Source organism: Rouxiella sp. T17, assembly GCF_036663475.1.
Taxonomy (GTDB): Bacteria; Pseudomonadota; Gammaproteobacteria; order Enterobacterales; family Enterobacteriaceae; genus Rouxiella.
The window spans coordinates 1-57671 of the sequence record NZ_JAWUEA010000007.1 but is presented as its reverse complement, the minus strand read 5'-3'; the positions used below and the strand labels follow the sequence as shown (position 1 = coordinate 57671).

Here is a 57671-nt window from a genome sequence, read left to right as displayed (position 1 = left end):
GATTTCTTCTTGAGCGATTTCTCGCGCAGATAATCGGCGTTAAACGCTTCGCTAAGCGGCTCGGGACCAAGATGCGACAGCACGCTGCTGCCCTGCGGATCTTCACTCCACAGCCAGGCACCAAAGCGACGCGGATCGGTATAACGCAGCACGTAGCCGGTATCCATCACCAGATCCACGTGGTCGTGTTTAGCAGGCTCCGTCTCTTCCGCCAGCACCCGCAGACTGCCCGACATGCCGAGATGAATAATAATCCAGCCCGTTTTCAGCTCGACCAGCAAATACTTGGCGCGACGCTGCACGCTAATAACCACCTGATCGCTGAGCGCCATAATCTCCTGCGAAACCGGCCAGCGCAGCCGCGCATTGCGCACCACGGCGTGCATAATCGTGTGACCGACCAGATAGGGTTCAATCCCCCGACGGCTCGTCTCAACCTCTGGTAATTCTGGCATCAATTGTTCCTAAACCTGTAATCGTGCGAATAGTGTAGCCAATGCAGCTACAGCATCAAGCTTCAAAGCTTCAAAGCTTCAAAGGTTCAAAGGTTCAAAGAGTCAAAGGTTCCCCAAAGTAATTGGAGTTGTGGCAAGGCGGCAAGTGAACGAGTCCCTAGGAGCTTACACAGGTAAGTGACTAGGGCGAGTGAACGCAGCCAACGTAGTCACAGCTTCAAGTACGAAGAGGAAGGTTCCCCAAAGTAATTGGAGTTGTGGCAAGGCGGCAAGTGAGCGTAGCTAACGCAGCCACAGCTTCAAGTATGAAGAGGAAGGTTCCCCAAAGTAATTGGAGTTGTGACAAGGCGGCAAGTGAGCGAGTCCCTAGGAGCTTACACAGGTAAGTGACTAGGGTGAGTGAGCGTAGGCAACGCAGCCACGGCTTCAAGTACGACGGGGAAATTTAGATATAAAAAAACCCAGCCGAAGCCGGGTTTTTATTAATCCGCTAAAATTACTTAATTTTAGCTTCTTTGTAGATCACGTGCTGGCGGACAACTGGATCGAATTTCTTCAGTTCCAATTTTTCCGGCTTAGTACGCTTGTTCTTCGTGGTGGTATAGAAGTGACCAGTACCAGCAGAAGAAACCAGCTTGATCTTCTCGCGAACACCTTTAGCCATGTTTCAGTTCCTTTCCTTAATACTTCTCACCACGGGCACGAATTTCGGCTAGAACCGTTTCGATACCCTTCTTATCAATCACGCGCATACCTTTAGCAGATACACGCAGAGTTACAAAGCGCTTCTCACCTTCAACCCAAAAACGATGGGAATGCAGGTTTGGCAGAAAACGGCGTTTGGTCGCGTTCATTGCGTGGGAACGGTTGTTACCGCTCACCGGGCGCTTGCCAGTAACTTGGCAGACTCGGGACATGTGTCTATTCTCCAAAAATCAAATCAGCTCGAGCTTCGTATAGGGTATGGCCGCCTCGTCAGGCTTTGAGAGCCCATCTCAGCAAACTCCACTGAGAACCGACTCACTGTCGTCGGGTAAAAACCGTATATCATCAGGTCGAAACCTGCTGAGATAGGCTCTTAACGCCAAACCCAAGATTCTCAAAGGTGGCGTAGTATACGCTCTAGAGCGTAAGTGCTCAAGTCCCGAACAGCTAAAGATCCCAAAGGATCTCCAAAAATAGGCTAAATCCAACCGCGCTCGGCAAAAGAAACCGTTTCTCCGCCCCCTACCACCAAGTGATCGAGTACGCGAATATCCAGCAGTTGGCACGCTTTTATTATCTGTTCGGTTACCCTTCTGTCCGCAAAACTGGGTTCAGCTTTGCCGGACGGGTGATTATGCGCCAGAATCAGCGCCGTCGCATTAACCTTCATCGCTTCGCGCACAATTTCACGCGGATGAATTTCGACGCTGCTAATGGTACCAGCAAACATCTCCTCATGGCGAATAACACGGTGTTGATTGTCGAGAAAAAGTACCAAAAAGACCTCCCTTTCTCGATTTGCGAGCAAATTTTGTAAAAATTGACGGGTTATCGCCGGATTGAGCAGTACATTTTCGCTCGAAAGTCGTCTTGCATAGCATCGTCGAGTCAGTTCGGTGACCGCCGCGAGCTTGGCGAATTTGGCAGCGCCCATGCCGTGAAAGCCAACAATCGAGGGATAATCCGCCTCCAGAAGCGCGTAAATTGACCCAAAATGGGCCATTAATCCTTCGGCCAGCGCCATGACATTCAAGCCGCGCACGCCGGTATGTAAAAATATCGCCAGCAGCTCGCAGTCCGACAAACTGCCCGCGCCCAGCTCAATCAGTTTTTCTCTTGGCCCGGCACCACCCTGCCAGACCGAATTATGAATTTTCATCCTCCTTCCTTATAAGCCCCGCCTTTATCGATAAACAGTGTCGCACAGCCTTTTGTCACAAGGGTTTAGCATGGTTGAGTTTTCCAGGACGTCTCGCAAGATGAAGAAGCTGCATCGCTAATAACGAAACCGTATAGCTGTCATGAATAATCCTTATGCTAAAATATCGCCTCTCAAGAATTTCAATCGGACAATCATGATGACGGGAATTTCCGGCAAACATATTGTGCTCGGCGTCAGCGGCGGCATTGCTGCCTATAAGGCTCCCGAGCTGGTGCGGCGTTTACGCGACCGTGGGGCTGACGTGCGTGTCGTCATGACGGACGCGGCAAAGGCGTTTATCACGCCGCTCAGCCTGCAAGCCGTTTCCGGTTATCCGGTCTCCGACTCGCTGCTGGATCCCGCAGCCGAAGCCGCGATGGGCCACATCGAGCTAGGAAAATGGGCCGATTTGGTCATTATCGCTCCCGCGACCGCCGATGTGCTGGCACGCATCAACGCCGGCATGGCAAACGACCTGCTGACTACAATTTGCCTTGCTACCGCCGCGCCTGTCGCCGTGGTTCCGGCGATGAACCAGCAGATGTATCGCGCCGCCGTGACGCAAGAAAATCTGCATCAGCTAGCCGCACGCGGCACGTTGGTGTGGGGTCCCGATGAAGGCAGTCAGGCCTGCGGCGACGTAGGTCCCGGGCGTATGCTCGACCCGCTGGTGATTGTCGACATGGCCGTGGAGCATTTTTCACCCCGCCAAGACTTACAGCATCTGAAGATTATGGTCACTGCCGGCCCCACGCGTGAAGCGCTGGATCCCGTGCGTTATATCTCGAACCACAGCTCCGGAAAGATGGGTTTTGCCATCGCCGAAGCGGCAGCCAAACGCGGCGCGCAGGTTACGCTGGTTAGCGGCCCCGTCTCTTTATCGACACCTGCCAAGGTCGCAAGAACGGACGTCACCACCGCGCTTGAAATGGAGACGGCGGTTAACGCCAGCGTCGCCGAACAGCATATTTTTATCTCCTGCGCGGCCGTTGCCGACTATCGCGCCGTTGCCATCGCCGATGAAAAAATAAAAAAACAGGGCGATGAAATCACGATAAAAATGGTCAAGAATCCTGACATTGTTGCAGGCGTCGGTGCCATGAAAGCGCATCGCCCGTATGTCGTAGGGTTTGCTGCTGAAACCCAGAATGTGGAAGAATACGCCCAACAAAAACGAATCACGAAGAATCTCGACCTGATTTGCGCGAACGATGTATCCCTTGCAGGGCATGGTTTTAATAGTGATACCAATGCCTTGCATCTTTTTTGGCAAGATGGAAACCTGCGTTTACCTCTCACCGATAAACAGCAGCTTGCCCAAGCTTTACTCAATGAGATAGTCAGCCGTTATGATGAAAAAAATAGACATTAAGATTCTTGATCCACGCATTGGCAAAGATTTTCCTTTGCCGGCTTACGCCACGCCGGGTTCTGCAGGATTAGATTTACGCGCCGTGCTGGACGCCGCCGTCGAGCTGCATCCGGGCGAAACCACGCTGCTGCCGACCGGATTGGCTATCCACATTAATGATGCAAATCTGGCGGCAGTCATTCTTCCGCGCTCAGGTTTGGGTCACAAACATGGCGTAGTATTGGGGAATCTGGTGGGGCTTATCGACTCTGACTATCAGGGCCAGCTGATGGTTTCCGTGTGGAACCGTGGACAAACGACCTTCACTATCGAACCAGGCGAACGTATTGCCCAGATGGTTTTCGTTCCCGTCGTTCAGGCCGAATTTAATCTGGTTGAAGACTTTACCAGCAGCGAACGCGGCGAGGGTGGTTTCGGTCACTCTGGACGCCAGTAAGAATCTGTTCAACATCGCGGTGCAGGTCCGCAGGATATTGAACAGATCCTTATTTATATCAAACCGATACAATAAAAATTAATAAGCCTTCACTGTAGGTGACATCTGGGTGTTGTCCTTAGCTGCGTTCCATTTGTGGCGATTTACGTTGGCAACGGCTAAACGGTGAGGGTTAACAAGCCGCGCAATCTTTGGGTTGATGCGGCAATTGTTCGGTTTTTTTTATATTTGAGCCGTTTTAAGCAAGGGTCTATTCAGACATGGCAGAAAAAGAAAATACCAAAAGGAACCGACGCGAAGAGATTTTGCAGGCATTAGCGCAAATGCTGCAATCCAGCGATGGCAGCCAGCGTATTACGACGGCTAAGCTTGCCGCCAGCGTCGGGGTATCTGAGGCAGCACTTTACCGCCATTTTCCCAGCAAAACGCGGATGTTCGACAGCTTAATCGAGTTTATCGAGGACAGTTTGATCTCCCGTATTAACCTGATTTTGCAGGATGAAAAGGAAACGTTAAATAGGCTTCGTCTCATTCTGCTGCTGGTGCTCGGATTTGCCGAACGTAATCCGGGCCTGACCCGCATTATGACCGGCCATGCCCTGATGTTTGAACAAGACCGTTTGCAGGGCCGTATTAATCAGCTGTTTGAACGTATTGAAGTTCAGCTTCGTCAGGTACTGCGCGAGAAAAAAATGCGTGAAGGTACAGGTTTCGAGACCGATGAAACGCTGTTGGCCAGCCAGCTTTTAGCCCTCTGCGAAGGCCTGCTGTCGCGGTTTGTACGTTCGGAGTTTAAATACAGTCCAACGCAGGATTTCGATACCCGCTGGCCGTTAATTTCCGCACAACTATTGTAAACACTGCTTATTGTAAACACTGCTGTAAACGCTGCTCGCGGTTTCTAATGAATGAGAAACGGTGAATAAGACGGTTAATGGCGGATTGAATGACAGAACGCAAAAAAGGGCCAAAGGCCCTTTTCTTTTTTTTGATTCACAGCGTCGATGATTCAACGAGTTAATGATTCAAATCGTAAATGATTCAAACATCAACGCTGTCAATCTACACTATTTAGATACCGTACTGCTGACGATAAGCGCGAACCGCCGCCAGATGATCGGCCATCTCGGTTTTCTCTTCGAGATAATCAATCAGGTCCGCCAGCGTGATAATTGAAATCACCTTGCAACCGTAATCACGTTCAACCTCTTGAATTGCAGAGATATCCGCGCGGCCACGCTCTTGACGATCGAGAGAAATCAGTACGCCCGCCAACGTTGCCTGATGAGCATTAATAATTTCCATTGATTCGCGGATTGCAGTTCCGGCCGTGATCACATCATCGACCAGCATGACTTTGCCCTGCAACGGACTGCCCACCAGCGTGCCGCCTTCGCCGTGATCTTTAGCTTCTTTACGGTTGAAGCAGTAAGGCACGTCGCGTTCGTGCTGCTCGGCCAACGCTACAACGGTGGTGGTCGCAATCGGAATACCTTTATAAGCCGGACCAAATACCAGGTCGAAATCGATACCCGAGTCGATCAGCGCTTCAGCATAAAAACGGCCCAACAGAGCCAAATCGCGACCGGTATTAAACAGGCCTGCGTTAAAAAAGTAAGGGCTGATACGGCCAGATTTCAGGGTAAATTCGCCGAATTTCAAAACCTGCTTGTTTAATGCAAACTCAATAAACTGGCGCTGATAGGCTTTCATGGACTTCTCCTGCTTTGAATTTATTAAATACATCCCGCCCAAGTCATTGGCGTTGCAGCAAGGCGGCAAGCTTGTTAATCCCGATGAGCCTACACACGTAAGTGATTCGGGTTAACGAGCGTAGCTAACGCAGTTACAGCGTCAATGAAGACGGGTGATTTCACTTATGAAAAAGGCGACTAAATTAGCCGCCTTAAATAATTATTCTGCCAGAACCGCTTTCTGCGCCTGGAAGATAGTTTCGATTCCCCCTCGGGCGAGGGCCAGCAAACTCAGCAGCTCTTCATGGCTGAACGGTTCGCCTTCTGCGGTGCCCTGCACTTCAATCATGCGGCCGTCTTCCATCATGACAACGTTCATGTCGGTTTCAGCAGCGGAATCTTCTACATATTCCAAATCGCACAGCGCTTCGCCTTTAACGATGCCCACGGAAACCGCGGCAACCAGACCTTTCATCGGGTTGGCTTTCAGTTTGCCCGCCGCAACCAGCGCGTTCAGGGCATCAGCCAGCGCAACGCAAGCGCCTGAAATTGAAGCAGTACGCGTGCCGCCATCGGCCTGAATCACGTCACAGTCCAAAGTAATGGTGAATTCGCCAAGCTTTTTCAGATCAACGGCGGCGCGCAGTGAGCGAGCAATCAGACGCTGAATCTCTAAAGTACGACCGCCCTGCTTGCCTTTCGCCGCTTCACGCGGGTTACGGCTGTGGGTTGAACGTGGCAGCATGCCGTATTCGGCAGTGATCCAACCTTGACCCTGGCCTTTCAGAAAGCGTGGAACCCCTTCTTCAACCGTCGCGGTGCAAAGGACTTTGGTATCACCAAATTCAACCAAAACAGACCCTTCAGCGTGTTTTGTGTAGTTTCTGGTCAGAGTTAGGGGGCGCACTTGTTGTGCATTTCGGCCTGCTGGACGCATGGGGGTTGTTCTCCGGCTCGCAAATCATAGTTGGCTGCGCATTATACGGGCTTCGTGAGGTAATGCCTATCATGACGGGTTCAGCGAAGCTATAATCCTTTCATCTTTACATTAACAGGTACACAGACATGATTCGTAGTATGACCGCTTATGCCCGACGTGAAATAAAGGGTAACTGGGGCAGCGCAGCGTGGGAACTTCGCTCCGTTAACCAACGTTATCTTGAAACCTATATCCGTCTGCCCGAGCAGTTTCGCAGTCTGGAGCCCGTTATTCGTGAACGCGTCCGCGCGCGACTGACTCGCGGCAAGGTTGAATGCAACCTGCGTTTCGATCTCGACCCAAGTGCCCAAGGCACGCTGCAACTCAATGAAAAACTGGCTAAACAGCTGGTTGAAGCCGCGCAGTGGGTCAAGATGCAAAGTGATGAAGGCGAAATCGACCCGCTCGACGTGCTGCGCTGGCCGGGCGTGATGGTTGCCGAAGAACAAGATCTCGACGCTATCAGCAATGAACTGCTGGTGGCGCTCGATGGCGCGCTGGATGACTTTATCCTCGCCCGCGAAAGCGAAGGCGATTCGCTGAGAATGCTTATCGAACAACGCCTTGATGGCGTGAGCGCTGAAGTACTTAAAGTCCGCGCCCAGATGCCAAATATTTTAATCTGGCAGCGCGAGCGTTTGGTCAGCAAGCTTGAAGACGCGCAGGTTCAGTTGGAAAACAACCGACTGGAGCAGGAATTAGTGCTGATGGCGCAGCGCGTCGACGTCTCCGAAGAGCTGGATCGTCTGGAAGCTCACGTTAAAGAGACGCATAAAATCCTCAAGAAACCAGAAGCCGTCGGCCGCCGTCTGGACTTTATGATGCAGGAGTTCAACCGCGAGTCGAACACGCTGGCGTCTAAATCCATCAACTCAGACGTGACCACCTCAGCCATTGAGCTGAAGGTCCTGATCGAACAAATGCGCGAACAGATTCAGAATATCGAGTGATTTTGTTTGAGTGTTGAGATGTTTGAAAGGAGCCCGCTTAGGCGGGCTTTTTGATGTCCGTAATATTGAGAACCATTTCGAGGATGTCCTCGGTATGGTCAAAATTGGTTCAGGTGCTAAAAGGGCACTGAAAGATGTAATACTTTCACGTTATGCATTTAGAAGTACTTACAACCCCTGTCCTGTGAGCACAAACAAGACCATTTCAAGATTAGATCCTACAGTTAAGTCATGGATTTCTTTTGGGGAAAGGTTTTACGGGGAGGAACGGATGGATACAGTCGACGCCAAAACGCGTTCCAGAATGATGTCTGGCATAAGAAACAAAAATACCAAGCCAGAACTTACATTACGCCGTTATCTTCATGCTAAAGGCTTCCGCTATCGGCTTCACGTCAAAACACTTCCGGGTCAGCCTGACTTGGTTTTACCCAAATATAATCTCTGTATCTTTGTTCACGGCTGCTTTTGGCACCAACATTCGCGTTGCCCCTATGCCACCATCCCCAAAAGTAATACTGAATTTTGGCTGAAAAAGTTTGCTATCAATATCAATCGGGACGAAAAAACGATTGCTCTGTTACTTGATAGAGGCTGGAGAGTTTTTACGATTTGGGAATGCGGATTAAGAAAAGCAGATGAGGTGATTTTAGGCTGGCTGCCGAAGACCATAAAAGGCCAGGAAAGGATACTGACTTGGCCGGAGTACTGATAAGTTTTTTACTGTTTAAATAACCAGATAAAACTTTATTCTGGGTCAAATGAGTGATACATTTTCACTTATAAAACCTAGGAGAAATTATGTCAGAATTTGAAGCAGTAGCCAAAGAGCTGGTTGAAAAGGCGGAGGCTGAACAATTTCTTCGCCAACAACAAGATAGAGAACTAGTTGGCAAAGTATTGGAAATTTATGATCAAAAGTACGTTGCCGAACTCCTTAGGAAATTGGGTAAAAATGATTGGAGCCGCGAAACGCTTAATCGTTGGGTTAATGGTAAATGCATCCCTAAGTCGCTAACTTCTACTGAAGAAGCACTACTTAAAAGAATGTTACCGGAGCCACCAAAAAATCATCCAAATTATGCGTTTCGCTTCGTTGATCTCTTTGCTGGTATAGGCGGAATTAGGAAGGGATTTGAGGCTATTGGTGGTCAGTGCGTATTTACCAGTGAATGGAATAAAGATGCTGTAAAAACGTACAAGGCTAATTGGTATAACGACGAGCATCAGCATAAATTCAATTTTGATATTCGCGAGGTTACCCTTAGTGAAAATCTCGAGATTTCAGAAGAAGATGCTTATAAAAATATTGATAAAGAAATTCCTGATCATGATGTGCTTCTTGCTGGATTCCCATGCCAACCTTTTAGCCTTGCAGGCGTCAGTAAGAAAAATTCTTTAGGTCGTGCGCATGGCTTTGAATGTGAAGCTCAAGGAACCCTTTTCTTTGACGTAGCCAGAATAATTCGTGCTAAAAAGCCTGCTATTTTCATGCTTGAGAATGTAAAAAACTTAAAGAGTCATGATAAAGGTAAAACCTTCAAAGTTATTATGGAGACTCTTGATGAGCTGGGATACGAAGTAGCCGATTCTACTATCACGGGTAAAGATGATCCTAAAGTTGTGGATGGCAAAAAGTTTCTTCCTCAGCATCGAGAGCGAATTGTATTAGTGGGTTTTAGAAAAGATCTGGGAATTCATGACGGATTCACCTTACGTGATATTAGTAAGTTCTATCCTGAAACGCGTCCTACTCTTAATGAATTACTTGAACCCACTGTTGATAATAAATACATCCTGACCCCAAAGCTCTGGGAGTATTTATACAACTACGCTAAGAAACACGCAGCAAAAGGTAATGGATTTGGATTTGGTCTTGTCAATCCATTAGATCCCGCATGTGTTACACGCACTTTATCAGCTCGTTATCACAAAGATGGTTCCGAGATTTTGATTGATAGAGGTTGGGACATGACTCGTGGAGAAATGGACTTTAGTGACGAAGATAATCAATTGAAACGTCCTAGAAGGCTCACACCACGAGAATGTGCTCGATTGATGGGGTTTGAAAAGCCTGAAGGTAAACCGTTCCGCATCCCGGTATCGGATACTCAATCGTACCGTCAGTTTGGAAATTCAGTGGTTGTTCCTGTGTTTGAAGCTGTAGCAATGCTTCTAGAACCCTATATCCATCGTGCCGTGTCTATTGATAGAAAAAACAAACCTTAACTTAATTTCTCCCCGATTTGATATCGGGGAGAATAGTTTATTCTTTATACAGATCTAAAAGTTGCTTGATAAACGTACCTAAAGTAATCAAGTTTTCCCTGATCGTTTCTGGGTATTTTTTGTGCAAAGAAGATGGCACAACTAGCTTAACGCCTTCCCTCTGCATTTCCTGAAATTGAGTGACAGACACCCCTTCTTGGAGAGTAAAAAGATGAATCTCAGAAATTCTGTCTGCTTCATTCAATATTTGCCGCCAACGATCTTTGCATGTTGTCTTAACGGCTAACATCCTGAGTTTGTCATCAGGATAATCAGGATCGTGGTATGACATGGACGATGGGAAAAGGAAGTCAGGTTTTTTATTTCCTTCAGTAGCAGCCTGAGTAGCAAATTGAGTTAATCCCCACTCGATAAATAGCGTCTCAAGGTGGATTTCCAGGGACTTCCCAGCTCTTGACTTTCTTCTATTACTTACTGAATTAGCTAGAGTAATGAATTCATTCACTGAGCCAAAACCTTTACGAATTAAATCTAAAACATGAAGTTCTTCAACAACCTGAAAAATTTCATATTCAACACGGCGTCTATCAATTAACTGCGTGTCAGGATCAGCTTCACCACGCGTATAATGTGAGGTGGCAAATTGAATAATCTCACTTCCTGACGGGAATGATAGTTTCCAATTTTCAGGAATAATATATCCGGATTTTACGGGCTCGGTACTTACAGAGAATCCGCCCAAGATTTTTTCTGCATTACCCGAAATTAGTGTGCCAGGTATTACTTCACCAATCGCAGATTCGATAACGTCCTCGTCATCAGAATTTACACAGACCCAAATATCTACTGACGGGCTATCCGAGCCGGGAACATGCTCAAATGCCAAGATGGTTAACGCGCCGGTATTTTCAGGATCCTGTAAAGGACTGCCACTTCCCCAACGTGTTATACGTTTTTCATTCCGTGTCTTGCCAAAAAAACGACCATTGTAGTAGACCGCTCTAGCTTGGCTATCATTACAAGTGTGAGAAGAAACATGAGCATTTAAAAATACAGAGGGATTTTCTTCATCAACGCGATTAATAGATGGGAAAAGATGCTCAACTATTCCTTTAGGGATATAAATGCCAACCTGATGCGCTCCCGTAGCACCCGTATCATTTGCAGATAATCTCTTGATAAAAAGATAATTACTGCTGTTCCCTTTTTCCAGCAACCAAGCATGAAGGCCGGACATAAACCCCTCCCTTTTAATTAATGCAGAACACTAAAAATCTTATACAAACTCATAAATTTAATTAAGCATACACGCCTGTTTTTGTTATCGATAGACTGAATCAATTAAGTTGTCTCCTCACCTTTTACCACTTTCAACCTGAGCCCATTTGTCAGTTTTCCCCCACGCCGTGAGGATACCGTACTGAGTTGTAACGGGGTGTGAAAAAGGGGGTCTTGAGATTGACGGCGGGCGGTTTAGGTCTTATATCAGTCGGGAGAGTTTGTATTAGTCTGAAGTTTGACCCCTGAGGGGAATGAAATGAAAAAGCTTGCTGTATCACTGGTAATCCTGAGCCTGCTGACTCCTCCGCTGGCGATGGCGCACGGAGGCGGTGGTGGTCATGGTGGACCCGGATTTAACTTCTTGCCTGAAGCTGCTGCTGCCGTTGTGATTGGCGGGCTAACTTATTGGGCGTTGAACGGAAATTACTATCAAAAACAAGGCGATGAATACGTAGAAGTTAATGCGCCACCTCGCGATGATGGCCCACCGCCGCCACCGCCAGAAGAGGAGGATGAGTATGACTCTGCGCCGCCAGACCTCGCGCCGATCGATTTCCACGGCGAGCGTTTCTATGTCAGCCACGGACATTATTACAAGCGCGATCCGTCCGGCCAGTACTATGAAATTCCGCGACCTTATGGGCTCTAAACGCGACGATTTTTAGAAATCGGTTGCTATAAGCCTTTATAAAAAAGAAAAAAGCAGGCATCGAGCCTGCTTTTTCGGTTTCCATACGTCTAAAAAAGGGGCGGTCGAAAGTGAGTTAGCGCGAAACGGGCGGCACTTTTTCGCGATCGCCGAGAGAAGCTGGCAGCTTAACCTTGTAGATTTTATAAGGTCGTTGCACCAGATCCTTGCCGCCCGGCCCGCGGTTATAAGCCAGTCTGGCGGTCTGCGGGCAAGGAATATAGAGTTCGCGCTGATGCGAAATAAATAGCGCGTCGGGACCCCAAATCCGGTCATCCTCTAAAATAATCTTCAGATCTCCCTGCGGCGTCAGCATGGTTATGCGCGGGCGCTGTGCCTCGGACATATAAATGTTGCCCTGAGTATCTATCGCCGTGCCCGAGAGCGCGGGCGTGTCGTAAACAAACTCGATTTCCTCGGCCAGCGCCTGATCGGTCAGCCTTTCATTACGCAGCGAGGCGGTCGGAACGCGATACATCGGACCTGAAAGCGGCTGATAATAAAGCCATTTACCGTCTGGCGTCAGCTCAAGCGGATCTGAATTAACGATTTTTGGACTGCCGTCATCTTTTTGCATCACGGTGCCGGTCTCATCCAGCGCGGGACGTTCGACCTTTGCTTTTACTGAATGATGATCGGCTAATCTGCGCATCGATTTTCCGCTTTGCAAGTCGGTAATGATGATCGCGCCGAGGCCGGAATCGGTGAAATAGGCGTGCTGAGCATCAAGACGCAAATCGTTGATGTTACCGCCTTTAGGTAGAGCCTTTTCATCAAAGGTGATTTTTTTCAGCAGCTTGCCGGTATTGATATCAAATTGCAGAATTTTTTGCGCGTCGCGGCTGAGTTTTGGGTCACCCTGATCGACCACCCAAAGCGTGTCGTCGTCAAAGATGTGCACGGTGTTAACTAAAACGAATGCGTCTTCGCCCGGCTGACCGGATTGCCATTCATTCCAGCTTCCGCCGGGGAAAGGTTTGAGGGAACCGTCGGGAAGGAGCTCGGCAACGGAAGGCGTTGTTTCATTGGTCGGCCAGCGCGGCAGGCCAACGAAAGTGCGGCCGCTGCTGCTTACCGTCACGGCGTTCGCCAGCCATTTTAGGCTCGCAACCTGTTGCAGTTCGGGTCCCAATCCTTTGCTTAAACCATAATCCGTCATTTTTGTGGCCGCTTGCGCCAGCCCACTGCCTAAGAGTGCGACGGCTCCTGTAGAAATCAGTGAAGCCTTACAGAAGTCTCTCCTGTTCATTATTTTTCCCTTATGTCCGTGATAAATCGCGCGTACAAAGGCTGAATTTTTGTTTCAAAAATCCACCAGGTGAAAAATAATTATAATTAAGGATGGGGATCGTGCAGAAAAAAGCCCGAATTAACGGGCTTTTAGAGAAAGGTGTTTTAAAAAGCGGAGAAGATTAGGCTTCCCAGCGTTTCAGCAACACGCAGGCATTTACGCCGCCGAAACCAAAGCCGTTAGAGAGGGCATAGTTGATTTCATGTGGCTGCGCCTTGTTACCGATGATGTTCAAACCTTCGGCCGCGGGATCTTTATTATCCAGATTCAGCGTTGGCGGAACGATTTGGTCACGAACGGCCAGCACGGTGAAGATGGTTTCCAAACCGCCCGCCGCGCCCAGCAGGTGGCCGGTGGCAGATTTGGTGGAGGTCACGGCCAGTTTATCGCCGGTGCCAAACAGGTTTTTGATCGCGTTGATTTCGCCCAAATCGCCTACAGGCGTAGAAGTGGCGTGCGCGTTCAGGTGATCAACCTGCTCAGGTTTGATGCCGCCCTGACGCAATGCAATTTTCATTGCACGGCCCGCGCCGTTGCCGTCTTCTGCACCTGAAGTCATGTGGTAAGCGTCGCCGCTGGTGCCGTAACCGATAATTTCGGCCAACGGTTTCGCGCCGCGTGCCAGAGCGTGTTCCAGCTCTTCAATGACCAGCATGCCCGCGCCTTCGCCCATGACAAAACCGTCGCGCGCGCTGTCGAATGGACGTGACGCTTTTTCAGGATGGTCTTCGTGACCCGCTGACATCGCTTTTGCTGCCGCGAAGCTGCCGAGGGTTACGGTGTCGATGGTCGCTTCCGCGCCGCCGCACAGTGCAATGTCGGCTTCATCGTTACGAATCAAACGAACGGCATCGCCGATAGCCTGCACGCCCGCCGCACATGCGGTAACCGGTGCGCCGATTGGGCCTTTGAACTGATGCTTGATAGAAACCTGGCCCGCCGCAAGGTTGACGAGGAAAGATGGAATAGTGAACGGAGACAAACGCTTAGGACCGCGCGTGTCGTTGGTTCTAACCGCATTGGCAATCGCCGGGAAGCCGCCGATACCAGAACCAATCACCGTGGCCGAACGCTCTTGCTGCTCTGCGGTCTCAGCTTTCCAGCCCGATTCGGCAATCGCTTTATCTGCAGCTGCCATGGCGAACAGAATAAAACGGTCCATTTTTTTCTGATCTTTCGGCAACACGTACTGGTCCGGGTCGAAGCCTGACTCAGGATCCTGCTCTAAAGTTTGTACCTGGCCGCCAATTTTAACGGTCAGCGTTTCGCTGATTTCAGTAGGCAGAACACGGATACCAGACTGGCCGGCCAACAGGCGCTGCCAAATGGTGTCGATGTCACAACCGAGCGGGCTCACCGCCCCCATGCCAGTAATTACTACGCGACGATGAGTCATATTAATTCCTCTGCGGACCATTCCGCTTAAGTAAGGATGCGAGTTACACATCTTTTTATCAGTCGGCCTATTTCACCAAACTGCGTAAAACCAAATTGGTTATCACAACAACGCGTTCTTCAAGCTGCTCGGGCGTTTTCTCCTCAAGCATTAACGGATGTGAAAAAGGGGTCATCACACTGGCGATGGCCATGCAGACCTCATCGAGCGGCGTTTCAGATTCAAATTCACCTGATTCTCGCCCATCAACGATTACCTTTTTCAAAATTCCATAGAGCGCGGCGCGATGATTATTTGCCGAATCCCAATGATTCGCAGCCGCCACGGCAGCGATGTCATGCAACTTTCTTTCTTCAAAAAACAGCGCCAGACTTTTGGTCAGCAACGACGAAAAAAGCTCGCGAAGGCGATCAGCCGCGCTTTTATCGCCAAGCGCAATCTCTCGCAAAGCATCATCGATTTGCCCAAGCGAATGGCTGCACACGGCCTCGCCAATCGCCTGTTTAGATTCGAAAAACTTGTAAACATAAGCGCTTGAAACACCTATAGCTTTTGCCAAGTCGGCTACGGATGTTTTTGAATAACCGTAGTGGCGAAAATGGTCCAGCGCGGCGCGGATAATCTGCTCTCGACGCTCATGCAAAGCGGGACCTCGCTGCGGCAGTACAACCGGCGTTTCGGGTTTCATGCAGCTCTCCAAGGCACATCTCCAAGCTATACGTATAGCTTAGGTTAACAGGTGACAAATATACACATTCGTTACCTGATTGGAATAGCTATCTTTGGTAAGGCTTGTTGAAAAGGATGGAAGTTACAGGAGGATAATGAATAACAGATGAAAATTAAAATAATGCGAGCGCATGATTTTAGAACCCAAGGCAGCATAAAATGGTAGGGTAAACCAACTATCCAGATTATATAAACTAATCCGATGGCAGGATGAAAAGAAAAATTCAGTCGAGACCCACAGCAAAGCTCATTACCCTGTCGTCGTAAACTTTGTAGTTACTTAATTGTTTTAGTAGTTGTAGTAGTTATAAATCTGAAACCATAAAATCTTGGCGAAATGTCGACTGGCGAAACTTATGTTGCTCACTGTTCTTTATATTATTGGTATTACGGCTGAAGGCATGACGGGTGCATTAGCCGCCGGTCGTCGAAAAATGGACGTTTTTGGCGTCATCATTATCGCCTGCGCCACGGCGATTGGTGGAGGCACCGTTCGCGATATGGTGCTGGGCCACTATCCGTTAGGTTGGGTTAAACATCCACAGTACATCCTCATTGTGGCGGCCGCGGCTATTTTGACTACCTGGTTAGCACCGTTAATGCGCCACCTGCGCAAACTGTTTTTAGTGCTGGATGCCCTAGGTTTGGTGGTGTTTTCAATCATCGGAACTCAGATAGCGCTGGACGCAGGCCATGGGCCGCTTATCGCCTCTATCGCCGCCGTGATTACCGGCGTGTTCGGCGGCGTGTTGCGCGACATGCTGTGCAACCAAATCCCGCTGGTTTTCCAGAAAGAGATTTACGGTGGCATCTCTTTTGCCGCAGCCTGGCTGTACATCATTCTGCAGTACTTTGTGGTGCCACAGAATCTGGTGGTGATCATCACACTGCTGGCAGGTTTTGCCGCGCGCCTGCTGGCGTTACGCTTTAAGCTGGGCCTGCCGGTATTTCACTATCCTGATTCGGACCACTAAGCTCCTGCTCTTTATGGCTGTCAGTTTCAATAAACGCTGGCAGCCTTTCATTGCCGAGTACTTTGACCATCGCCACAACCTCAGGATGATGGATAAAACGCTGGATCTGTTTAGCGCTCTTTTCACCCATTCCTCTTGCTGTTCGCCACTGTGTTTCTGTGATGCGCGTTATCTGCGGCCACGTGAGCGTTTCACTCATTGCTAATCCGGCTACCGGAAAGCCCAGCGCTGACAGCCAGCGACGAAAACTTTTTTGCTTTGCTAACTGCATTTCGGCAAAAAGCTTTCTGGCCTGCTTTTCGCCAATCCCCGGCACCGCGTTGATCTGCTGCTCGGTGAGCGTTAGCCAATCAAGTAAAGATGTCACCAGCTCAGCCTCCACCAGCTTCTTCCAGGTGCCGGGTCCAAGACCGCGAATCGCTAACGCCTGCGAGCCGCTAAGCCAAACCAGTCGCGATAAAAACTGCTCCCGGCAAAGATCGCTAGTGGTAAAACAGCTAAAGGCATCAAGTTCAGAATGATTAATAGCCGGATTTTCATCGCGACCAGCAACCCGCCACACGACCTCGTCGAGCCGTGGAATGCCTTGCCCCGCCAGGCTCACAGCCACTCGGTCACCAATATTAATGTCCCACTCTTTCAGTTTTGCAGGCGAACCGATGCTGACGCGAGCGACCTGTTTATCGTCGAGCATAACGGGTTGTAGTTTTAAGACGACGGAGCGTTTACCACTGCGTCCTGTCGTGATCTCAATTCCGGTGACGTCGGTCAGTTTGCGCACTACCGGATATTTCCATGCCACCGCCCAGCTCGCAGGTCGATTGCGCCACGCGCGACCTTCTGGTTCTGCCTGTTGCCGAATAACAATGCCGTCAGAGGCGAAAGGTAAAGGATGCTGATACCAGTCGTCTCGCCATTTCGCCGCCTCGGCAAAAGTCTCAACCGGCTGGGTAAACGCGGCGGTGAGCGGAAACCCCCATTCGGTGAGTCGCTGTAAACGCGCGGTCATCGTGGCGGGGCCGTCTGGCCATTCCCAGATAAAAATACCTACCTGTTCGAGAGACGCCGAGGCCTTTCGACGCATCATCGCGCCTGCAACCGTCGAGCGCGCATTCACGCCGCCGGTAATATTTTGCCGATGACCGTTCATCATCAGAAATAGCTCGCCTTGCAGCACAACCCGCTTGGCGAGGTCAGGAATAGTCTGCGGAATAGCAGGAATTGCCGCCGCTTTTGCTGTCCAATCCTGCCCCAGCAGGCCATCTCCGCGACTGAGCAAAGCAGTCAGGTGACCTCGCTGATATACCAGCGTGACGGCGATGCCATCCACTTTTGGCTGCACCCACAGGTCGGTTTTACCTTTCATCCACTGAGCCACCGCGTTTTCGGAGGCCATTTTTTTGAGTCCGGTATGAGAAACCGGATGCGGCAAGGTGGCAGAACCTGCGGGTGGCGTTGCTTCTTCCGGCGCGTTGCCCGCGCAAAGCCGCCATTTTTGCTGCTGCTCCCGCAGGCTGTCGTAGACCACGTCTTCAATTTGGCTTTCGCCCTTCAAGAAATAGGCCCTGTCCCAGCTTTCAAGTTTGGTGGTGAGCCGAGATAACTCCTGCTCGAAACGCGTCGCGCTCCAGAGCGGGCAAGATGAATCTTTCGCAACATGAATTTCTTTAACAATGGCGGTTTCAGTCGCCCCGATCCCTTTAAAAGCAATCAATGACAACAGCGTCGCGAATAAATAAAAAACGGGCAATAAATAGCGCATGACAATCTCCTCGTTGCGGCTATTCAAGGCGTTTTTATAAGTGACTGCCAGCGGGAAAATAACGTTCTCCAAGAATCCTCGGAAAGTTTTTTCCTGTTTGCATAATTGCTGTTTTTTATTGGAATAAGCCTCGCAAACAGGCCAACTTGGGCTGTTTTATCGCGATTACTTGCGTTCAAATGTGTCGGAACGCTGCACCCCAAGCGGTGAACGTGTATACTGTGCCGAAGATCACTCTTCTGTATTTCCATTTCAACCCAATCAGCTGAAACGTCATCATGGTTCAAGGCACGCTATATATTGTCTCCGCCCCCAGTGGAGCAGGTAAATCAAGTCTGATTCAGGCTTTACTAAAAACTCAACCGCTCTACGACACGCAGGTCTCGATTTCTCACACCACTCGCCCCATGCGACCAGGCGAGAAACACGGCGAGCACTATTTCTTCGTGTCGAAAGAAGAATTCCGCGAGTTGATTGAGCATGACGACTTTTTAGAACACGCTGAGGTATTCGGTAACTATTACGGCACGTCACGTAAAGCTATCGAGCAGGTTTTATCTACGGGTGTCGATGTCTTTCTGGATATCGACTGGCAGGGTGCCAAGCAAATCCGTGAGCGCATGCCTCATGCACGCAGCATCTTTGTGCTGCCGCCGTCGAAAGACGAGCTTGACCGCCGCCTGCGTGGCCGTGGACAAGACAGCGAAGAAGTCATCGCCAAACGTATGGCGCAGGCCGTGGCCGAAATAACGCACTACGTTGAATACGACTATTTAATTGTGAATGATGATTTTGATCTGGCTTTGCTGGACCTTAAAACCATTATTCGTGCAGAACGTCTTCGTCTGGGCCGTCAAAAGCTCCGTCATGACGGATTAATCACCAAACTATTGGCAGACTGAAGTCACTTTCAGTATTATGCCCAGTCTTTCGTCACCCTGTGGAGTAGCACATATATGGCACGCGTAACTGTTCAAGACGCTGTAGAAAAAATTGGTAACCGTTTTGACCTGGTGTTGGTGGCTGCTCGTCGCGCACGCCAGCTGCAATCTGGTGGTAAAGATCCACTGGTCGCTGAAGAAAACGACAAGTTCACTGTTATTGCCCTGCGTGAAATCGAAGAAGGTCTGATCACAAACCAGATCCTCGACGCTCGCGATCGTCAGGAGCAAAAAGACCAGGAAGCCAACGAGATGCAAGCGGTTACTGCTATCGCTGAAGGCCGTCGTCCTACTTAATCAGCGGGTCTAACTTGTACATCTTTGAAAGCCTGAATCAGCTGATTCAAAAATACCTGCCAGAGGACCAGATCAAGCGCCTCGTGCAGGCATACCTCGTTGCGCGGGATGCGCACGAGGGTCAGACACGCTCGAGCGGTGAGCCTTACATTACTCACCCGGTAGCCGTGGCCTGCATATTAGCTGAAATGCGACTCGACCACGAAACGTTGATGGCTGCGTTGCTTCATGACGTCATTGAAGACACGCCCGCAACCTATCAAGACATGGAACAGTTGTTTGGCAAGAGCGTTGCCGAACTGGTTGAAGGGGTTTCAAAGCTCGACAAGCTGAAGTTCCAGGATAAAAAAGAAGCGCAGGCGGAGAACTTCCGCAAGATGATTATGGCGATGGTGCAAGACATCCGCGTCATTTTGATCAAACTCGCTGACCGTACCCATAATATGCGCACGCTGGGCTCTTTGCGCCCGGATAAACGTCGCCGCATTGCCCGTGAAACGCTGGAAATTTACAGTCCTCTGGCGCACAGGCTGGGTATACATCACCTTAAAACCGAGCTCGAAGAGCTGGGCTTTGAGGCGCTGTACCCCAATCGCTATCGCGTTATCAAAGAAGTGGTGAAAGCTGCGCGTGGTAACCGAAAAGAGATGATTCAAAAAATCCTCTCGGAGATTGAGGGACGTCTGACCGAAGCCGGCATCCAATGTCGCGTGAGCGGACGTGAAAAACACCTCTATTCTATTTATCTTAAGATGCACCTGAAAGAGCAGCGTTTCCATTCGATTATGGATATCTACGCGTTTCGGGTGATCGTTAAAGAACTTGATACCTGCTATCGCGTTCTCGGTCAGGCGCACAGCCTTTACAAGCCTCGTCCGGGGCGGGTTAAAGACTATATTGCCATCCCGAAAGCCAACGGCTATCAGTCTCTGCACACCTCCCTGATTGGTCCGCACGGCGTGCCTGTCGAGGTGCAAATCCGTACCGAAGATATGGATCAAATGGCAGAGATGGGGGTTGCGGCGCACTGGGCTTATAAAGAGAACGGCGAGAGCAACGGCACGACGGCGCAAATTCGTGCCCAACGCTGGTTGCAGAGCCTGCTTGAGCTTCAGCAGAGCGCGGGTAACTCGTTCGAATTCATCGAGAGCGTTAAATCCGACCTCTTCCCCGATGAAATTTACGTCTTTACGCCGGAAGGTCGCATCGTCGAGCTGCCTGCTGGAGCAACGCCGGTCGACTTCGCTTACGCCGTGCACACCGATATCGGTCATGCCTGCGTTGGCGCGCGTGTCGACAGACAGCCTTATCCGCTTTCGCAGCCGCTGACCAGCGGACAGACTATTGAAATCATCACGGCTCCGGGCGCACGTCCGAATGCGGCGTGGTTGAACTTCGTGGTCAGCTCGCGCGCACGCGCAAAAATTCGCCAGATGCTGAAAAACCTCAAGCGCGACGACTCTGTGTCGTTGGGTCGCCGTTTGTTGAATCACGCGCTGGGTAGCGGACGCAAACTGACTGACCTGCCGCCGGAAAACATCAAGAAAGAGCTTGATCGCATGAAGCTCCACGCGATGGATGACCTGCTGGCCGAAATCGGCTTGGGTAATGCCATGAGTCTGGTGGTGGCTAAAAATCTGATGGGCGACCAGTCTTCCATGGCGACTTCAGGTTCTCGCAATCTGCCAATTAAAGGCGCAGACGGCGTGCTGATCACCTTCGCCAAGTGCTGTCGTCCGATTCCGGGCGACCCGATTATTGCGCACGTCAGTCCGGGCAAAGGTCTGGTGGTTCACCATGAATCTTGCCGAAACATCCGTGGCTATCAGAAAGAGCCCGAGAAGTTTATGGCGGTCGAATGGGACAATCAGGAAACCGAGCAGGAGTTTATCGCCGAGATTAAAGTTGATATGTTCAACCATCAGGGCGGTCTGGCGAATCTGACGGCGGCGATTAACGCGGCGCAGTCTAATATCCAGAGCCTGAGCAGCGAAGAAAAAGACGGTCGCGTTTACAGCGCATTTATTCGCCTGAGCACCCGCGACCGCGTACATCTGGCTAACATTATGCGCAAGATTCGTATTATGCCGGATGTGATTAAAGTCACCCGAAACAGAAACTGATCCCATGACTCCAGAACGTTATGCGCGCATTCAAGAAATGCTGGCGGCTCGCCAACCTGACCTGACCGTTTGTATGGAGCAGGTGCACAAGCCGCATAACGTTTCGGCCGTGATTCGAACTGCCGATGCTGTCGGCGTCAATGAAGTGCATGCCGTTTGGCCAACCAGCAAAATGCGCACCCAAGGCTCTTTTGCCGCCGGTGCCAACAGCTGGGTTCAGGTTAAGACGCATAAAACTATTCAAGACGCCGTAGCCAAAATGAAGGCGATGGGCATGCAGGTTCTGGCGACTAATCTGTCTGAAAAAGCGGTCGATTTTCGCGAGATTGATTACACCCTTCCTACCTGCATTTTGCTGGGCCAAGAGAAAACCGGCATTACCCCAGAAGCTCTAGCGTTGGCCGACAGCGATATTATTATCCCGATGGTCGGCATGGTGCAGTCGTTAAACGTTTCTGTAGCCTCGGCGCTTATCCTTTATGAAGCCCAGCGTCAGCGGCAAAATGCCGGCATGTACGCGCGTAAAACCAGCCTGTTAAAAGAGAAAGAGCAGCAACGCCTGCTGTTCGAAGGGGGTTATCCGGTGCTTGCCAACGTTGCGCTACGAAAAAAACTGCCTCGCCCACTGATTGACGACACCGGCAAAATTGTTGCCGATGACGAGTGGTGGGCCGCAATGCAAATGACGGTTGTCAGATGAAGGGCCGCCTGCTGGATGCCGTCCCGCTCACGTCACTCTCTGGCGTTGGCGCAAGTCAGGCGGAAAAGCTCGCAAAAATCGGCCTCGAAACCATTCAGGATCTGCTGCTTCATTTGCCTTTGCGCTATGAAGACCGCACCCGCCTTTACGCAATAAACGACTTACTGCCCAATATTTTTGCCACCGTTGAAGGTGAAGTTCTGCGCACGGACATCAGCTTTGGCCGTCGTCGCATGCTCACCTGTCAGATAAGCGATGGCACGGGCCTGCTGACTCTTCGTTTCTTCAATTTCAACGCGGCAATGAAAAACAGCCTGGCGCCCGGCCGACGCGTGACGGCGTACGGCGAGATTAAACGTGGCACGATTGGCGCGGAGATTATCCATCCTGAATACCGCGTGCAGGGCGAAAACAGCGAGGTGGTTTTACAAGAATCACTGACGCCGGTTTACCCGACCACGGAGGGTATTCGTCAGGCGACGCTGCGCAAACTCACCGATCAGGCGCTGGCGTTGCTGGATACTCAGCCTATCGCCGAGCTTCTGCCGCAGGAGCTGAGCCGTTCGCTGATCCCGCTTTCGCAGGCGCTGCATCTTTTGCATCGTCCGCCTCCAGATATGCAGCTTGAGGACCTTGAAAAAGGTCAGCATCCGGCACAGCGCCGACTGATTATGGAAGAGCTGCTGGCGCATAACTTAAGCATGCTGGCGGTGCGCGCCGGTACGCAGAGTTATAAAGCGCTGCCGCTGGTGAAAGATCACCAACTGATAGACGCGTTTCTGGCGTCGCTGCCGTTTAGCCCAACCGGCGCGCAAAAACGGGTGGTCGAAGAGATTGAACACGACCTCGCGCAGGGCTATCCGATGATGCGTCTGGTGCAGGGCGACGTGGGTTCCGGCAAAACGCTGGTTGCCGCGCTGGCGGCACTTTGCGCGATCGCGCAGGGCAAGCAGGTTGGCCTGATGGCTCCCACCGAACTGCTGGCCGAACAGCACGCGAATAATTTCCGTCAGTGGTTCGAGCCGCTGGGTATTCAGGTTGGCTGGCTGGCCGGAAAGCAAAAAGGCAAGGCGCGAATTGCCCAGCAGGATGCTATCGCCAGCGGTCAGGTTTCAATGATCGTGGGCACGCACGCCATCTTCCAGGAACAGATTCAGTTCTCGGCGCTCGCGCTGGTCATCATCGACGAGCAGCACCGTTTTGGCGTCCACCAGCGTTTGGCGCTGTGGGAAAAAGGCAGGCAGCAAGGTTTTCATCCGCACCAGCTGATTATGACCGCGACGCCGATCCCCCGCACGCTCGCCATGACGGCCTATGCCGATCTCGACACCTCGGTTATCGACGAACTCCCGCCGGGCCGAACGCCGGTCACCACCGTGGCTATTGCAGACACGCGCCGAAACGACATCATCCAGCGAGTGAAAAGCGCCTGCGTCGATGAGAATCGTCAGGCTTATTGGGTGTGTACGCTGATTGAAGAGTCGGAAATGCTTGAAGCGCAGGCGGCCGAAGCGACGTGGGAAGGGCTGAAAATTGCCTTGCCGGAGCTTAATGTCGGCTTGATTCACGGCCGCATGAAAGCGCAGGAAAAGCAGGCCGTGATGGCCGCCTTCAAGCAGGGTGAAATCCAGCTGCTGGTCGCGACTACGGTCATTGAAGTGGGCGTCGACGTGCCCAATGCCAGCCTGATGATTATCGAAAACCCCGAGCGTTTGGGTCTGGCACAGCTGCACCAGCTGCGTGGCCGCGTGGGCCGTGGCGCCGTGGCCTCTCACTGCGTGCTGCTCTATAAAACGCCGCTGAGTAAAACGGCGCAAAAGCGTTTGCAGGTGTTACGCGACAGCAACGACGGCTTTGTTATCGCACAGCAGGATCTCGAAATTCGCGGTCCGGGCGAGCTGCTTGGCACCCGCCAAACCGGCAGCGCCGAGTTTAAGGTCGCCGACCTGCTGCGCGATCAGGCGATGATCCCCGAAGTTCAGCGGGTGGCGCGCCACCTTCACCAGCAATATCCCGAACACGCCAAGGCGCTCATCGAACGCTGGCTGCCGGAAAGGGTCCGCTACACCAACGCCTAACCTGCGTTAAAAGGATTTGTTCTTTCTACAGACCTCGCCTTCCCCCGCAAACACATTATTTTCAAACACTGTTTGCAAAAATTGTTTGCAGACATTGATTGCAGACATTATTCGGTCATCGCCTCGGCTGGCCTTTTTCATGCTTCCCTATCGACGATAAAGCCATAAAAATGCTATCGGCAAACGATTGCTTTTAGCCTTGATATCATGAAAAATGCCCGCTTTGTGGCTTAATGGGGTGCCAAAAGAATGCCTACACAATCTGCCGAGCCAGAGGCTCAGCTATCAGCGTCGGAAACGACCCGCAGCAGTGAACTAATTTATCGATTGGAAGATCGCCCGCCTTTGCCACAAACGCTGTTTGCGGCCTGCCAACATTTGCTGGCGATGTTTGTGGCGGTTATCACTCCCGCGCTGCTGATTTGTCAGGCATTAGGTCTGCCCGCGCAGGACACACAGCACATTATCAGCATGTCGCTGTTTGCTTCGGGTCTGGCCTCCATTTTACAGATTAAAACGTGGGGCCCGGTGGGTTCGGGCCTGCTGTCGATTCAGGGCACCAGCTTCAACTTTGTTGCACCACTGATTATGGGCGGCCTGGCGCTGAAAAATGGCGGAGCCGATGTGCCGACCATGATGGCCGCGCTGTTTGGTACGCTGATGGTCGCGTCCTGCACCGAAATTCTGCTGTCGCGCGTGCTGCATCTGGCGCGCCGCGTGATTACCCCGCTGGTTTCCGGCATCGTGGTGATGATTATCGGCCTGTCGCTTATTCAGGTTGGTTTAACCTCAATCGGCGGCGGTTATGCAGCGATGAGCGACCACACCTTTGGCGCACCTAAAAATCTCTTTTTGGCGGGCGTGGTGCTGGCGGTGATTATCCTGTTGAATCGTCAGCGTAATCCTTACCTGCGCGTTGCGTCGCTGGTGATTGCGATGGCCGTCGGCTATGTCGTTGCCTGGGCGATGGGCATGCTGCCTGCCGCCGCGCCGACCGCGGCCGCGCATCTTATCAACGTGCCGACCCCGCTTTATTACGGCCTTGGTTTTGACTGGAACCTGCTGGTTCCGCTGATGCTTATCTTTATGGTGACCTCGCTGGAAACCATCGGCGACATCACGGCGACCTCTGACGTTTCCGAACAGCCGGTTAGCGGCCCGGTTTATATGAAACGCATCAAAGGCGGCGTGCTGGCAAACGGCCTTAACTCGATGCTCTCGGCAGTGTTCAACACCTTCCCGAACTCCTGCTTTGGTCAGAATAATGGCGTTATTCAGCTGACCGGCGTGGCCAGCCGTTATGTCGGTTTTGTGGTTGCGCTGATGCTCATCGTGCTGGGCCTTTTCCCGGCGGTAGCGGGCTTTGTGCAGCATATTCCGGAGCCGGTTCTGGGCGGCGCGACCATCGTGATGTTCGGCACCATCGCGGCTTCGGGCGTGCGTATCGTGTCGAGAGAACGATTAAATCGTCGCGCAATCATGATCATGGCGCTGTCGCTGGCCGTCGGCATGGGCGTTTCGCAGCAGCCGCTGATTTTGCAGTTTGCGCCGGACTGGCTCAAAACCCTGCTCTCTTCGGGCATTGCGGCGGGCGGGATCACGGCTATCGTGCTGAATCTGCTCTTCCCGCGCGAACCTTAACGCGCAACAGGGCATCAATAACGGCGGCAGGGTCACTCCTCCCGCCGTTTTTTATTGCCGTTTACATGGTAACCTGTTGAGAACGAGTGCCGATTACGGCATAAACATCTTTACGATTTCCGCTCCCACGGACATGGATTTAAACGATGAAATTTCTCGGTAGATTGCTGCTGACAATCATTCTGTTGTTGGTTTTAGTGCTGGTCATATTCTACGTATTTCTGCAAACGCGCTGGGCGGCGGGCTCGATTAGCCGCTGGGTGACTGAAAACAGTGAATATCGCCTGTCGATTAGCAAGATTGATCACGACTGGTCTTCGCCGTCGCGCCTGAGCCTTTCCGGCGTGAAGTTTGCCGAGAAAAATCAGCCCGACGTGCTCGATGCCGCCGAGGTCGATCTCGACCTTGATTGGGCACAAATCACCGAGCCGCGCACCTTCGACCGCGTGGTGTTGGTTAACGGAACCCTTAATCTTTCGCCGCAATCGCTGAACCTGCCGCTGAAGGCCAATACGCTGCAACTGAGCAATATCGCGCTGAGTGGCGGGCTTGAGCAGTGGAAGGTCGAGGGCAAAAACGTTAATGCCGGTATCTCGCCGTGGCAGCCAACGTCCGGCGCCGTGTTAGGCAACAATGCGCAGTTTCAACTTAGCGCCGACACGCTGGCGCTGGATGATATTCCTGCTCAAAACGTGTTGATTCGGGGCCAAATCGATAACAAGCAGCTGACGTTAAGCAACTTTGGCGCGGATGTTTCGCGTGGCGAACTGACGGGCAAAGCGAGCCGCAGCGCCGATGGCAGCTGGACACTGGATAATCTGCGGTTGAGCAATGTCAGGCTGCAAAGCGCGCAGCCAATCAGTACGTTTTGGCAGGAATTTATCAAGCTGCCGAAGGTCGATATCAAGCGTTTCGACCTGATCGACGCCCGTCTTCAGGGACAAAACTGGTCAATCAGCGATTTGGATATGACGGTTACCGACGTCACGCTGCAAAAGGGAGACTGGCAAAGTAGCGACGGCCAGCTTTCTATGAACGCCACCGACCTGATTAACGGTAATCTGCATTTCAGCGATCCGAATCTGAATCTCGACTTTTCGCCGCAGGGCATCGCCATTCGCCAGTTCGGCACGCGTTGGGAAGGCGGCCTGTTGCGCACTTCAGGGAACTGGATCCGCGCGTCGCATAATCTTGAGCTTGACCAGCTGAGCGTCGCGTCGCTGGAATATACGCTGCCGGAAAACTGGCGTCAGCTGTGGCTCGATCAACTGCCAGACTGGCTGTCGGACGTGTCGGTGGCGAAGTTTACCGCCAATCGAAACCTGATCATCGATATCTCGCCCGACGCGCCTTTCCAGATAACCGGACTCGACGGTTTCGGCACCAATCTCAAGCTGGCGCGTAATCATCAGTGGGGAATGTGGTCGGGCAAGCTAAACCTCAACGCCAGCGATGCGACCTTTATTCGCAACGACGTGCGCCGCCCTTCTCTGGCGCTGGAAGCCAATGAAGACGCCGTAAATATTGCCGAGCTGAGCGCGTTTACCAAAGAGGGATTACTGGAAGCCACCGGCAAGGTGAGCCAGCAGCCACAGCGCGATTTTTCCGTCATGCTGACGGGCCGCGCGGTACCGGCCAACGAGCTGAAAAACTGGGGCTGGCCGGAAATTGGCGTGCAGGGCAACGTTAATATGCAGCTGAATCTCAAAGGGCAGATGCCCGCCAACGTCGATTTCAAACCCACGCTTAGCGGCACGCTGCACGCCACCGGCAACAACGGCCAAGAGATCCAGCAGCAGATGAATCGCGGCGTGGTGAGTCAATAAGTTAACTAACCTTCTGATTGTGCGAAGATTATTTTATACAGCGACACGCCCGGCAATGACCGGGCTTTTTTTTAGTTAATGGCCGGCTCAAGAGGATCATTGGGGGACGCGGGTAAGACGAGATAGGTTCCTTCAAATACTGCGCCCTCGCCTTCTTCGCCCATGAGCTGCACTTTAAGCTGCACGCGCGCTCTGCGCCCTTTCGCCAGTCGGTCTAAATCTCCGCTAATCGAGCTGAGATCGGCAATGGCGCGCGGCCTGCCGGTCACGGGCGAACTGTAACGAATGTGCGCGTCGGCCAACACGATAGTGCCGCCCAAATGGCGTTCACGCAGCAGCAGCCAAATCAGCCCCCAGCCCGTTAATGTCGCCAGTGAAAACAGGCTGCCCGCAAACAGCGTGTGGTGCGGGTTCTGATTGCCGGTTTCAGGCATGGTGGTAACAAAACGCTGGCCGGTGTACTGGCTGATGCGCACGCCCATCTTTTCGCTGAGCGGAATATGATCGTACCACGCCTGTTGCAGCTGCCCGCACCAGTCGGGGCGATGCAGAATGTCGTCCAGCGTTTCTATCGGTTTGATCATCAAAAAGTGGCGCACCGGCGTACTTTGCGGCGTGGTGATTTCGCCCTGATTGATAAAACCGAGCTTGGCAAAAAACTCGACGGCGTCTTCACGGGCGCTACACACCACGCGCTTTACGCCTTCCTGTCGGGCGACGGACTCGAGCGTCATCGCGACTAATGTACCCAGCCCTTTGGCCTGCACGTTCGGGTCGACCGCCAAAAAGCGAATCGACGCTTCGTTGTCGGCATTAATATATAAACGTCCGATGGCGACAGGTTTGCCGTGTTCATCGACCACCATCTGGTGATGCGCCATGGCATCATAGGCATCACGCTCTGACCCTTCCGGCTGATGCAGAGGCTTGCGCAGCATTTCCCAACGGAATTGATAATAGGCAGCCAGTTCTGATTCGGTTACGGGAACTCTCAGATGATACATAGATACTTTCTCTCTCTGGCATTGCGCCGTTGTGTTAGACCTGCAACCAGAAGGTAACAGGTCCATCATTAACCAAAGCCACTTTCATGTCGGCAGCAAAACGCCCGGTTTCGGTATGAAGGCCTTTTTCACGGCATTGACCGGTAAAATATTGATAAAGCCTGTCAGCCTCGGCGGGGGCGGCGCCTTTCGAGAAGCTCGGCCGCATGCCCTTTTGGGTATCGGCGACCAGCGTAAACTGCGACACCACCAGCAAACTGCCACCGGCCTGAGTGACGTTCAAATTCATCTTGTCGTCACTGTCGCCGAAAATGCGATAACCGGCGACTTTATCGCACAGCTTTTTGGCTTTCTGCTCGTCATCGCCCTGCTCAACGCCCAGCAAGACCAGTAATCCCGGACCAATTTCACCGCAGATTTCGCCCTCTACGGTAACGCTCGCCTCTAAAACTCGTTGAATCAACGCAATCATAACGACCCTATTTTTCTCGCGGCGCGGTATTTTTTTCCACGTCCTGTTCTTGTTGTTTGGCGCGAAACTCACCGAGCGTGACGGTAATTTCGGCACCCAATAGTACGATACACCAGCTGATATAGACCCATAAAAATAAAATCGGGATCACGGCCAGCACGCCGTAAATCAGCTGATAAGACGGAAAAAGCTGCACATAAAGCGCGAAGCCTTTTTTGCCGAGCTCGAACAGCGCACCCGCCACCAGCGCGCCGATCAGCGCATCTTTGGTCGGCACGCTCGAGGTTGGCACCGCCAGATAAAGCAGCCAGAAGGAGATCCACGAGATAAGCAGCGGCAACACGCGTAGCGCTCTGTCGACCACGGAATGCAGCCCGTTAAGGCTGAGCCAGTTGAGCGACAGCAAATATGAGCTGATGGCGACGCTGGCAACCAGCAGAATCGGCCCGAGCGTCAGCACCATCCAGTAGACCGCGAATGAAAATACCAGCGGCCGCTGGGTGTGACTGCGCCAAATCTTGTTCAACACGCTGTCGACGGAGGCAATCAGCAGCAGCGAGGTGACGATCAGCCCGACGGTGCCCACGGCGGTCATCTTGCTGGAGTTGGAAACAAACTGCTCGAGATAACGCTGAATGACATCGCCCGTGGCCGGCATGAAATTGGTCAGAATAAAGCTCTTCAACTGCACGCTGATGTCGGAGAACACCGGAAACAGCGTAAACAGTGAAAAGACCACGGCGATCAGCGGCACCAGCGAAAGCAGGGAAACATAGGCCAGATGGCCCGCCAACAGGGTTAATCCATCGCTGTCGGCGCGCCAATAAAGCATCTTGCTAAAACGTAAGGCACACTTCAGCTTGGGATGGAGCCTCGGCATTGTTTAATCCTTTAAAGCTTAGGTAATTTGATGGCCCGAAAAGTGATGCGAAAGCGTATCGCCGTCGGTCACCAAAATCGCCTGAATCCCCAATGCGCTGGCAGCGTTGACGTTCTCGGCCACATCATCGAAAAATACCGCTTCCTGCGCGCTGAACCCTTCTTTATCCAATACATACTGGAAAATGGCCGGATCAGGTTTACGCAGGCCGATTTGCTGGGACAGATAAACGGCATCGGCATTTTGCTCGATTTCGGGATAGTGCGTCGGCCAGTGTTCAAAGTGCAGCGAATTGGTGTTCGACAGCACCACGACGCGATGCCCTTCCTGACGCAGCTTTTTCATGGTGGCGATAGCCTCCGGGCGCAGGCCGACAAAAATCGACTGCCAGCCGGCGGTGAACTGTTCGAAGCTCAGCGCGATGCCCAGCTCGTCGCAAATCTCTTCGGCAAACTGTTGATCGGTGATTTCTCCGCGTTCATGTTGCTGGAAAGCGTCACCCATCGTGAATCGTTCCATCAGATGGGCCAGCGGCGTTCCGCTAAGATTGCTCCACACGCCCAGCACACGCTTGAAATCGATATCAATTAACACGTTGCCCATATCAAATATATACAGCATTGCACGCTCCTGATTTCAAAGACGAAGAGCTACTTTAGCCGTAAATAAGGGATCTGAACAGTGACACAGCGAGCTGCTTGCAGTCCGTTTAGGAAAAGTACGCATAAAAAAAGGGCACCCAAAGGTGCCCTCTCTACGACGAACGTGCGGGTTAAAGAAGATTACGCTTCTTTAGGACCACGGCTAGCACGTTTACGGTCGTTCTCGGTCAGGTGACGTTTACGGATACGTACAGACAGAGGAGTAACTTCTACCAACTCGTCGTCATCCAGGAACTCGATAGCTTGTTCCAGAGACATCTTGATGGCAGGAACCAGCGTGGTCGCTTCGTCAGTACCAGAAGCACGCATGTTGGTCAGTTTCTTACCGGTCAGGCAGTTAACAGTCAAGTCGTTTGAACGTGAGTGAATACCGATAACCTGGCCTTCATACACTTCAGCACCGTGACCCAGGAACAGCTTGCCGCGATCTTGCAGACCGAACAGAGCAAACGCAACCGCTTTACCCTGACCGTTGGAGATCAGCACGCCATTCTGACGCTGGCCGATGTCGCCTGAACGCACGTCATCGTAGTGACTGAACGTGGAGTACAGCAGACCGGTACCAGAAGTCATGGTCATGAATTCGGTACGGAAACCGATCAGGCCACGTGCCGGGATCAGGTAATCGAGACGAATACGACCTTTGCCGTCAGGGATCATGTCCTTAACGTCGCCTTTACGCTCACCCATGGCTTGCATGACTGAACCCTGGTGCTGCTCTTCGATATCCAAAGTCACGTTTTCGAACGGCTCTTGCATGCGGCCATCGATTTTACGGTTGATTACTTTAGGACGAGAAACAGCCAGCTCGAAACCTTCACGACGCATGTTTTCGATCAGAACCGACAGGTGAAGTTCACCACGGCCTGAAACGCGGAATGCGTCGGAGTCTTCGGTTTCTTCAACACGCAGTGCAACGTTGTGCACCAGTTCTTTGTTCAGACGGTCAAGAATCTGACGTGAAGTCACATACTTACCTTCTTTACCACAGAACGGAGAGGTGTTTACGTTGAAGTACATGGTAACGGTTGGTTCATCAACGCTCAGAGCTGGCAGCGCTTCGACGTTCTGTGGATCACAGATGGTGTCGGAGATGTTCAGTTCGCCCAGACCGGTGATAGCAATGATGTCGCCAGCTTCCGCAGTCGCAGCTTCGATACGCTCAAGACCCATGTGGGTCAGAACTTTACCGACTTTACCGTTACGGGTTTTGCCTTCGCTATCAATGATAGTGACCTGCTGGTTAACTTTGGCAATACCACGTTTGATACGGCCGATGCCGATAACGCCAACATAGTTGTTGTAGTCCAGCTGGGAGATTTGCATCTGCAGTGGGCCAGTGCTGTCAACCTGTGGAGCGGATACGTGGTCAACGATCGCCTGGTACAGCGGGGTCATGTCTTCGGCCATATCGTTATGGTCGGTACCCGCGATACCCATCAGTGCAGAAGCATAGATGATAGGGAAATCAAGCTGCTCATCGGTAGCATCAAGGTTTACGAACAGGTCGAATACCTGGTCAACAACCCAGTCAGGACGCGCGCCAGGGCGGTCGACCTTGTTGATTACCACGATCGGCTTCAGACCATTAGCGAATGCTTTTTTGGTCACGAAGCGGGTTTGCGGCATAGGGCCATCCATTGCATCCACAACCAGCAGCACCGAGTCAACCATTGACATCACACGCTCTACCTCGCCGCCGAAGTCGGCGTGTCCCGGGGTATCAACGATGTTGATGCGGTAGTCTTTCCAATTAATGGCGGTGTTTTTTGCGAGGATGGTAATCCCACGCTCTTTCTCCAAATCGTTGGAGTCCATTACGCGTTCGGTTGCTTCTACACGCTCTCCGAAGGTACCGGATTGCTGTAGCAGCTTGTCAACCAGGGTAGTTTTACCATGGTCAACGTGGGCAATAATGGCGATGTTACGCAAATTTTCGATCACAGCTTTGCCTCAGGCATTTAGAAATATAGAAATAGCGCGCTATTGTACACGTATTAGGCTAGGTTCTAAACAAGTTCACAAGATTCTCTTTGAAACAACTTCTGTATGGTTACTTTACGATCCCTTTCACGGTGCAAAACCCCGTCTGACCCAAAATGGTGCACCAAATTGGGTCACAACCCGTGTGGTTTTGACCCAAAATAGTGCATTAATCCCGTTATGGTGCATACTCAATAACCATACAACCCGCGCAGAACGGCAATCGTACCGATTTGACAAAGTTGGCACAGATTTCGCTATTACTTATTCAGGGTGAAAAGAGTCTTATCAGAGCCATTATAGAGCTGTTTAAGCCACACGCCATTTTCGACACTGTTTGTTGATTCGTTCGAAGACGAACACATAATGAGAATTTCGGGAGAACTAGTATGTCCGCTGAACACGTTTTTGCGATTATCAAGGAAAATGAAGTCAAGTTCATTGACCTGCGCTTCACTGACACCAAGGGTAAAGAACAGCACGTTACCATTCCATCTCACCAGGTGAGCCCGGACTTCTTTGAAGATGGTAAAATGTTCGATGGTTCTTCCATCGGCGGCTGGAAAACCATCAACGACTCAGACATGGTGCTGATGCCAGATCCGAGCACGGCGGTTCTTGACCCGTTCTTTGAAGAGTCTACCTTGATCATCCGTTGTGACATCGTAGAGCCAAACACTCTGCAAGGTTATGACCGCGACCCGCGTTCAACGGCTAAACGTGCTGAAGACTTCCTGAAAACTTCCGGTATCGCAGACACCGTGCTGTTCGGACCTGAGCCAGAGTTCTTCCTGTTTGATGATGTGCGCTTCGGCAGCAGCATCTCCGGTTCTCATGTTGCTATCGATGATATCGAAGGCGCGTGGAACTCCAGCACCAAATACGAAGGCGGCAACAAAGGCCACCGTCCAGCAGTAAAAGGCGGTTACTTCCCGGTTCCTCCGGTCGACTCCGCTCAGGACCTGCGTTCTACCATGTGTCTGACCATGGAAGAAATGGGCCTGGTTGTTGAAGCTCACCACCACGAAGTGGCGACCGCTGGCCAGAACGAAGTGGCAACCCGCTTCAACACCCTGACCAAGAAAGCCGACGAAATCCAGATCTACAAATACGTGGTTCACAACGTGGCTCACGCATTTGGCAAAACTGCGACCTTTATGCCAAAACCAATGTTTGGCGATAACGGTTCAGGCATGCACTGCCACATGTCCCTGTCCAAAGACGGTAACAACCTGTTCTCTGGCGACAAATACGGCGGCCTGTCCGAAACTGCGCTGTACTACATCGGTGGTATCATCAAGCACGCCAAAGCAATCAATGCTTACGCGAACCCGACCACCAACTCCTACAAGCGTCTGGTCCCAGGCTACGAAGCTCCTGTTATGCTGGCTTACTCAGCGCGTAACCGTTCTGCTTCTATCCGTATTCCACACGTTTCAAGCCCGAAAGCGATGCGTATCGAAGCGCGCTTCCCTGATCCAGCGGCTAACCCATACCTGGCGTTTGCTGCCCTGCTGATGGCTGGCCTCGACGGCATCATCAACAAAATCCATCCTGGCGACGCGATGGACAAAGACCTGTACCACCTGCCACCAGAAGAAGCGGCAGAGATCCCACAGGTTGCTGGTTCTCTGGAAGAGGCTCTGAACGAGCTGGATGCAGACCGTGAGTTCCTGACTCGTGGTGGCGTATTCACCAATGACGCAATCGATGCTTACATCGCGCTGCGTACTGAAGAAAACGACCGCATCCGCATGACGCCACACCCAGTAGAGTTCGAACTGTACTACAGCGTTTAATAACGTTTACGTAGTCCCGAGCTTTACTCCGCACTGTCGTGGTTTTCGAGCCTTGGCAGTGCGGAACAAAAATATAGAGATATTTTTTGTTGCCGTGGAATCTTTTAGCCCATCTCCGGATGGGCTTTTTTCTCCACGCTACTTTCCTGTGTGACATCCCCGGCCCGGCGCATTGACGGGAAGCGGGTTTAAATGCACCAATCAGGTGCGGGAGACTGCTGTATGGCAACTGGCAAGCTGCCCGATGCTGGGCAGATCCTCAATTCTCTTATCAACAGCGTTCTGCTGTTGGACGACGAGTTGGCCGTGCATTACGCCAATCCGGCGGCTCAGCAATTACTTGCGCAGAGTTCACGTAAACTTTTCGGCACGCCGTTGCCCGATCTGGTGGGCTACTTTTCGCTGAATATCGCGTTAATGCGCGAAAGTATTGAGGCTGGGCAAGGATTTACCGACAGCGAAGTCACCCTGGTGGTGGATGGTCGGGCGCACATTATGTCGCTGACCGCACAGGCTTTGCCGGAAGGTTTTATTTTACTCGAGCTCGCGCCGATGGATAACCAGCGTCGTTTGAGTCAGGAACAGCTTCAGCACGCGCAGCAGGTCGCCGCAAGGGATCTTATTCGCGGGCTGGCACATGAAATTAAAAACCCGCTGGGTGGACTTCGGGGCGCGGCGCAGTTGCTGTCGAAGGCGCTTCCCGACCCGTCCCTGCTGGAATATACCAAGGTCATTATCGAGCAGGCCGACCGTTTACGTAATCTGGTTGACCGTTTGCTGGGGCCGCAAAGACCGAGTCAGCATATTACGCAGAGCATTCATCAGGTTGCCGAGCGCGTATGCCAGCTGGTGTCGATGGAAAAACCCGACAACGTTCAGCTGGTTCGCGATTACGACCCGAGCCTGCCCGAACTGGCGCACGATCCGGATCAAATCGAGCAGATTCTGCTTAACATTACTCGCAATGCCTTGCAGGCATTGGGAGAAGAAGGCGGCACTATTACGTTAAGAACGCGTACCGCTTTCCAAAGTACCCTGCACGGGGTGCGCTACCGTCTGGTGGCCCGTATCGATATTGAAGATGACGGTCCCGGCGTGCCTGCCCATTTGCAGGACACCCTTTTTTACCCCATGGTCAGCGGCCGCGAAGGGGGAACAGGTCTGGGCCTGTCCATCGCGCGCAGTTTGATTGACCAGCATTCGGGTAAAGTTGAATTTAACAGTTGGCCAGGACACACCGAATTCTCGGTTTTCCTGCCTATTCGCCAGTGAGGTTTCTATGCAACGAGGGATAGTCTGGATCGTCGATGACGATAGCTCCATCCGCTGGGTTCTTGAACGCGCGCTCACTGGAGCAGGCTTGAACTGCACCACGTTCGACAGCGGCAATGACGTGCTGGAAGCCATTGCGACTCAAACCCCTGACGTTTTGTTATCAGATATTCGCATGCCTGGAATGGACGGGCTGGCGCTGTTAAAACAAATCAAACAACGTCATCCGATGCTGCCCGTCATTATTATGACCGCGCATTCGGATTTGGACGCGGCGGTCAGCGCGTATCAACAGGGCGCGTTCGACTATTTGCCAAAACCTTTCGATATTGACGAAGCCGTCGCGCTGGTTGAGCGCGCGATCAGTCACTATCAGGAGCAGCAGCAGCCCGCGCGCAGCCAACCGGCCAGCGGCCCGACGGCGGATATTATCGGTGAAGCGCCTGCCATGCAGGACGTGTTTCGCATCATCGGTCGTCTCTCCCGGTCATCAATAAGCGTGTTGATTAACGGCGAATCGGGTACGGGTAAAGAGCTGGTGGCGCACGCGTTGCATCGCCACAGCCCGCGCGCCAAAGCGCCGTTTATTGCCCTGAATATGGCGGCTATCCCGAAAGATTTGATTGAGTCCGAGCTGTTCGGCCATGAAAAAGGGGCGTTTACGGGCGCCAATCAAATTCGTCAGGGTCGTTTTGAACAGGCCGATAACGGCACGCTGTTCCTCGATGAAATCGGTGATATGCCGATGGACGTGCAAACCCGCTTGCTGCGCGTATTGGCCGACGGCCAGTTTTATCGCGTGGGCGGCTATGCGCCGGTGAAAGTCGACGTGCGCATCATCGCGGCGACCCACCAGAATCTCGAGCTGCGCGTGCAGGAAGGCAAGTTCCGTGAGGATTTATTCCACCGTCTGAACGTGATTCGCGTGCATCTGCCGCCGCTGCGCGAGCGTCGTGAAGATATTCCGCGTTTGGCACGCTATTTCCTGCAAGTTGCGGCCAAAGAGCTGGGTGTTGAAGCGAAAAACCTGCATCCGGAAACGGAAACGGCGCTGACTCGCCTGCCTTGGCAAGGTAACGTGCGCCAGCTCGAAAACACCTGTCGCTGGTTAACGGTGATGGCAGCGGGTCAGGAAGTCCTGATTCAGGATTTACCGCCTGAACTGTTTGAAAGCAGCGCGCCAGAGACCGGCGGACAGAGTCTGCCAGACAGTTGGGCGACGTTGCTGGCACAGTGGGCGGATCGCGCATTACGTTCCGGTCATCAAAACCTGCTTTCCGAGGCTCAGCCAGAAATGGAGCGCACGCTGCTGACTACCGCACTGCGTCACACTCAGGGACACAAGCAGGAAGCCGCCAGATTGCTAGGTTGGGGACGCAATACGTTGACCCGCAAACTCAAAGAATTAGGCATGGAATAACGGCTTTTACGCTGATTTTTTCATGTGATTAAAAAGCGGATTAACGCGAAATAAAACCTGTCCCGGCCCCTGAAGCCGGGCTTTTTTTTGCCTTTTTACTGCCTTTTTCCTGTCACGACGCGCTTTCGGCCAAGGCAATTGTTTGTCCTTGCTCACAAACCTGATACGCCATTTCCCCCGCCAAACCTCGCACTAAAACATTCTGTAACGCCGAAATTCCCTTTCGCGGCTACTGTGCAAATTTCTAAAAGTCCCTATTATCAAGGTCAACAGCGCATTTCGAACCGATCGGTACGTTATTAGTTTAAATTATCAACATAATTTGAAGCATTTATCATTCCTTGCAGGAATCAATCCATAAAACCAGATGCCGTTCTTAACGCGTTGTTGCTGACATAATCCAATGAAATAACCCAAAAGAAACAAGCAGCTAACAAAGAGCTGCGACGAACGATTTTTTATCTCTCCCCTACAGAGGAATGAAGCGATGCTGGTGACCCTGAGTATTTTAATGCTCGTGTGTTTTATCTTTTGCCTGATGACAAAACGGTTGTCAGCCCTGACCGCGCTGATCATTATTCCGACCGTTTTTGCGCTGATTGGCGGTTTCTACGCCAATATCGGCAAGTTCATGATGGATGGTATTAAAACCGTTGCCCCCAACGGCGTAATGATTATTTTTGCGATGCTCTATTTCATGGTGATGACCGAGGCGGGCATGTTCGATCCGCTGGTCAAACGCGTGATTAAGGCCGTAAAAGGCGATCCGGTTAAAATCTATCTCGGCACCGTGCTGCTGGCGTTTCTCGTCGCGCTGGACGGCGACGGCGCCACGATTTACATCATCGTGCTGTCGGCGTTTCTGCCTATCTACAAGCGCCTCGGAATGTCATTGCCGATGGTGTGCTGCCTGCTGCTGCAAGTGTCGGGATTGGGCAATATGGTGCCGTGGGGCGGACCTACCGCGCGTGCCGCCACCTCGATGCACGTCGATATTGGCGAGATGTTTGTGCCAATGATGCCCGCGCTTGTCGCCAGCGCCGTCTGGACCTTTGTGCTGGCCTACATTTTCGGACGCCGCGAGCGCGCGCGTTTGGGGCCAAACATCAACGTAGATTACGAACACGCTATCGAAGAACAGCATCGCTGCCGCGGTACAAAAACTTTCTACTTCAATTGGACTTTAACCATTTTGTTGATAATTGGTTTATGTATCGAAGTGTTGCCGCTAAGCTATCTGTTCATGATCGCGGCCTGTCTGGCGCTGATTGTTAACTTCCCGGACCTGACGGCGCAAAAAGAGCAGCTGGAACAACACGCTCCACCGATTCTCGCGGTTTCCAGCCTCATCTTTGCGGCGGGTGTGTTTACCGGCGTGTTTACCGGAACGGGAATGGTTAACGCGGTGGGCGGTGCCCTGCTCAACGTGATCCCGGATTCTCTGGGGCCGTACATGGCCGTGGTTACCGCCGTGCTGAGTATTCCGATGACCTGGCTGGTGTCGAACGATGTGTTCTATTTTGGCGTGCTGCCGGTGTTGGCGGATACGGCAAAACATCACGGCATTACCGGCATCGAAATGGCACGCGCTGCGTTAATGGGTCAGCCGGTGCATATTCTTAGCCCGCTGGTCGCGTCAACTTATCTGGTGGTGAGCATGCTGAAACTGGATTATTCAGAGAATCAGTATTTCACCTTTAAATGGTCTCTGTTGAGCAGCCTGATATTAATTGCTGTTTCACTGCTTACGGGGATTTTTCCTTTCTACGCTGCATAGAGTGTTTTATGACCTGGTTATTTGATCAATGGGATTTCATCGTCATCCTGCTCCAAATTATTGTAATCGACCTGCTGCTGGGCGGTGACAACGCGGTAGTTATTGCCATGGCCTGCCGCAAGCTGCCGCCTAACCTGCGCAACAAGGCGATTGTTATCGGTACGATTGGTGCGATTGTGGCGCGCGTGGTCTTGTTGATCGTGGCGGTTAGCCTGTTGAACCTGCCTTATCTGAAGCTTGTCGGCGGACTGCTGCTGCTGTGGATAGGCATCAAGCTGGTGGCCAACGAAGACGAAGAGAGTGAAATCAAAGGCGCAACCAGCCTGTGGAAAACCGCGATGACTATCGTAGTGGCCGACGTGGTGATGTCGCTGGACAACGTATTGGCCGTGGCCGCTGCGGGTAAAGGCAACTTCCTGGTGGTCGCGCTGGGCGTGGTGATCAGCATTCCAATCATCGTGGCGGGCAGCAAGCTGGTGCTGGCAATCATCAACCGTTTCCCGGCGGTCGTGATGTTGGGCGGCGCGCTGATTGGCTGGATTGCGGGCAGCATGCTGGTTGAAGACCCGGCCATCGCGCATCTGAAAATGGCGGCTATCAACCATCTGCCGACGATCGGCGGTATTGTGGGCGCGGTGCTGGTGCTGGCGATTGGTATGGGTAAAGGCAAGCTGGCAGCACGCAGCAACTGATTACTCTTTATTGATTAAGTTACTTTCTATTGATTTAGAAATAAGAAAAGAAAAAACCCCAGTGGACAGTCTCCGCTGGGGTTTTCTTATTTATATTACTGCTTCTATTTCTATAGCGGCTGAACAGCCGCAAGAAAACGATTATTTAAAGCTTTCTGCCGCCGTCTGCGCGATGGCGATTTCATTCGGGTTGGCAGAGCCGCTCACGCCGACAGAACCAATCACGCTGTTTTTATACATCACCGGATTGCCGCCGCCCAATGGCACCATGCCTGGCAGCGTAGCGATGGCGGGTTCGGTGCCGTTTGCGCGGCCCATGTATTTGTCGGTTGGCGTGTGATACAGCGCGCCTGCGCGAGCTTTCAGGATAGAAGAGTCGATACAGCCTACCGGCGCGTTATCCATGCGTTTAAAGGCCAGTAGCTGACCTGCCTGGTCCAGAACGGCGATACACACGTTGGCGTGCAGGCTGTCGGCTTTTTCGGTCGCCACGGAAATCAGCTTTTCGGCGTCGCTGTAAGACAAAATAGTTTGGGTCATGGTGGCGTTGGCGGAAAAGGCACTCAGGCTGCCAAGAGAACACAGAGCAGCTAACATCAGTAATTTCTTCACGGTAAAACCCCTATATATCATTGGTAATATGAAAAGTAAGAGCAGCATGGACTTAGCGTAATAAGCGAAATGATTCAATGAATAGCCGCCGTCTTATTTAATCGATGCCCTTTTTATTTTAAAAGATGCAGTAAGACGGCGGTAATACTTTACTATTTAGTTTAAAACAGTTAGCTATTAAGTTTAAGACAGTTAACTATTTTATTTAAAGACGATTAATTCAGTACGGTTAACGCCGCTTTAGCGGCTTCGGTATCCACATCGCCATTAGGTGTACTCACACCAATTGCGCCGACAACCTGACCTTCCAGTTTAATTGGGATACCGCCCGAGAAAGGCAAAATACGTGGGTTGCCCAATATAAGCAAATTACCCTGCGTCACTTTCTGCTGATAAGATTCGGTTGGCTGACCGAAATAAGCCGAGGTCTTGGCTTTCTCTGGTGCCAGAGCAATATTTGCCGGCGTTGCGCCATCAAGACGGTCGAAAGTAATAAGCTGACCGGCAGCATCGACAATAGCGACTGCGCCGCCGATGTGGTGCGATTTAATGGTCTCTTCCGCTTTCTTCAACAGTTCGTTGGCCTGATCGCGGGTCAATACCGGAACGTGAGTCACACTGTTTTCCGCCGCCTGAGCCGCAAAACCGGTCAGCAGCCCGGATACCATTAATGCACAAATAGCCTTCTTCATAATAAATCTCACTTTTTCAACGCCTTGTTTAACACATACGGCGGGCACGAAAACCGTCACCCGCCCTTTTGGATAGCAGCAGAATATCAGGCCGCGCTTTTCTGCACGCCTTTGATTTTATTATTTTTGTTACCAAACTTTTGGCTGATTAAATAATCCAGACTCCAGCGGCCCGGACCATTGACCACCAGCAGTAAAAAGCCCGCGGCGCAGGAGGCATTTTTCAACCACACCATCAGGTGCGCGTGGCTATAGCCTTGATAAAAAAGAAATCCGGCCACGATGGAGAACACGGCCATAAAGATAGAGGTGAAGCGCGTCAGGAAGCCAAAGGCGATGGCGATACCGCCGCCAACCTCAAGCAGAATAACCAGAGGCAGGAAAAACGCCGGCACCTGATTCTGAGCCATCAGCGCAACGTTATCGGAATAATGAACAATTTTATCGGCACCTGATGCAAAAAACAGCCCAACGGCCAAAATACGAGCAACGACATACGCAAAATCTGAGGATTTATTCATAATTTATTTCGCTACAGTGATTTACAAGTGATTTCTAATTAAATAGAAAACGGGAGTTATCCCTTCGTCTTCCTAACGACAGTATTATGAGCTGTGATTGAAATCCGGCAGGATAATGTGACATTGCGGAAAAATAAAACTCACCAACTGATAACATTTGTAATACATTTTTATCACGGGTATAGCATGAAAAACAGTGCCGGATGGTTATCGTTTAGGTGCGGTCTGGTTATTTATCACTGAGCGGGATTAATTTAAAAAAGGGGAAATAAAGAGCGGAATAAGGCTGGCCGAGCTTAATATTCTCCGGGACATATTGCCCAGAGAATTAATAAGCCCATTTTGTATTATAAAAAAGGTCGAGCAGATCACATAAATAACACTATTTCACGCTGGCTTTTTAATTTAATCGCTTAATCTGTTGACCAGTGATTATTTTTAAATCAAAGACCGCGTTATTTATAGGGCGAGCCCTTATTTCAAACCGGCTTATTGGTAATTCCAAATTTTCTCGGCAATATGCACAAACTGTCGGGCGACCGGCGATAATTCGCTCCACGAGTGAAACTGCAAGCCAAAGGTGCGCGGCATAACCAGCAGCGGCATCGGAATTTCCACCAGCGGAATCGCATGTTGAATCTCTTCCAACGCGCGTCGCGAGACAAAACTCAGCAGGTTGGTTTCAACAATCACTGAATGCAGCGTGGCGATAGAATTAGCCTCAATCTGGATGCGTGGCGGCGGATAACCTCCGGCGCGCAGACGTTGCTCAAGCCATTGACGCGTCGCGACTTTTTTGGAGGGCAGCAGCCAATTATATTGGTCAAGCTGCTCCGACGTCGGGTGAATGCCCGCCAGCGGATGCGCCTTGCTCGCCACCAGCACGACAGGGTCGTCGAGCAGCGGGCGGCAGATAAACTCGCTACTTTTCTCGGGTAAAAAGCCGAGAATAATGTCGAGCTGCTTCTCGCGCAGCGTGCTTTGCAGCAGGTCATTCATGCCGACTTTCACGTCCAGCCGCACGGTTGGCGCCTCTTCGAGCAGGCGTTTTGCCAGCTGTGGCAGCATGAATTCGGCCGCCGTCGCCGCCGCGCCAAGACGAATATACCCCGCCGTTCCCTCTGCCAACGCGCTCATGTCACGTTGAATCACTTCCATGTCCTGCACGATTTTTTGAGCCCGCTCACAAAGTAGCAATCCCGCTTCGGTCAAACGTATCCCTCTACCGACCTTTAAAATCAGCCGCGTATTGTAGATTTTCTCTAATCTCTGGATGCATTTTGTGAGGGCGGGTTGAGTGATACCAAGGGTTATCGCGGCACGACCAAGATGTCCGGTGTCCTGAATTGCCAGGAAATAGCGTAAGTATTTCAGTTCCATTCCATTCCTCGTAGGAATCAATCAATAAAATTCAGGCGTTATGATTTATCTTTTAACAGTGCCAATATGGATAAAAATAGCACTGGAGCAGCGTATGACCTATAAGTTTTTAATGACCGCACCGGCCTTGGGCGCGGCTGGCCGCAAGGTTTTGGCCGATGCAGGTTGCCAGGTGGATTACCTGAAAAATGCCAATGACGACCAGGAAGTCGAACAGCTGATGGCTGCCAATGCCTATGACGCCGTGATTTCGCGCACGGTAACGCTGTCGGCCAAGGCGATTGAGGCCTGCCCGTCGTTGAAAATAATCTGCAAACACGGCGTGGGCGTCACCAATATCGACGTCGCGGCCGCCACGGCGCATTCGATTCCGGTTCTGACGACGCCTGCCACCAATGCGCAATCCGTCGCGGAACTTGCCGTCGGCCTGATGCTGAGCGCCGCGCGCCAGCTGCCTTTCTTCCAGCAGGAGATTGCCGAAGGACGCTGGACCCGCAGCAGCGAAGGCATTGAACTGTATGGTAAAACGCTGGGTCTGGTCGGTTACGGCGAGATTGGTCGTCGCGTGGCGCACATCGCCAAGGCTATCGGCATGCGCACCGCATTCTTTGACCCTGCCATCCCGCAAGGCTCCGATTCTTCCGACGCCGTGCAGTACTCAACGCTGCAAGAGCTGCTGAAAAACAGCAACGTGCTCTCTCTGCACTGCCCGGTTAACAAGGCGACGCGCCTGATGCTGAATGCCGACACGCTGGCGCAGCTGCCCGATCGCGCTATCGTTATCAATACCTCTCGTGGTGAGCTGATCGACGAGTCTGCGCTGGCGCAGGCCCTGACTGACGGAAAACTTGCCGCTGCCGGTCTCGACACCGTGGCCGTAGAGCCATTACCTCTGGACCATCCTTTCCGTCAGTTCAGCAATATCGTCATGACCCCGCACATTGGGGGCACCACACCTGAAGCACTGGATGCCGTGGCACGTTCCGCCGCGCAGCAGTGTCTGGACTTTTTACAACAGCAGCGGATCAACGCCCGCGCCTGTGTAAATCCTGAAGTTTTGAATAAAGGAGAGTAACGAATGACTTCTCGCAGCGAATGGCCAGCTGGCTACTTTATCGGTCAACGCGACAACGTGCCTGACACCGCCACGATTGAGGCATTCAGCCGCCTGCCTGTGCCAAACATTGGCGACTGCATGGGGCGCAGCACCGCCGCTCTCGGCTTGCAGCCTTATCACGCAGACAGCAAAGTCGTACTCTGTGGCCCGGCGATCACCGTGAAGGTGCGTCCAGGCGATAACTTGATGATTCATAAAGCGATCGAAATGGCCCAGCCGGGCGACGTGATTGTCGTTGACGGTTCCGGCGACCTGACGCAGGCGCTGATCGGCGGTCTGATGCGCACCTCCGCGCTGACCAAAAAGATTGCCGGTTTCGTGATTGACGGCGCTATCCGCGACCTGAACGAGTGGGCCGAAGGCGGCATCGCCGTGTTCGCGCGCGGCAATACGCTGCGTGGGCCAAGCAAGGACGGTCCGGGTCAGGTGAACGTGCCGGTTTCCTGCGCGGGAATGATTGTTAATCCGGGCGACCTGATTGTGGGTGACGCAGACGGCGTGATCGCTATCCCTTACGAGGAGCTGGATCACCTGCTGCCGAAGGTGCAAAAGCACGCGCAGCGCGAGGAAGAGATCAGGGCGCATAACGCGTCGGGTACGACAGATCCTGAGCGTTTCAATAGCTTACTGCGCGCCAAGGGCTGCCCAGTTTAAGCGATATAACAAAACTTGATCTATCTTTGGGGTGGCGACACCCCTTTTTGTTGCGCGGATTTATGTGCAGCATTTCAGGAGCGCGGCCTGGGCAACGGATGATTTTTCCCTGTCTGCACGCGAACTCCGTCTCAACCTCTGAGTATTATTTTGAAAAGGAGCTGGCATGAAACTCGTGTTAAAAACCATGAGCCTCACCATCGGTTTATTACTGGCCACAGGATTGCAGGCCAAAGATACCCTTCCGCCAACATTGCCAACGCAGCAGGATGCGCGTTTAGAGCAGGTAGCAACCTCAACGCACGTCTGGAACGGCCTGACCGTCACCCAAGGCGGCCGTATCTTTGCTTCGTTTACTCAATCTGAAGGTCCGGGCCTGCAACTGGGCGAAGTCGGCAAAGACGGTAAAATCACGCCTTACCCGGATGCAGAATGGAACCAGTGGAAGCCAGCCGATCCTGAACATCATTTCCTGCACGTTAACGCCCTGCGTATCGGGCCAGACGGCAATCTTTGGGCCGTCGACGCGGGCAACACCGGCATCGGTACGGGCGCTAAATCGGTAGATGGCGCCGCCAAGCTGGTGAAAATCGACCCAAATACCAATAAAGTTATCAAAACTTACCTCATCAAGCCGCCGGTACAGAAAACCGCGAGCTACATTGATGACGTACGTTTTAACGGGCATTACGCCTACATGACCGATCCGGGCGCTGTGGGTTTGGTGGTATTGAATCTGGATACCGGCAAGGCGCATCGCGTGCTCGACAATCAGCCGCTCTCAATCGACCACGACCCTATCTATGCCGACGGCAAGAAGCTGATTCTGCCAAACGGCCAGGAAAAACGCGTGGGTCTTGACCAGCTGGAAGTTTCGCCAGACGGCAAGTGGCTCTATTATCAGGCGATTCCGGGTCCTTTAGCGCGTATCGAAACCCGTTATCTGAACGACGCCTCTCTGCCAGCCAGCGAAGTTAACAAACACGCAGAGAAGGTGATTGATACCTGGAGCACCGGCGGCACGGCTATCGACAGCGACGGCAATATTTATGCCTCGGATATCAACACCCGTTCCATTAAACGCATCACGCCGGAAGGCAAAGTATCGACCGTGATTTCTGATCCGCGTTTGGTATGGATTGATGCGATGTGGGTGACCGACGGCGCGCTGTGGTTGCCTTCAGGCCAGATCAACCGTACGCCGGCAACCACCGGTGGCAAAGCGTCGACGGTGGAATATCCGGTCAAGATGTACAAACTGCCTCTGCCAATCAAGCCTTCACCGCTGGATCACTCATAATTTTCTACGCGTTGTGAGATAAGCAGAGTGACCTGGAAACAGCCGCAAAAGCGGCTGTTTTTTTATTTGTTTAGGCATTCCTCAGATTACGCGTGAAAATTGCTGCTGAGTCGTCTGTCGGCGGAGATAAACGTCAAAGCACATGCAGACGTTGCGGATCAGCAATCGACCTTTGGCGGTCACGGTGATTCGGTCATCAAAAACATCCACCAGCCCGTCTTGCTGTAAAGGGGCGAGCAACGTTAAATCTTCGGCAAAATAATCGCTGAAAACCAGCCCGAACTGTTTTTCTATGGCCGCGAAATCTAGCGTGAAATGGCAGATAAGCGCCTTGATCACCTCGCGTCGCACACAGTCATCGGCTGTCATCTCCATCCCGCGCCACAGCGCCTCTCCGTGAGCATTAACCTGCGCATAATACGCGTTGAGCTCTTTTTCATTCTGCGCGTAAGTGTTGCCGATCATGCTTATTGCCGACACGCCGAGACCCAGCAAATCGCTGTCGCCCTGCGCGCCTTGAGTGCCCTGTATGTTATGACTTTGCGTTGTGTAGCCCTGAAAATTGCGGTGCAGCAGGCCTGCGCGTTGCGCGATCGCCAGCTCATCGTCGGGACGCGCAAAATGGTCCATGCCAATAAACTGATAACCGGCGTCGGTCAGCATCGTGATGCTTTGCTGCAAAATACGCAGTTTTGTGGCGGCGTCGGGCAAGTCGGCATTTTTGATTTTACGCTGGGCGGCAAACAGGCTCGGCATGTGGGCATAATTAAAGACGCTAAGTCGATCGGGATTTAATTCGACCACGCGTTGTAGCGTAATCGCGAAGCTGTCGGGCGTTTGCTTCGGCAGGCCGTAAATCAGGTCAATATTGGTGGAGCGAAAGCCGAGCGCTTTGGCCCGCGCGATTAACGCAAAAATAAACGATTCGTCTTGAACCCGATTAACCGCCTGCTGCACCTCTTTATTAAAATCCTGCACGCCCATGCTGAGACGGGTAAAACCCTCGTGGTGTAAATGATCCAGTACATCCAGCTCAATTTCACGAGGATCTATTTCGAGCGACATTTCAGCGCTGGGCAAAAAATCAAAATGTTGGCGCAATATCCTCATCAGTCGGCTTATCTGTGCATTATTTAAAAAGGTTGGCGTGCCGCCGCCCCAATGCAGCTGGCTGACTTTACGATCGCTAAATAACGCGGCGCGATGGGCAATCTCTTTTTCGAGCACGTCGAGATAATCTTCCGCCTTGTGCTGCTGGCGCGTCACCTGTTTATTGCAGCCGCAGAAATAGCAAAGTCGATGGCAGAAAGGAATATGCACATACAGCGAAAGAGGACGATCGGGGAAGCGCGCGGTGGCCTGAATAAAAGCCTCATTTTGATACGCCGGGCTAAATTCCAGCGCGGTAGGATACGAGGTGTAGCGGGGTCCGGAAGCGTTGTATTTATCAATAAGCGCTGCGTCCCATTCAACTGTCGATAACGCCATGCTGACTCCCGAAGGCTAGAGCAACGCCCGTGAAATCACGGGCTGTCATCGGCTATCGCGGGGACGACGCCGGGTTGGCCGTCGCGGAGGAAGCAATTGTCTGTGCGGCTGTGTAAAACCAACTCTGCGCAGGCGGGACTTCAGTTTCGACAGGCGCTTCAGTCTACATAACAGGCAGGCAACAAAACACACAAAGAATGAGGTTATTACCAATACAATGATATTCATCAATCCGGCTTTAAAAAGAGATCAGAAAGAGGGGTTAAACAGCCTGATTTGAGACAGCAGGCAAAAGAGTTCACAGTCGGAGTTTACCTCGAGTTTGCTCATTGCACGCAGCTTATGTGCGCTGACCGTTTTTGGACTCAGGTTCATATACTCGGCAATACGACTAAAACTCAGCCCTTTTAATAGCAAACGCAGCACTTCCATCTCTCTGAGCGACATCTCTTTACCACTGAGGTCGCCGCCTTTAAATAACGCTTTCATTAATCCGTTTTCGACAAATATTTCATTATTCAATACCGTGGTGATCGCCTGCTCCAATGTTTTTTCGCAGCAGTTCATGGTGATATAACCTGTTGCGCCCATATCCAGAATAGCGCGCATTATTGCCGAATGTTTATAAGGCGAAATAACAATAATCTTTAGCTGAGGATATCGCCTTGCCAGCCATTTCACTAAACCGTAACCGTCCAGCGTAGAAATAGGCGTGCCGTTTTCCAGCGTATTCAGCGAATAGCCGAGAATGATTAAATCTATATGCTGCGCGGCGAGAACGGTAACCAGCTCGTTGGGGCTGCCCGCATCGACCACGCTGTCAAAGCCTGCTACGCCCTTCGCCTCGCGCGCACTGCTCATGTTATTGATAAGCGACACAATTCCTTTGCGTGCCAGTTGCAACTCTTCTGCGACCAAAATATTTATGCTCATTGACCTTTCCTTCACATCCCTGAGTAAAAGGTTTAAAAATTTAATATAACGTATAAATTTGGCGCAGCATTCTATTATTTATTTTTTATTTTCATCTTTAACTTTAATTATTAATTATTAATTAATGGGCAAGCAACATTAATAATTCTGCCTGTGCTTTATAAGTTTATTTATTCATTGCACCAATCAGACTAGTCTGTTTTGCCGTGGCTGTTGCCAAGCGTTTAGCAAAAGAGATAAGAAAGATTTAATATGTCGCTTTTATGATGACTTATTTAACATAAATAAAAAGGAGATAAATAAAAATGAGCAGACGGGAAGATGATTAATTAAATCAATTTAAACTTATTAGGCAGGCGAAAGGGGAATTTAAGCAACGGAAGCTGTCCGTCAGCGGCGTTCTCGCTGACGGACATGAAAGACAGGCTGTTGATCCAAAAGCTTTTATTCCAAAAGCTTTTTATTCAATGGGACTTAGTTGCCGCCTTTCAGCAGGCGATACATGTTTTCGCCCTGCTCTTCGTCTTCGTCGTCTTCATCGCCAAGTTCAATGCCCAGCAGTTCCATCAGGACATCGATGCGATCCAGCGTTTGATCAACGTAGCTCTGGTCTTCTGCACTCAGGGTTTTGCCTTCGTCCAGCAGATCAAGCAGCGAATCCAGACGCGCGTCGTTTTCCAGCAACGTCAGTTCTTCTTCCGGTGGCAGAGCAACGGCGGCAGGTTTGGCTTCTTTCTTCGGCTTCTCGGCCTTTTGCGCTTTCGGCTTATCGCTGTAAACCGTTTCGATCACTAATGGGACCGCTTTTTTACTGCCGATACGTGGGTCGGCATTTTTGTTGCCTGAGCCAGACTTGTTTTTATCGGCATCAGGGTTGGCGCGTGAGCCCGCTTTATGGCCACGACGTTTGTTGTCACGCTTACGATCGCGCGCTTCGATATCAAGCTCAACGCGACTTTTTTTCTTCGTTTTAGACGTCGCGGCTTTGGCACGCGGTGCTTTCGCTGACTGGTTCATAGCATCTACTCTTAGGTGTGTTCATTCAGTATAGAATTGCGCCGGAATCTAGCAGAAAGCAGGCAAAGAAAAAAGGCGGCAAGTTAACGTTGTCAGCTTTTTATTTATTCCGTTGGAAGAATTTTAGTACACTACTGTCTTTAAAGCCTTTACCCTGACGCGCTAAAGGCTCAAGATACCGCCACAATGTTAGGTGGATAGATGTTTACCTCCACCAGCAACTTCATGAATTTAATAGATAATTATCGTTTTAGTATAAAAACTCGCGTTTTAGCTCGCATCAAAAATGGCAAAACTCTCACAGCTTAATGGCAGAAATTCTCTCTGCTATCATTTCTTTGAATGATTTTTCACCATGCAGTGTGTAAAACAGAAACACATCGCGCCTCTGTTACAGCTATAATCGCCAGCCAGATACTGACGCCTCACGGAGACACACGTTTTGACCAGCCAAACTTACAACTATCATATGACTCATTTCGTCATCAGTGCCCCGGATATCCGGCATTTACCGAGTGACGTGGGCATTGAAGTCGCCTTTGCTGGTCGTTCAAACGCCGGGAAATCCAGTGCGCTCAACACGCTGACCGAACAGAAAAGTCTGGCCCGTACCAGTAAAACCCCGGGTCGTACGCAGCTTATTAACCTGTTCCAGGTTGAAGAAGGGGTGCGTCTGGTCGACTTGCCGGGTTACGGCTACGCGCAGGTTCCTGAAGAGATGAAGCGTAAATGGCAGCGCGCGCTGGGCGAATACCTGCAAATGCGCAACTGTCTGAAAGGTCTGGTGGTGCTGATGGATATTCGCCATCCGATGAAAGATCTCGACCAGCAGATGATTCAGTGGGCCGTCGACGTGGGTACGCCCGTGCTGGTGCTGCTGACCAAATCAGACAAACTGGCTTCTGGCGCACGTCAAAAACAGCTTAACGTAGTCCGCGCGCAGGTTGAATCCTTCATGGGCGACATTCAGGTCGAGACCTTCTCTTCCCTGAAAAAAACCGGCGTCGATAAACTGAAAGCCAAGCTGAACAGCTGGTTTAGCGAAATTCCTCCAGAAGTTCTGGATGAAGCGCTGACGGGCGAATAAACGTTCTGAAAGAAAGAATCAGGGTAGCTGCGGCTGCCCTTTTTTATGCCCGTAATCCGCCCGAATTAGGTAAAAAACGGCTCGACCGTTGGCCAAAAACCATAAAAGCGGGCAAAAGCCCAATAAAAAACGCCCCAGACATAAATGCCTGGGGCGGCTAAAATATTCAGCCAAATCCGATTACGTGAAGTAAAAGGTCTGAAAGATAGAACATCTTACCTCTGTACCCTACGTCTGAGACTTTACCTCATTTTTTTGAGATGAAAAAGTATTTTCTGTAGTTTACTTACACAAATATTGAGGGTTATGCGATCACCCTCATCCTTTTTCACCCAACTGATGTTGTTTAATTACAAAATCAGCTTACTTTATCGTCACTTAGTGAGCCTGATCCCAGTTTTCGCCAACGCCCACATCAACTTGCAGCGGCACGTCCAGCGTCATGCTGTTTTCCATCAGCTGGCGAATAGTTTCTTTTGCGCTTTCAAGGTCATCCTTGTGCACTTCAAACACCAGTTCATCGTGTACCTGCATGATAATGCGCGCACGCGGAGCATCGGGCTGTGCCAGCCAGTCAGCTACCTTAATCATCGCTCGTTTGATGATATCGGCCGCCGTGCCCTGCATCGGGGCGTTGATCGCCGCACGTTCCGCGCCTTTGCGACGCATCGCGTTGCTCGACTTGATATCCGGCAGGTAAAGACGACGGCCATCCAGCGTTTCAACGTAGCCCTGTTCTGACGCCTGCTTGCGCGTACGTTCCATGTATTCGAGCACGCCCGGATAGCGTTCGAAATAGAGGTCCATGTAGCGCTGCGACTCTTTACGCGGAATATTCAGCTGGCGTGACAGACCAAAGGCGCTCATGCCGTAAATCAGGCCAAAGTTGATGGCTTTTGCACTGCGACGCTGATCGTTGGAGACTTTCTCGAGCTCGGTACCAAAGACTTCGGCGGCCGTCGCGCGGTGAATGTCCAGACCTTCGGAGAAGGCTTCCAGCAAGCCTTTGTCTTTCGACAGGTGCGCCATGATGCGCAGCTCGATTTGCGAGTAGTCGGCCGCGACGATGCAATAATCTTTCGGCGCGATAAAGGCCTGACGAATACGACGTCCTTCGTCGTTACGCACCGGAATGTTTTGCAGGTTAGGATCGCTGGAAGACAAACGCCCCGTGGCCGTCACCGCCTGATGATAGGAGGTGTGCACGCGACCCGTTTCCGGGCTGATCATCAGCGGCAGCTTGTCGGTGTAAGTCGATTTAAGCTTCGCCAGACCGCGATATTCGAGAATAACTTTAGGCAGCGGATAATCCAGCGCCAGCTCGGCCAGCACTTCTTCATTGGTTGAAGGCGCGCCGCCCGGCGTTTTCTTGAGGATTGGCAGCTGCTGTTTTTCATACAGAATCGCCTGCAGCTGCTTGGTAGAAGAGAGATTGAACGGCTCTTCCGCCAGTTCGTGGGCTTTTGTTTCGAGTTCGTTCAAACGCAGCGCCAACTCTTTGGAGTGCGCGGCCAGAATATGCTGATCGATAAGCACCCCGGTGCGCTCGATGTGCGACAGCACCGCCACCAGCGGCATATCGACATCGGTAAACACGGTTTTCAGGCCCGGCTCTTTGGCAATCTTCGGCCACATCTCGCGATGCAAACGCAGCGTGACGTCGGCATCTTCGGCGGCGTAAGGTCCGGCCTGTTCCAACGCAATCTGGTTGAAGGTCAGCTGATTTTTACCTTTGCCGGCAATCTCTTCGAAGGTCACGGTTTTATGGCCCAGCACGCGATCGGCCATGCTGTCCATGTCGTGACGGCCGGAAACGCTGTCGAGCACGTAGGATTCGATCATGGTATCGAAACTGATACCCTGTAGCTCAATGTCATATTTCAGCAGCACGCCGCGATCAAACTTGAGGTTTTGACCGACTTTGGCCTGCTTTGGATCTTCCAGCAGCGGCTTGAGCTGTTTCAGCACTTCATTGCGGTCGAGCTGGGTCGGTGAATCGAGATAATCATGCGCGACCGGCAGATAAGCCGCCACGCCCGGTTCGATGGCAAAAGAGAGGCCGACGAGATTGGCGGTCAGCGTATCCAGACCGTCGGTTTCGGTATCGAAGGCAAAAACCTCGGAATTTTTCAGCAACACCAGCCACTGATCGAGCGTCTCCTGATCGAGGATGGTGACATAACCCTCCTGCGGGAGCTGAGCGCGTTCTACAGCGGTTGTTACGCTGCTTTCGGCTTCGGGTACGGCACCTTTCCTGCTCGCCGTAGCGGGGCCTTTCTTACTGTTTAACCAGCCTCCCTGATCGACATCGGCCAGCCAGCGTTTGAACTCATAGCGGGCAAACAGCGCTTTGAGTTCCGAATCGTTGGGTTCGCTGACAGTCAGGTCGGCGCAGGTGATATCTAGCGCCACGTCGGTTTTGATAGTCGCCAGCTGATAAGAGAGGTAAGCGACCTCTTTGTTATCGGCAAGCTTGGCGGCCATGGTTTTGGAACCGCGGAAACTCAGGGTCGAAATCTTGTCGAGGTCGCTATACAGCGCGTCAAGCCCGCCAATGCCCTGCAACAGCGCCTGCGCGGTTTTTTCGCCAACGCCCGGCACGCCTGGAATGTTATCCGAGGAGTCACCCATCAGCGCCAGATAGTCAATAATCAGCTCGGGCGGCACGCCGTACTTGGTGATGACTTCGTCCGGGCCAAGAATCGCGTTATTCATGGTGTTGATAAGCGTCACAGCAGGCGTAACCAGCTGCGCCATGTCTTTATCGCCGGTGCTTATCAGCACGCTGTGGCCCGCTTTCTCGGCTTCGAGCGCCAGCGTGCCGATCACGTCATCGGCCTCGACGCCAGCAACTACCAGCAGCGGCAGCCCCATGGATTTCACCATTTGATGCAGCGGCTCAATCTGCGCGCGCAGGTCGTCGGGCATCGGTGGGCGGTGCGATTTGTATTCGGCAAACAGTTCGTCGCGGAAAGTTTTACCTTTGGCGTCAAATACCACGGCGACGTGGCTTGGCTGATACTGCAACAGCAGGCTGCGCAGCATGTTCAGCACGCCGTACATCGCGCCGGTAGGCTCTCCGCTACCGTTGGTGAGAGGTGGGAAAGCGTGGTAAGCGCGGTAAAGGTAGGACGAACCGTCTACCAGGATCAGGGGGTTTTCAGCAATCTGGGCCATAACTCTTCTTTATTCTTCGCATGTCATACCGCTAAGCATGCCATAGCTGGGGTTAAAGGCGAACCTTGAAAGGAAATTTGCTGTTGATCCTGCGAGCTTTATCTCAGGATCAACCTGTGGATAACTTTGTGAGTAAAAATACGTCCGGATCCTCGATAACGATTGCGTGTAGCAAAACGGATCGATATAGAGCAGGTAATCATTGAGTTATCGCTCGGCGCCTGTCAGCAAAGCTGTCATATTTATTTAATCGCAATTGTGGATATAAAATCGCACGCAATAATTTACGCGGTATTTTTATCTCAATTTAGAAATAACTGACGCCTGATTTTGTCGTTATTAACTGAACTAAAGTGTAGCGGATTTTATGATGAATGCTTAAAAAGCAAACAGGTTGATAAGAGATAATTGGCAATTAATTGAGTTAAGGGAAATATACACGCCAGCATGAGGCTGGCGTGTATAACGGACTTATTTCTGGGTAGTCAGGAAATTGACCACGTCAGAGAATTGTTTCACGTAAGCGTCCATGGAGCTGGTATCCAGGCCGTCATTTTTAACCTGATATTTGCCGTTAACATAAACGGAAGGTACGCCTTGCAGACCAAAATCGGCCGCGGCCTTCTCTTCCTGAACGACCAGAGATTTCACGACGAAGCTATTAAGCGCCGAGTCATAATCCTGACCGCTGATACCGGCTTTAATAAAGACGTCACGAATGTCAGCCGGCGTTTTTACCGTTTGTGATTTCTGCACGGCATCAAACATCAGCGGGCTGACTTTATCTTCAACGCCCAGCGCAATAGCAACGGCCCATGCCTGAGTCAGCTGTTTGCCCAATGGACCCAGGAATTCGACGTGATATTTCACGTATTTCACATCTTTCGGCAGGTTCTTGCGCACGTTATCGGACACATGCCAAACCTGCTCGAACTCGTAGCAGTGTGGGCAATAAAACGAGAAGAATTCAACCACCTGCGGCTCGTTAGCTAATGGCTTATCAAGCTTGGTGTATTGCGTTCCCTCGGAAAACTGGGCGGCCGACGCGCTGAACGCCAATATCATTCCGACTAGGGCTAGCATTATCTTTCTGGCAGAAAAAAGGTTCTTCATAACTCATCCATCTCCGTTTAAATAATATAAGGCTTATTTCGTTGCTCAGTACATTGGCATCAACTGTAAAGGAGGCGCCCGTAATTTATTAATTTGTTCTTTAAATGCCGCTGCCTGACCCAGCCAGAAATCCTCGTCTTTCATCCACGGGAAACTATTTGGGAAGGCAGGATCCTGCCAGCGACGCGTAACCCAGGCTAAATAGTAGACCATTCGCATCGCGCGGAGAGGTTCGATAAGTGCCAGCTCACGACTGTCGAAATCGGCAAATTCGCCGTAGGCTTCGAGTAAAATATCCAGCTGGATAAGTTGTTCGCTTCGTTCACCGTGTAATAACATCCAGAGATCCTGCACCGCCGGGCCATTACGCGCGTCATCCAGGTCAACGAATATAGGGCCGTCACGCCAAAGGATATTTCCGGGATGACAGTCGCCGTGTAAACGCCGTGGTAACCAGTCGTGATGCCAATATTCGCCAATGGTGGCAATCAGGGCATCGAGAACATGCAGGAAAGCGTCGCGCTGTTTGGCGGGAATTAATTCACTGTGCGCCAACACGTGGCGAGGTTCGGTGAGATATTCATGCAAACTCATGGTAGGACGATGTATAAACAAATTCTCGCCGCCGACCTGATGAATTCGGCCAAGAAAACGACCTACCCATTCTAGTTGATCGAGATTATCTATTTCATACTGCCGACCACCCACGCTAGGAAAAAGCGTAAACATATAACCTTGATGGTGATGGAGGGTTTTACCCTGTAATGAAACAGGCGCTACGGCGGGAATTTCAGTATTGGCGAGATCAAGAGAAAAGCGGTGCTCTTCTTCTATTTGATCGGCGCTCCAACGTTCGGGACGATAAAATTTCACCACGTAACGTTGGCGATTTTCATCGAGAAATTGATAGACCCGATTTTCATAGCTATTGAGCGCGGTCAGTCCCGACTCGGCAATCAAGCCTACACTTTCCAGCGCATCAAGAATAAGGTCTGGAGACAGTGCCTGAAAATTAAAAGCAGAATTATTCATAACTTCATTCAGATTGGCCAGAAAGCAAAACGGTAGCCTGAAATAGTACCACCAATTTTTCGCCTGTCGCATGAAGTTCACATAAGTTTACATCAATCCTTAAGGACACCTCGCGCACGCAATATTGCCGTTTTAAAATCGTCTTCATAGTCTTTTTTCAATCCCGGAATTTCATCAGTTGATATGCTATTGCGCATTTTAAGCTGATAAATCAAGGTGTCATCACTCACATTTTCTAGACTTTCCTTAAAACCCGCCTCCGTTGCCACCTTTTGCAAAAATTGTAACAAGCTAAAATCAGGTTGCTCTTTCCACGCAGAATGCAGCAGTTCAATCAGTTCATTAATACGATTATCAATCATGGCCGGCACCTTAACGTTGGAATATCCCTCAACCTAGCAGGGTTAATTAAGGCTGAACAGTAAGGTGTGAATGAAATAAGCGATAAGCTGATCGAGAGCAAGTTAACGCGGTAATGCCTGACACTTTTTATCGGTAAATAAAGAGTTTTACTCGTAGAATAAATTCAGATACCAGACGGGAGTCATAACATGATCGGCAATCAGATTACGGGCGTCATTTTGGCGGGAGGGCGTTCGTCGAGAATGGGGCAGGATAAAGGGCTGGTCGAAATAAACGGTCTTCCGCTGTTTGCCTATATCGGCATAAAACTTGAGCCGCAGGTGAGTAAGGTGTGGGTCAGTTGTAATCAAAATCAGCAGCGATACGCCGCGCGTTATCCTGTCGTGGCAGACACTATTGCTGATTTTGCGGGCCCATTATCGGGCATGCTGGCGGCGCTTATTGCCAGTGAAACGGCGTGGATTGCCTGCGTTCCGTGCGATGTTCCGAGCTTCCCCGATGATTTAGTCGAGCGTTTGTGGGCAAATAAAGGGCAGGCGGCGGCGGTTTATGCTGCCGACCCTCAGCGGCCACATCCGGCGTTATGCTTGCTGAACAAAAGCCTCATACCTCAGCTGCAATCCTATTTGGAAAAGGGAGAAAGAAAGGTGATGCTGTTTTTCGCAAAGTGCAACGCGGCTGTCGCGGTCTTTGATAATCCAGATAATTTTGCCAATCTCAACACGCCCGACGATGTGGCGCGTTGGCAGGCATCTCGAGAGGAAAAGGCATGATCCCGCTTTTAGGCATTGTTGCTCATAGCGGCACGGGCAAAACGACCCTGCTCAAGCAGCTTATTCCCTACTTACGTCGCTGTAATATTCGCGTTGGGCTGATTAAGCACAGCCATCACTCGGTGGATGTCGATACGCCAGGCAAAGACAGCTATGAATTACGCAAGGCGGGCGCGGATCAAACGATGGTCGCCAGCAGTAAACGCTGGGCGTTGATGACTGAAACAGCGGATTCTGACGTATTGGATCTGCACTATTTAGCCGATAGATTTGATGAAACGACGCTGGATATCATTCTGGTGGAAGGTTTTAAACATGAAAAAATCGCGAAAATTGCGCTATTTCGTGAGGCGAGCGGTAAAGATCTCGCCGGTTTAATCGACGATTTTGTTGTCGGTGTCGCTACAGACACCCCTTTGGACGTGCAAATTCCACTGCTGGATCTCAACAACGTGGCCGAAATCGGTGAATTTATTGCGGAATGGCTGAAGGATCGTGCCTGATTCGTCGGTTTTAAGCAGCAAAAAAGGCCCCGGTCGTCAGACGGGGGCCTTTTTTGGTTTTTCCAGGGCGATTTCATCAAACCCCGGATAGCAAAAAACCCCAGCTTGCGCTGAGGTTTCGTACTTGATTTGATGCCTGGCAGTTCCCTACTCTCGCATGGGGAGACCCCACACTACCATCGGCGCTACGGCGTTTCACT

The 57671-nt window shown here is 51.5% G+C and carries 55 protein-coding genes (1 of these 55 running past the window's edge); 26 read left to right on the top strand and 29 right to left on the bottom strand.

The annotated features are described in order from the left end of the window. The 4 genes from mutM to radC all read right to left on the bottom strand — a co-directional run. Positions 1–455, bottom strand: partial view of a bifunctional DNA-formamidopyrimidine glycosylase/DNA-(apurinic or apyrimidinic site) lyase gene (gene mutM, locus SC206_RS01560; RefSeq protein WP_332733501.1) — the 5' portion only. The gene continues 355 nt to the left of window position 1, outside the view; only the first 455 of its 810 coding nucleotides appear in the window; its start codon is at positions 453–455; its stop codon lies beyond the left edge, outside the window. Positions 456–951: 496 nt separating this feature from the next. Beyond that, a complete protein-coding gene (gene rpmG, locus SC206_RS01555) occupies positions 952–1119 on the bottom strand; it encodes a 50S ribosomal protein L33 (protein WP_004392084.1) in 168 nt (55 codons plus the stop codon). A gap of 16 nt (positions 1120–1135) precedes the next feature. Then, a complete protein-coding gene (rpmB, locus tag SC206_RS01550) occupies positions 1136–1372 on the bottom strand; it encodes a 50S ribosomal protein L28 (protein ID WP_005164747.1) in 237 nt (78 codons plus the stop codon). Positions 1373–1638: 266 nt separating this feature from the next. Next, on the bottom strand, positions 1639–2319 hold the full coding sequence (radC, locus tag SC206_RS01545) for a RadC family protein (protein WP_332733497.1): 681 nt from the start codon (positions 2317–2319) through the stop codon (positions 1639–1641). A gap of 199 nt (positions 2320–2518) precedes the next feature. Here radC and coaBC point away from each other — a divergent pair, with 199 nt between their 5' ends. The 3 genes from coaBC (at position 2519) to slmA (ending at position 5026) form a co-directional block, all read left to right on the top strand. Next, positions 2519–3733 carry a bifunctional phosphopantothenoylcysteine decarboxylase/phosphopantothenate--cysteine ligase CoaBC gene (gene coaBC / locus SC206_RS01540; protein WP_332733623.1) on the top strand — a complete coding sequence of 405 codons (1215 nt, stop codon included), beginning with the start codon at positions 2519–2521 and terminating at the stop codon, positions 3731–3733. Continuing rightward, the gene (gene dut / locus SC206_RS01535) at positions 3711–4169 is read left to right on the top strand and encodes a dUTP diphosphatase (protein WP_332733495.1); all 459 of its coding nucleotides are present in this window, start codon (positions 3711–3713) and stop codon (positions 4167–4169) included. The genes coaBC and dut overlap by 23 nt, the downstream gene beginning before the upstream one ends. A 260-nt stretch (positions 4170–4429) precedes the next feature. Further along, positions 4430–5026 carry a nucleoid occlusion factor SlmA gene (gene slmA, locus SC206_RS01530; RefSeq protein ID WP_332733493.1) on the top strand — a complete coding sequence of 199 codons (597 nt, stop codon included), beginning with the start codon at positions 4430–4432 and terminating at the stop codon, positions 5024–5026. Positions 5027–5240: 214 nt separating this feature from the next. Here slmA and pyrE read toward each other — a convergent pair whose 3' ends face one another. Both pyrE and rph read right to left on the bottom strand, forming a co-directional pair. Continuing rightward, positions 5241–5882: an orotate phosphoribosyltransferase gene (gene pyrE, locus SC206_RS01525; protein WP_332733491.1), complete on the bottom strand. Its 642-nt coding sequence runs from the start codon at positions 5880–5882 to the stop codon at positions 5241–5243. Between the two features lie 201 nt (positions 5883–6083). Further along, a complete protein-coding gene (gene rph, locus SC206_RS01520) occupies positions 6084–6800 on the bottom strand; it encodes a ribonuclease PH (protein WP_332733489.1) in 717 nt (238 codons plus the stop codon). A gap of 128 nt (positions 6801–6928) precedes the next feature. Between rph and SC206_RS01515 the strand changes: the two genes are divergently transcribed. The 3 genes from SC206_RS01515 to SC206_RS01505 all read left to right on the top strand — a co-directional run bounded on the left by SC206_RS01515 (position 6929) and on the right by SC206_RS01505 (position 10021). Continuing rightward, complete coding sequence (locus tag SC206_RS01515; protein WP_332733487.1) at positions 6929–7792, top strand: YicC/YloC family endoribonuclease; 864 nt, start codon at positions 6929–6931, stop codon at positions 7790–7792. A gap of 94 nt (positions 7793–7886) precedes the next feature. Next, positions 7887–8504 (top strand): very short patch repair endonuclease, encoded by a 618-nt coding sequence (vsr, locus tag SC206_RS01510; RefSeq protein ID WP_332733485.1) that lies wholly within the window; start codon positions 7887–7889, stop codon positions 8502–8504. Between the two features lie 89 nt (positions 8505–8593). Continuing rightward, complete coding sequence (locus SC206_RS01505; RefSeq protein WP_332733482.1) at positions 8594–10021, top strand: DNA cytosine methyltransferase; 1428 nt, start codon at positions 8594–8596, stop codon at positions 10019–10021. Between the two features lie 37 nt (positions 10022–10058). Here SC206_RS01505 and SC206_RS01500 read toward each other — a convergent pair whose 3' ends face one another. Then, positions 10059–11258, bottom strand: coding sequence for a type II restriction endonuclease (locus tag SC206_RS01500; RefSeq protein WP_332733480.1), 1200 nt, complete (start codon positions 11256–11258; stop codon positions 10059–10061). Positions 11259–11558: 300 nt separating this feature from the next. On the opposite strand from SC206_RS01500, the gene SC206_RS01495 reads away from it, so the two are divergent. Further along, complete coding sequence (locus SC206_RS01495) at positions 11559–11951, top strand: hypothetical protein (RefSeq protein WP_332733478.1); 393 nt, start codon at positions 11559–11561, stop codon at positions 11949–11951. A gap of 115 nt (positions 11952–12066) precedes the next feature. Here the strand turns inward: SC206_RS01495 and SC206_RS01490 are convergent, their stop codons facing one another. From SC206_RS01490 to SC206_RS01480, 3 genes are all read right to left on the bottom strand, one after another. Further along, complete coding sequence (locus tag SC206_RS01490; RefSeq protein WP_332733476.1) at positions 12067–13239, bottom strand: L-dopachrome tautomerase-related protein; 1173 nt, start codon at positions 13237–13239, stop codon at positions 12067–12069. 163 nt (positions 13240–13402) lie between these two features. Further along, the gene (fabF, locus tag SC206_RS01485; RefSeq protein WP_332733473.1) at positions 13403–14677 is read right to left on the bottom strand and encodes a beta-ketoacyl-ACP synthase II; all 1275 of its coding nucleotides are present in this window, start codon (positions 14675–14677) and stop codon (positions 13403–13405) included. Between the two features lie 67 nt (positions 14678–14744). Further along, entirely contained in the window at positions 14745–15365 is a 621-nt protein-coding gene (locus SC206_RS01480; RefSeq protein WP_332733471.1) for a TetR/AcrR family transcriptional regulator, read from the bottom strand. A 397-nt stretch (positions 15366–15762) separates the two neighbouring features. On the opposite strand from SC206_RS01480, the gene SC206_RS01475 reads away from it, so the two are divergent. Then, entirely contained in the window at positions 15763–16380 is a 618-nt protein-coding gene (locus tag SC206_RS01475) for a trimeric intracellular cation channel family protein (RefSeq protein ID WP_332733469.1), read from the top strand. On the opposite strand, the gene ligB is transcribed toward SC206_RS01475, so the two are convergent. Continuing rightward, positions 16334–18142: an NAD-dependent DNA ligase LigB gene (ligB, locus tag SC206_RS01470; RefSeq protein WP_332733467.1), complete on the bottom strand. Its 1809-nt coding sequence runs from the start codon at positions 18140–18142 to the stop codon at positions 16334–16336. The two genes, SC206_RS01475 and ligB, sit on opposite strands and share 47 nt — an antisense overlap. 278 nt (positions 18143–18420) lie before the next feature. Between ligB and gmk the strand changes: the two genes are divergently transcribed. From gmk to SC206_RS01435, 7 genes are all read left to right on the top strand, one after another. Then, positions 18421–19044 (top strand): guanylate kinase, encoded by a 624-nt coding sequence (gene gmk, locus SC206_RS01465; protein WP_332733465.1) that lies wholly within the window; start codon positions 18421–18423, stop codon positions 19042–19044. A gap of 54 nt (positions 19045–19098) precedes the next feature. Then, entirely contained in the window at positions 19099–19380 is a 282-nt protein-coding gene (gene rpoZ, locus SC206_RS01460) for a DNA-directed RNA polymerase subunit omega (RefSeq protein ID WP_332733463.1), read from the top strand. A 14-nt stretch (positions 19381–19394) separates the two neighbouring features. Beyond that, a complete protein-coding gene (gene spoT, locus SC206_RS01455; protein ID WP_332733461.1) occupies positions 19395–21503 on the top strand; it encodes a bifunctional GTP diphosphokinase/guanosine-3',5'-bis pyrophosphate 3'-pyrophosphohydrolase in 2109 nt (702 codons plus the stop codon). Positions 21504–21507: 4 nt separating this feature from the next. Continuing rightward, positions 21508–22203, top strand: a complete 696-nt coding sequence (trmH, locus tag SC206_RS01450; protein ID WP_332733459.1) for a tRNA (guanosine(18)-2'-O)-methyltransferase TrmH — start codon at positions 21508–21510, stop codon at positions 22201–22203. Continuing rightward, positions 22200–24281 carry an ATP-dependent DNA helicase RecG gene (gene recG / locus SC206_RS01445; RefSeq protein WP_332733457.1) on the top strand — a complete coding sequence of 694 codons (2082 nt, stop codon included), beginning with the start codon at positions 22200–22202 and terminating at the stop codon, positions 24279–24281. The genes trmH and recG overlap by 4 nt, the downstream gene beginning before the upstream one ends. A 249-nt stretch (positions 24282–24530) precedes the next feature. Continuing rightward, positions 24531–25922 carry a nucleobase:cation symporter-2 family protein gene (locus SC206_RS01440; RefSeq protein ID WP_332733455.1) on the top strand — a complete coding sequence of 464 codons (1392 nt, stop codon included), beginning with the start codon at positions 24531–24533 and terminating at the stop codon, positions 25920–25922. A 146-nt stretch (positions 25923–26068) separates the two neighbouring features. Further along, positions 26069–27748: an AsmA family protein gene (locus SC206_RS01435; RefSeq protein ID WP_332733453.1), complete on the top strand. Its 1680-nt coding sequence runs from the start codon at positions 26069–26071 to the stop codon at positions 27746–27748. 71 nt (positions 27749–27819) lie between these two features. Here SC206_RS01435 and fabY read toward each other — a convergent pair whose 3' ends face one another. From fabY to typA, 5 genes are all read right to left on the bottom strand, one after another. Beyond that, the gene (gene fabY / locus SC206_RS01430) at positions 27820–28752 is read right to left on the bottom strand and encodes a fatty acid biosynthesis protein FabY (protein WP_332733451.1); all 933 of its coding nucleotides are present in this window, start codon (positions 28750–28752) and stop codon (positions 27820–27822) included. Positions 28753–28786: 34 nt separating this feature from the next. Continuing rightward, a complete protein-coding gene (dtd, locus tag SC206_RS01425; protein WP_332733449.1) occupies positions 28787–29224 on the bottom strand; it encodes a D-aminoacyl-tRNA deacylase in 438 nt (145 codons plus the stop codon). A 7-nt stretch (positions 29225–29231) separates the two neighbouring features. Next, entirely contained in the window at positions 29232–30104 is an 873-nt protein-coding gene (locus tag SC206_RS01420) for a virulence factor BrkB family protein (protein WP_332733447.1), read from the bottom strand. A gap of 18 nt (positions 30105–30122) precedes the next feature. After that, positions 30123–30725 (bottom strand): glucose-1-phosphatase, encoded by a 603-nt coding sequence (gene yihX, locus SC206_RS01415; RefSeq protein WP_332733445.1) that lies wholly within the window; start codon positions 30723–30725, stop codon positions 30123–30125. A gap of 161 nt (positions 30726–30886) precedes the next feature. After that, positions 30887–32710: a ribosome-dependent GTPase TypA gene (gene typA / locus SC206_RS01410; protein WP_332733443.1), complete on the bottom strand. Its 1824-nt coding sequence runs from the start codon at positions 32708–32710 to the stop codon at positions 30887–30889. 428 nt (positions 32711–33138) lie between these two features. On the opposite strand from typA, the gene glnA reads away from it, so the two are divergent. The 3 genes from glnA to glnG all read left to right on the top strand — a co-directional run bounded on the left by glnA (position 33139) and on the right by glnG (position 37240). Beyond that, positions 33139–34548 (top strand): glutamate--ammonia ligase, encoded by a 1410-nt coding sequence (glnA, locus tag SC206_RS01405; protein WP_332733441.1) that lies wholly within the window; start codon positions 33139–33141, stop codon positions 34546–34548. Between the two features lie 222 nt (positions 34549–34770). Further along, on the top strand, positions 34771–35820 hold the full coding sequence (gene glnL / locus SC206_RS01400) for a nitrogen regulation protein NR(II) (RefSeq protein WP_332733439.1): 1050 nt from the start codon (positions 34771–34773) through the stop codon (positions 35818–35820). A gap of 7 nt (positions 35821–35827) precedes the next feature. Beyond that, positions 35828–37240, top strand: coding sequence for a nitrogen regulation protein NR(I) (gene glnG / locus SC206_RS01395; protein WP_332733436.1), 1413 nt, complete (start codon positions 35828–35830; stop codon positions 37238–37240). Between the two features lie 6 nt (positions 37241–37246). On the opposite strand, the gene SC206_RS01390 is transcribed toward glnG, so the two are convergent. Beyond that, positions 37247–37396, bottom strand: coding sequence for a hypothetical protein (locus tag SC206_RS01390; RefSeq protein ID WP_332733434.1), 150 nt, complete (start codon positions 37394–37396; stop codon positions 37247–37249). Between the two features lie 331 nt (positions 37397–37727). Between SC206_RS01390 and SC206_RS01385 the strand changes: the two genes are divergently transcribed. Both SC206_RS01385 and SC206_RS01380 read left to right on the top strand, forming a co-directional pair. Continuing rightward, positions 37728–39017: a CitMHS family transporter gene (locus tag SC206_RS01385; RefSeq protein ID WP_332733432.1), complete on the top strand. Its 1290-nt coding sequence runs from the start codon at positions 37728–37730 to the stop codon at positions 39015–39017. 8 nt (positions 39018–39025) lie between these two features. Then, on the top strand, positions 39026–39709 hold the full coding sequence (locus SC206_RS01380) for a TerC family protein (RefSeq protein WP_332733431.1): 684 nt from the start codon (positions 39026–39028) through the stop codon (positions 39707–39709). A 141-nt stretch (positions 39710–39850) separates the two neighbouring features. Here SC206_RS01380 and SC206_RS01375 read toward each other — a convergent pair whose 3' ends face one another. From SC206_RS01375 to SC206_RS01360, 4 genes are all read right to left on the bottom strand, one after another. Beyond that, positions 39851–40306 carry a GlcG/HbpS family heme-binding protein gene (locus SC206_RS01375; RefSeq protein ID WP_332733430.1) on the bottom strand — a complete coding sequence of 152 codons (456 nt, stop codon included), beginning with the start codon at positions 40304–40306 and terminating at the stop codon, positions 39851–39853. A 230-nt stretch (positions 40307–40536) separates the two neighbouring features. Further along, positions 40537–41013: a GlcG/HbpS family heme-binding protein gene (locus SC206_RS01370; RefSeq protein ID WP_332733428.1), complete on the bottom strand. Its 477-nt coding sequence runs from the start codon at positions 41011–41013 to the stop codon at positions 40537–40539. Positions 41014–41099: 86 nt separating this feature from the next. Then, positions 41100–41534 carry a DoxX family protein gene (locus SC206_RS01365; protein ID WP_332733426.1) on the bottom strand — a complete coding sequence of 145 codons (435 nt, stop codon included), beginning with the start codon at positions 41532–41534 and terminating at the stop codon, positions 41100–41102. 489 nt (positions 41535–42023) lie between these two features. Beyond that, a complete protein-coding gene (locus SC206_RS01360; RefSeq protein ID WP_332733424.1) occupies positions 42024–42914 on the bottom strand; it encodes a LysR family transcriptional regulator in 891 nt (296 codons plus the stop codon). Between the two features lie 94 nt (positions 42915–43008). On the opposite strand from SC206_RS01360, the gene SC206_RS01355 reads away from it, so the two are divergent. The 3 genes from SC206_RS01355 (at position 43009) to SC206_RS01345 (ending at position 45985) form a co-directional block, all read left to right on the top strand. Then, entirely contained in the window at positions 43009–43989 is a 981-nt protein-coding gene (locus SC206_RS01355; RefSeq protein WP_332733422.1) for a hydroxyacid dehydrogenase, read from the top strand. 3 nt (positions 43990–43992) lie between these two features. Then, positions 43993–44685: an RraA family protein gene (locus SC206_RS01350; protein ID WP_332733420.1), complete on the top strand. Its 693-nt coding sequence runs from the start codon at positions 43993–43995 to the stop codon at positions 44683–44685. Positions 44686–44851: 166 nt separating this feature from the next. Continuing rightward, entirely contained in the window at positions 44852–45985 is a 1134-nt protein-coding gene (locus SC206_RS01345; protein ID WP_332733418.1) for an L-dopachrome tautomerase-related protein, read from the top strand. Between the two features lie 81 nt (positions 45986–46066). Here SC206_RS01345 and hemN read toward each other — a convergent pair whose 3' ends face one another. From hemN to yihI, 3 genes are all read right to left on the bottom strand, one after another. Then, a complete protein-coding gene (hemN, locus tag SC206_RS01340) occupies positions 46067–47473 on the bottom strand; it encodes an oxygen-independent coproporphyrinogen III oxidase (RefSeq protein WP_332733416.1) in 1407 nt (468 codons plus the stop codon). A 249-nt stretch (positions 47474–47722) separates the two neighbouring features. Then, a complete protein-coding gene (locus SC206_RS01335; RefSeq protein ID WP_332733414.1) occupies positions 47723–48406 on the bottom strand; it encodes a response regulator transcription factor in 684 nt (227 codons plus the stop codon). A 474-nt stretch (positions 48407–48880) separates the two neighbouring features. Further along, positions 48881–49423 carry a Der GTPase-activating protein YihI gene (yihI, locus tag SC206_RS01330; protein WP_332733412.1) on the bottom strand — a complete coding sequence of 181 codons (543 nt, stop codon included), beginning with the start codon at positions 49421–49423 and terminating at the stop codon, positions 48881–48883. 442 nt (positions 49424–49865) lie between these two features. On the opposite strand from yihI, the gene yihA reads away from it, so the two are divergent. Continuing rightward, on the top strand, positions 49866–50510 hold the full coding sequence (gene yihA / locus SC206_RS01325; RefSeq protein ID WP_332733410.1) for a ribosome biogenesis GTP-binding protein YihA/YsxC: 645 nt from the start codon (positions 49866–49868) through the stop codon (positions 50508–50510). Positions 50511–50676: 166 nt separating this feature from the next. On the opposite strand, the gene SC206_RS22040 is transcribed toward yihA, so the two are convergent. The 5 genes from SC206_RS22040 to SC206_RS01305 all read right to left on the bottom strand — a co-directional run bounded on the left by SC206_RS22040 (position 50677) and on the right by SC206_RS01305 (position 56194). Further along, the gene (locus tag SC206_RS22040) at positions 50677–50724 is read right to left on the bottom strand and encodes a spot 42 RNA, inhibition of DNA synthesis (RefSeq protein WP_071892919.1); all 48 of its coding nucleotides are present in this window, start codon (positions 50722–50724) and stop codon (positions 50677–50679) included. A gap of 164 nt (positions 50725–50888) precedes the next feature. Beyond that, positions 50889–53687 (bottom strand): DNA polymerase I, encoded by a 2799-nt coding sequence (gene polA / locus SC206_RS01320; protein ID WP_332733408.1) that lies wholly within the window; start codon positions 53685–53687, stop codon positions 50889–50891. A gap of 471 nt (positions 53688–54158) precedes the next feature. Further along, complete coding sequence (gene dsbA / locus SC206_RS01315) at positions 54159–54800, bottom strand: thiol:disulfide interchange protein DsbA (protein ID WP_332733406.1); 642 nt, start codon at positions 54798–54800, stop codon at positions 54159–54161. A 45-nt stretch (positions 54801–54845) separates the two neighbouring features. Further along, positions 54846–55832 carry a serine/threonine protein kinase gene (locus SC206_RS01310; protein ID WP_332733404.1) on the bottom strand — a complete coding sequence of 329 codons (987 nt, stop codon included), beginning with the start codon at positions 55830–55832 and terminating at the stop codon, positions 54846–54848. Positions 55833–55924: 92 nt separating this feature from the next. Then, entirely contained in the window at positions 55925–56194 is a 270-nt protein-coding gene (locus SC206_RS01305; RefSeq protein ID WP_332733402.1) for a YihD family protein, read from the bottom strand. A 189-nt stretch (positions 56195–56383) separates the two neighbouring features. Between SC206_RS01305 and mobA the strand changes: the two genes are divergently transcribed. Beyond that, positions 56384–56968 carry a molybdenum cofactor guanylyltransferase MobA gene (gene mobA, locus SC206_RS01300; protein ID WP_332733400.1) on the top strand — a complete coding sequence of 195 codons (585 nt, stop codon included), beginning with the start codon at positions 56384–56386 and terminating at the stop codon, positions 56966–56968. Next, positions 56965–57471: a molybdopterin-guanine dinucleotide biosynthesis protein MobB gene (gene mobB, locus SC206_RS01295; RefSeq protein ID WP_332733398.1), complete on the top strand. Its 507-nt coding sequence runs from the start codon at positions 56965–56967 to the stop codon at positions 57469–57471. The genes mobA and mobB overlap by 4 nt, the downstream gene beginning before the upstream one ends. Positions 57472–57671 lie beyond the last annotated feature (200 nt).

Coding starts and splice junctions, on each gene's coding strand:
- rpmG (WP_004392084.1), bottom strand. CDS start 1,119: ATGGCTAAAGGTGTTCGCGAGAAGATCAAGCTGGTTTCTTCTGCTGGT.
- rpmB (WP_005164747.1), bottom strand. CDS start 1,372: ATGTCCCGAGTCTGCCAAGTTACTGGCAAGCGCCCGGTGAGCGGTAAC.
- radC (WP_332733497.1), bottom strand. CDS start 2,319: ATGAAAATTCATAATTCGGTCTGGCAGGGTGGTGCCGGGCCAAGAGAA.
- coaBC (WP_332733623.1), top strand. CDS start 2,519: ATGACGGGAATTTCCGGCAAACATATTGTGCTCGGCGTCAGCGGCGGC.
- dut (WP_332733495.1), top strand. CDS start 3,711: ATGATGAAAAAAATAGACATTAAGATTCTTGATCCACGCATTGGCAAA.
- slmA (WP_332733493.1), top strand. CDS start 4,430: ATGGCAGAAAAAGAAAATACCAAAAGGAACCGACGCGAAGAGATTTTG.
- pyrE (WP_332733491.1), bottom strand. CDS start 5,882: ATGAAAGCCTATCAGCGCCAGTTTATTGAGTTTGCATTAAACAAGCAG.
- rph (WP_332733489.1), bottom strand. CDS start 6,800: ATGCGTCCAGCAGGCCGAAATGCACAACAAGTGCGCCCCCTAACTCTG.
- SC206_RS01515 (WP_332733487.1), top strand. CDS start 6,929: ATGATTCGTAGTATGACCGCTTATGCCCGACGTGAAATAAAGGGTAAC.
- vsr (WP_332733485.1), top strand. CDS start 7,887: ATGGTCAAAATTGGTTCAGGTGCTAAAAGGGCACTGAAAGATGTAATA.
- SC206_RS01505 (WP_332733482.1), top strand. CDS start 8,594: ATGTCAGAATTTGAAGCAGTAGCCAAAGAGCTGGTTGAAAAGGCGGAG.
- SC206_RS01500 (WP_332733480.1), bottom strand. CDS start 11,258: ATGTCCGGCCTTCATGCTTGGTTGCTGGAAAAAGGGAACAGCAGTAAT.
- SC206_RS01495 (WP_332733478.1), top strand. CDS start 11,559: ATGAAAAAGCTTGCTGTATCACTGGTAATCCTGAGCCTGCTGACTCCT.
- SC206_RS01490 (WP_332733476.1), bottom strand. CDS start 13,239: ATGAACAGGAGAGACTTCTGTAAGGCTTCACTGATTTCTACAGGAGCC.
- fabF (WP_332733473.1), bottom strand. CDS start 14,677: ATGACTCATCGTCGCGTAGTAATTACTGGCATGGGGGCGGTGAGCCCG.
- SC206_RS01480 (WP_332733471.1), bottom strand. CDS start 15,365: ATGAAACCCGAAACGCCGGTTGTACTGCCGCAGCGAGGTCCCGCTTTG.
- SC206_RS01475 (WP_332733469.1), top strand. CDS start 15,763: ATGTTGCTCACTGTTCTTTATATTATTGGTATTACGGCTGAAGGCATG.
- ligB (WP_332733467.1), bottom strand. CDS start 18,142: ATGCGCTATTTATTGCCCGTTTTTTATTTATTCGCGACGCTGTTGTCA.
- gmk (WP_332733465.1), top strand. CDS start 18,421: ATGGTTCAAGGCACGCTATATATTGTCTCCGCCCCCAGTGGAGCAGGT.
- rpoZ (WP_332733463.1), top strand. CDS start 19,099: ATGGCACGCGTAACTGTTCAAGACGCTGTAGAAAAAATTGGTAACCGT.
- trmH (WP_332733459.1), top strand. CDS start 21,508: ATGACTCCAGAACGTTATGCGCGCATTCAAGAAATGCTGGCGGCTCGC.
- recG (WP_332733457.1), top strand. CDS start 22,200: ATGAAGGGCCGCCTGCTGGATGCCGTCCCGCTCACGTCACTCTCTGGC.
- SC206_RS01440 (WP_332733455.1), top strand. CDS start 24,531: ATGCCTACACAATCTGCCGAGCCAGAGGCTCAGCTATCAGCGTCGGAA.
- SC206_RS01435 (WP_332733453.1), top strand. CDS start 26,069: ATGAAATTTCTCGGTAGATTGCTGCTGACAATCATTCTGTTGTTGGTT.
- fabY (WP_332733451.1), bottom strand. CDS start 28,752: ATGTATCATCTGAGAGTTCCCGTAACCGAATCAGAACTGGCTGCCTAT.
- dtd (WP_332733449.1), bottom strand. CDS start 29,224: ATGATTGCGTTGATTCAACGAGTTTTAGAGGCGAGCGTTACCGTAGAG.
- SC206_RS01420 (WP_332733447.1), bottom strand. CDS start 30,104: ATGCCGAGGCTCCATCCCAAGCTGAAGTGTGCCTTACGTTTTAGCAAG.
- yihX (WP_332733445.1), bottom strand. CDS start 30,725: ATGCTGTATATATTTGATATGGGCAACGTGTTAATTGATATCGATTTC.
- glnA (WP_332733441.1), top strand. CDS start 33,139: ATGTCCGCTGAACACGTTTTTGCGATTATCAAGGAAAATGAAGTCAAG.
- glnL (WP_332733439.1), top strand. CDS start 34,771: ATGGCAACTGGCAAGCTGCCCGATGCTGGGCAGATCCTCAATTCTCTT.
- glnG (WP_332733436.1), top strand. CDS start 35,828: ATGCAACGAGGGATAGTCTGGATCGTCGATGACGATAGCTCCATCCGC.
- SC206_RS01385 (WP_332733432.1), top strand. CDS start 37,728: ATGCTGGTGACCCTGAGTATTTTAATGCTCGTGTGTTTTATCTTTTGC.
- SC206_RS01380 (WP_332733431.1), top strand. CDS start 39,026: ATGACCTGGTTATTTGATCAATGGGATTTCATCGTCATCCTGCTCCAA.
- SC206_RS01375 (WP_332733430.1), bottom strand. CDS start 40,306: ATGTTAGCTGCTCTGTGTTCTCTTGGCAGCCTGAGTGCCTTTTCCGCC.
- SC206_RS01370 (WP_332733428.1), bottom strand. CDS start 41,013: ATGAAGAAGGCTATTTGTGCATTAATGGTATCCGGGCTGCTGACCGGT.
- SC206_RS01365 (WP_332733426.1), bottom strand. CDS start 41,534: ATGAATAAATCCTCAGATTTTGCGTATGTCGTTGCTCGTATTTTGGCC.
- SC206_RS01360 (WP_332733424.1), bottom strand. CDS start 42,914: ATGGAACTGAAATACTTACGCTATTTCCTGGCAATTCAGGACACCGGA.
- SC206_RS01355 (WP_332733422.1), top strand. CDS start 43,009: ATGACCTATAAGTTTTTAATGACCGCACCGGCCTTGGGCGCGGCTGGC.
- SC206_RS01350 (WP_332733420.1), top strand. CDS start 43,993: ATGACTTCTCGCAGCGAATGGCCAGCTGGCTACTTTATCGGTCAACGC.
- SC206_RS01345 (WP_332733418.1), top strand. CDS start 44,852: ATGAAACTCGTGTTAAAAACCATGAGCCTCACCATCGGTTTATTACTG.
- hemN (WP_332733416.1), bottom strand. CDS start 47,473: ATGGCGTTATCGACAGTTGAATGGGACGCAGCGCTTATTGATAAATAC.
- SC206_RS01335 (WP_332733414.1), bottom strand. CDS start 48,406: ATGAGCATAAATATTTTGGTCGCAGAAGAGTTGCAACTGGCACGCAAA.
- yihI (WP_332733412.1), bottom strand. CDS start 49,423: ATGAACCAGTCAGCGAAAGCACCGCGTGCCAAAGCCGCGACGTCTAAA.
- polA (WP_332733408.1), bottom strand. CDS start 53,687: ATGGCCCAGATTGCTGAAAACCCCCTGATCCTGGTAGACGGTTCGTCC.
- dsbA (WP_332733406.1), bottom strand. CDS start 54,800: ATGAAGAACCTTTTTTCTGCCAGAAAGATAATGCTAGCCCTAGTCGGA.
- SC206_RS01310 (WP_332733404.1), bottom strand. CDS start 55,832: ATGAATAATTCTGCTTTTAATTTTCAGGCACTGTCTCCAGACCTTATT.
- SC206_RS01305 (WP_332733402.1), bottom strand. CDS start 56,194: ATGATTGATAATCGTATTAATGAACTGATTGAACTGCTGCATTCTGCG.
- mobA (WP_332733400.1), top strand. CDS start 56,384: ATGATCGGCAATCAGATTACGGGCGTCATTTTGGCGGGAGGGCGTTCG.
- mobB (WP_332733398.1), top strand. CDS start 56,965: ATGATCCCGCTTTTAGGCATTGTTGCTCATAGCGGCACGGGCAAAACG.